At 40.3% G+C, this 57671-nt stretch carries 52 protein-coding genes and 2 pseudogenes; 23 read left to right on the top strand and 31 right to left on the bottom strand.

Annotated features, from left to right (window positions below; all coding sequences use genetic code 11):
• Positions 1-300 precede the first annotated feature (300 nt).
• Entirely contained in the window at positions 301-693 is a 393-nt protein-coding gene (locus EKM93_RS11510; RefSeq protein ID WP_010579426.1) for a sigma factor-like helix-turn-helix DNA-binding protein, read from the top strand.
• Positions 694-771: 78 nt separating this feature from the next.
• Positions 772-972: a helix-turn-helix domain-containing protein gene (locus EKM93_RS11505; protein ID WP_010579427.1), complete on the top strand. Its 201-nt coding sequence runs from the start codon at positions 772-774 to the stop codon at positions 970-972.
• 653 nt (positions 973-1625) lie between these two features.
• On the opposite strand, the gene EKM93_RS11500 is transcribed toward EKM93_RS11505, so the two are convergent.
• From EKM93_RS11500 to EKM93_RS11460, 9 genes are all read right to left on the bottom strand, one after another.
• Complete coding sequence (locus EKM93_RS11500; protein WP_010579428.1) at positions 1626-2240, bottom strand: CadD family cadmium resistance transporter; 615 nt, start codon at positions 2238-2240, stop codon at positions 1626-1628.
• A 25-nt stretch (positions 2241-2265) separates the two neighbouring features.
• The gene (locus tag EKM93_RS11495; RefSeq protein ID WP_010579429.1) at positions 2266-2622 is read right to left on the bottom strand and encodes an ArsR/SmtB family transcription factor; all 357 of its coding nucleotides are present in this window, start codon (positions 2620-2622) and stop codon (positions 2266-2268) included.
• 202 nt (positions 2623-2824) lie between these two features.
• On the bottom strand, positions 2825-4225 hold the full coding sequence (locus EKM93_RS11490; RefSeq protein ID WP_010579430.1) for an FAD-dependent oxidoreductase: 1401 nt from the start codon (positions 4223-4225) through the stop codon (positions 2825-2827).
• A 23-nt stretch (positions 4226-4248) separates the two neighbouring features.
• Positions 4249-4578 carry an arsenite efflux transporter metallochaperone ArsD gene (gene arsD / locus EKM93_RS11485; protein ID WP_010579431.1) on the bottom strand — a complete coding sequence of 110 codons (330 nt, stop codon included), beginning with the start codon at positions 4576-4578 and terminating at the stop codon, positions 4249-4251.
• A gap of 187 nt (positions 4579-4765) precedes the next feature.
• The gene (locus EKM93_RS13745; RefSeq protein ID WP_010579432.1) at positions 4766-4900 is read right to left on the bottom strand and encodes a hypothetical protein; all 135 of its coding nucleotides are present in this window, start codon (positions 4898-4900) and stop codon (positions 4766-4768) included.
• A 16-nt stretch (positions 4901-4916) separates the two neighbouring features.
• Positions 4917-6212 carry an arsenic transporter gene (locus EKM93_RS11475; RefSeq protein WP_010579433.1) on the bottom strand — a complete coding sequence of 432 codons (1296 nt, stop codon included), beginning with the start codon at positions 6210-6212 and terminating at the stop codon, positions 4917-4919.
• A 75-nt stretch (positions 6213-6287) separates the two neighbouring features.
• Entirely contained in the window at positions 6288-8018 is a 1731-nt protein-coding gene (arsA, locus tag EKM93_RS11470; RefSeq protein WP_010579434.1) for an arsenical pump-driving ATPase, read from the bottom strand.
• Positions 8019-8098: 80 nt separating this feature from the next.
• Positions 8099-8458, bottom strand: a complete 360-nt coding sequence (arsD, locus tag EKM93_RS11465; protein WP_010579435.1) for an arsenite efflux transporter metallochaperone ArsD — start codon at positions 8456-8458, stop codon at positions 8099-8101.
• Positions 8445-8804, bottom strand: a complete 360-nt coding sequence (locus tag EKM93_RS11460; RefSeq protein WP_010579436.1) for an ArsR/SmtB family transcription factor — start codon at positions 8802-8804, stop codon at positions 8445-8447. Before EKM93_RS11460 ends, arsD (EKM93_RS11465) begins: the two co-directional genes overlap by 14 nt.
• Positions 8805-9292: 488 nt before the next feature.
• Between EKM93_RS11460 and EKM93_RS11455 the strand changes: the two genes are divergently transcribed.
• Together EKM93_RS11455 and EKM93_RS11450 are read left to right on the top strand one after the other, a co-directional pair.
• The gene (locus EKM93_RS11455) at positions 9293-9541 is read left to right on the top strand and encodes a DUF3173 domain-containing protein (protein WP_010579437.1); all 249 of its coding nucleotides are present in this window, start codon (positions 9293-9295) and stop codon (positions 9539-9541) included.
• A complete protein-coding gene (locus EKM93_RS11450) occupies positions 9541-10776 on the top strand; it encodes a site-specific integrase (RefSeq protein ID WP_057736509.1) in 1236 nt (411 codons plus the stop codon). Before EKM93_RS11455 ends, EKM93_RS11450 begins: the two co-directional genes overlap by 1 nt.
• Positions 10777-10799: 23 nt before the next feature.
• Here EKM93_RS11450 and guaA read toward each other — a convergent pair whose 3' ends face one another.
• The 3 genes from guaA to EKM93_RS11435 form a co-directional block, all read right to left on the bottom strand.
• Positions 10800-12341, bottom strand: coding sequence for a glutamine-hydrolyzing GMP synthase (guaA, locus tag EKM93_RS11445; RefSeq protein WP_191988499.1), 1542 nt, complete (start codon positions 12339-12341; stop codon positions 10800-10802).
• A 121-nt stretch (positions 12342-12462) separates the two neighbouring features.
• Entirely contained in the window at positions 12463-13389 is a 927-nt protein-coding gene (gene coaA, locus EKM93_RS11440; protein WP_125715723.1) for a type I pantothenate kinase, read from the bottom strand.
• A 30-nt stretch (positions 13390-13419) separates the two neighbouring features.
• Positions 13420-13932, bottom strand: a complete 513-nt coding sequence (locus EKM93_RS11435; protein WP_125715722.1) for an acyl-CoA thioesterase — start codon at positions 13930-13932, stop codon at positions 13420-13422.
• A 73-nt stretch (positions 13933-14005) separates the two neighbouring features.
• On the opposite strand from EKM93_RS11435, the gene EKM93_RS11430 reads away from it, so the two are divergent.
• Positions 14006-14575, top strand: coding sequence for an SGNH/GDSL hydrolase family protein (locus EKM93_RS11430; protein ID WP_125715721.1), 570 nt, complete (start codon positions 14006-14008; stop codon positions 14573-14575).
• Here the strand turns inward: EKM93_RS11430 and helD are convergent.
• Positions 14522-16840 carry an RNA polymerase recycling motor HelD gene (helD, locus tag EKM93_RS11425; RefSeq protein WP_125715720.1) on the bottom strand — a complete coding sequence of 773 codons (2319 nt, stop codon included), beginning with the start codon at positions 16838-16840 and terminating at the stop codon, positions 14522-14524. The genes EKM93_RS11430 and helD overlap by 54 nt on opposite strands.
• A 172-nt stretch (positions 16841-17012) precedes the next feature.
• Positions 17013-17195, bottom strand: coding sequence for a hypothetical protein (locus EKM93_RS11420; protein ID WP_125715719.1), 183 nt, complete (start codon positions 17193-17195; stop codon positions 17013-17015).
• A 70-nt stretch (positions 17196-17265) separates the two neighbouring features.
• Here EKM93_RS11420 and EKM93_RS11415 point away from each other — a divergent pair, with 70 nt between their 5' ends.
• The 8 genes from EKM93_RS11415 (at position 17266) to EKM93_RS11380 (ending at position 28237) form a co-directional block, all read left to right on the top strand.
• Entirely contained in the window at positions 17266-19503 is a 2238-nt protein-coding gene (locus tag EKM93_RS11415) for a phosphoketolase family protein (RefSeq protein ID WP_125715718.1), read from the top strand.
• A gap of 45 nt (positions 19504-19548) precedes the next feature.
• Positions 19549-20454 carry a proline-specific peptidase family protein gene (locus EKM93_RS11410; protein WP_125715717.1) on the top strand — a complete coding sequence of 302 codons (906 nt, stop codon included), beginning with the start codon at positions 19549-19551 and terminating at the stop codon, positions 20452-20454.
• 15 nt (positions 20455-20469) lie between these two features.
• Positions 20470-21132 (top strand): histidine phosphatase family protein, encoded by a 663-nt coding sequence (locus EKM93_RS11405; protein WP_125715716.1) that lies wholly within the window; start codon positions 20470-20472, stop codon positions 21130-21132.
• A 300-nt stretch (positions 21133-21432) separates the two neighbouring features.
• Complete coding sequence (locus tag EKM93_RS11400; RefSeq protein WP_164507079.1) at positions 21433-22086, top strand: WxL domain-containing protein; 654 nt, start codon at positions 21433-21435, stop codon at positions 22084-22086.
• Between the two features lie 80 nt (positions 22087-22166).
• A complete protein-coding gene (locus EKM93_RS11395) occupies positions 22167-23189 on the top strand; it encodes a DUF3324 domain-containing protein (RefSeq protein ID WP_164507078.1) in 1023 nt (340 codons plus the stop codon).
• A 15-nt stretch (positions 23190-23204) separates the two neighbouring features.
• Positions 23205-25067: a WxL domain-containing protein gene (locus EKM93_RS11390; protein WP_125715713.1), complete on the top strand. Its 1863-nt coding sequence runs from the start codon at positions 23205-23207 to the stop codon at positions 25065-25067.
• 308 nt (positions 25068-25375) lie between these two features.
• Complete coding sequence (locus tag EKM93_RS11385) at positions 25376-26419, top strand: DUF3324 domain-containing protein (protein ID WP_125715712.1); 1044 nt, start codon at positions 25376-25378, stop codon at positions 26417-26419.
• A gap of 18 nt (positions 26420-26437) precedes the next feature.
• Positions 26438-28237: a WxL domain-containing protein gene (locus tag EKM93_RS11380; RefSeq protein ID WP_125715711.1), complete on the top strand. Its 1800-nt coding sequence runs from the start codon at positions 26438-26440 to the stop codon at positions 28235-28237.
• 246 nt (positions 28238-28483) lie between these two features.
• Here the strand turns inward: EKM93_RS11380 and EKM93_RS11375 are convergent, their stop codons facing one another.
• A complete protein-coding gene (locus tag EKM93_RS11375) occupies positions 28484-29668 on the bottom strand; it encodes an NADH-dependent flavin oxidoreductase (RefSeq protein ID WP_125715710.1) in 1185 nt (394 codons plus the stop codon).
• Positions 29669-29815: 147 nt separating this feature from the next.
• Here EKM93_RS11375 and EKM93_RS11370 point away from each other — a divergent pair.
• Positions 29816-30184: pseudogene (locus tag EKM93_RS11370) on the top strand (winged helix-turn-helix transcriptional regulator); the annotation flags it as partial.
• Positions 30185-30203: 19 nt separating this feature from the next.
• Here the strand turns inward: EKM93_RS11370 and EKM93_RS11365 are convergent.
• The gene (locus EKM93_RS11365; protein WP_125715708.1) at positions 30204-30953 is read right to left on the bottom strand and encodes an ABC transporter ATP-binding protein; all 750 of its coding nucleotides are present in this window, start codon (positions 30951-30953) and stop codon (positions 30204-30206) included.
• 248 nt (positions 30954-31201) lie between these two features.
• On the opposite strand from EKM93_RS11365, the gene EKM93_RS11360 reads away from it, so the two are divergent.
• Positions 31202-31480, top strand: coding sequence for a hypothetical protein (locus tag EKM93_RS11360; RefSeq protein WP_125715707.1), 279 nt, complete (start codon positions 31202-31204; stop codon positions 31478-31480).
• An 87-nt stretch (positions 31481-31567) separates the two neighbouring features.
• The gene (gene hflX / locus EKM93_RS11355; protein ID WP_125715706.1) at positions 31568-32836 is read left to right on the top strand and encodes a GTPase HflX; all 1269 of its coding nucleotides are present in this window, start codon (positions 31568-31570) and stop codon (positions 32834-32836) included.
• A 122-nt stretch (positions 32837-32958) separates the two neighbouring features.
• On the opposite strand, the gene EKM93_RS11350 is transcribed toward hflX, so the two are convergent.
• The 4 genes from EKM93_RS11350 to EKM93_RS11335 are packed head-to-tail and all read right to left on the bottom strand — an operon-like array spanning position 32959 to position 35861.
• Positions 32959-33621 carry an amino acid ABC transporter permease gene (locus EKM93_RS11350; RefSeq protein ID WP_125715705.1) on the bottom strand — a complete coding sequence of 221 codons (663 nt, stop codon included), beginning with the start codon at positions 33619-33621 and terminating at the stop codon, positions 32959-32961.
• Entirely contained in the window at positions 33621-34277 is a 657-nt protein-coding gene (locus EKM93_RS11345; protein ID WP_125715704.1) for an amino acid ABC transporter permease, read from the bottom strand. Before EKM93_RS11345 ends, EKM93_RS11350 begins: the two co-directional genes overlap by 1 nt.
• Positions 34278-34282: 5 nt before the next feature.
• Entirely contained in the window at positions 34283-35074 is a 792-nt protein-coding gene (locus EKM93_RS11340) for a transporter substrate-binding domain-containing protein (RefSeq protein WP_376923082.1), read from the bottom strand.
• Positions 35075-35120: 46 nt separating this feature from the next.
• The gene (locus EKM93_RS11335; RefSeq protein ID WP_125715702.1) at positions 35121-35861 is read right to left on the bottom strand and encodes an amino acid ABC transporter ATP-binding protein; all 741 of its coding nucleotides are present in this window, start codon (positions 35859-35861) and stop codon (positions 35121-35123) included.
• Between the two features lie 349 nt (positions 35862-36210).
• Here EKM93_RS11335 and EKM93_RS11330 point away from each other — a divergent pair, with 349 nt between their 5' ends.
• A complete protein-coding gene (locus EKM93_RS11330; RefSeq protein ID WP_125715701.1) occupies positions 36211-37851 on the top strand; it encodes a peptide ABC transporter substrate-binding protein in 1641 nt (546 codons plus the stop codon).
• A 585-nt stretch (positions 37852-38436) separates the two neighbouring features.
• Here EKM93_RS11330 and EKM93_RS13770 read toward each other — a convergent pair.
• From EKM93_RS13770 to EKM93_RS11300, 6 genes are all read right to left on the bottom strand, one after another.
• Positions 38437-39141, bottom strand: a complete 705-nt coding sequence (locus EKM93_RS13770; RefSeq protein WP_318530800.1) for a C40 family peptidase — start codon at positions 39139-39141, stop codon at positions 38437-38439.
• A 383-nt stretch (positions 39142-39524) separates the two neighbouring features.
• Positions 39525-40091: a guanylate kinase gene (locus tag EKM93_RS11320; protein WP_225423709.1), complete on the bottom strand. Its 567-nt coding sequence runs from the start codon at positions 40089-40091 to the stop codon at positions 39525-39527.
• Between the two features lie 59 nt (positions 40092-40150).
• Positions 40151-41083 (bottom strand): NlpC/P60 family protein, encoded by a 933-nt coding sequence (locus tag EKM93_RS11315; RefSeq protein ID WP_455423370.1) that lies wholly within the window; start codon positions 41081-41083, stop codon positions 40151-40153.
• 17 nt (positions 41084-41100) lie between these two features.
• Entirely contained in the window at positions 41101-41379 is a 279-nt protein-coding gene (locus EKM93_RS11310; protein ID WP_125715698.1) for a hypothetical protein, read from the bottom strand.
• 254 nt (positions 41380-41633) lie between these two features.
• Complete coding sequence (tyrS, locus tag EKM93_RS11305) at positions 41634-42884, bottom strand: tyrosine--tRNA ligase (RefSeq protein ID WP_263853584.1); 1251 nt, start codon at positions 42882-42884, stop codon at positions 41634-41636.
• A gap of 357 nt (positions 42885-43241) precedes the next feature.
• A complete protein-coding gene (locus tag EKM93_RS11300) occupies positions 43242-43790 on the bottom strand; it encodes a biotin transporter BioY (RefSeq protein WP_125715697.1) in 549 nt (182 codons plus the stop codon).
• 148 nt (positions 43791-43938) lie between these two features.
• On the opposite strand from EKM93_RS11300, the gene EKM93_RS11295 reads away from it, so the two are divergent.
• Positions 43939-44901: a biotin--[acetyl-CoA-carboxylase] ligase gene (locus EKM93_RS11295; RefSeq protein ID WP_125715696.1), complete on the top strand. Its 963-nt coding sequence runs from the start codon at positions 43939-43941 to the stop codon at positions 44899-44901.
• 413 nt (positions 44902-45314) lie between these two features.
• Here EKM93_RS11295 and folP read toward each other — a convergent pair whose 3' ends face one another.
• From folP to folB, 5 genes and pseudogenes are all read right to left on the bottom strand, one after another.
• Positions 45315-46466 (bottom strand): dihydropteroate synthase, encoded by a 1152-nt coding sequence (folP, locus tag EKM93_RS11290; RefSeq protein WP_125715695.1) that lies wholly within the window; start codon positions 46464-46466, stop codon positions 45315-45317.
• Complete coding sequence (locus EKM93_RS11285) at positions 46463-47050, bottom strand: non-canonical purine NTP pyrophosphatase (protein ID WP_125715694.1); 588 nt, start codon at positions 47048-47050, stop codon at positions 46463-46465. The genes folP and EKM93_RS11285 overlap by 4 nt, the downstream gene beginning before the upstream one ends.
• Positions 47043-48356, bottom strand: a complete 1314-nt coding sequence (locus EKM93_RS11280; protein ID WP_164507077.1) for a bifunctional folylpolyglutamate synthase/dihydrofolate synthase — start codon at positions 48354-48356, stop codon at positions 47043-47045. Before EKM93_RS11280 ends, EKM93_RS11285 begins: the two co-directional genes overlap by 8 nt.
• A 4-nt stretch (positions 48357-48360) precedes the next feature.
• Positions 48361-49422 (bottom strand): annotated as a pseudogene (gene folE, locus EKM93_RS11275) (GTP cyclohydrolase I FolE).
• Entirely contained in the window at positions 49422-49778 is a 357-nt protein-coding gene (gene folB, locus EKM93_RS11270; RefSeq protein WP_125715692.1) for a dihydroneopterin aldolase, read from the bottom strand. The pseudogene folE and the gene folB overlap by 1 nt, the downstream one beginning before the upstream one ends.
• A 590-nt stretch (positions 49779-50368) precedes the next feature.
• On the opposite strand from folB, the gene wsfD reads away from it, so the two are divergent.
• The 5 genes from wsfD to EKM93_RS11245 are packed head-to-tail and all read left to right on the top strand — an operon-like array spanning position 50369 to position 57560.
• Positions 50369-51808, top strand: coding sequence for a glycan biosynthesis hexose transferase WsfD (gene wsfD / locus EKM93_RS11265; protein WP_125715691.1), 1440 nt, complete (start codon positions 50369-50371; stop codon positions 51806-51808).
• Positions 51808-53376, top strand: coding sequence for a hypothetical protein (locus EKM93_RS11260; protein ID WP_125715690.1), 1569 nt, complete (start codon positions 51808-51810; stop codon positions 53374-53376). Before wsfD ends, EKM93_RS11260 begins: the two co-directional genes overlap by 1 nt.
• A gap of 12 nt (positions 53377-53388) precedes the next feature.
• The gene (locus EKM93_RS11255; protein ID WP_125715689.1) at positions 53389-54642 is read left to right on the top strand and encodes a glycosyltransferase family 2 protein; all 1254 of its coding nucleotides are present in this window, start codon (positions 53389-53391) and stop codon (positions 54640-54642) included.
• Positions 54581-56713 (top strand): cellulose biosynthesis cyclic di-GMP-binding regulatory protein BcsB, encoded by a 2133-nt coding sequence (locus tag EKM93_RS11250; protein WP_125715688.1) that lies wholly within the window; start codon positions 54581-54583, stop codon positions 56711-56713. Before EKM93_RS11255 ends, EKM93_RS11250 begins: the two co-directional genes overlap by 62 nt.
• Complete coding sequence (locus EKM93_RS11245; RefSeq protein ID WP_125715687.1) at positions 56703-57560, top strand: GGDEF domain-containing protein; 858 nt, start codon at positions 56703-56705, stop codon at positions 57558-57560. The genes EKM93_RS11250 and EKM93_RS11245 overlap by 11 nt, the downstream gene beginning before the upstream one ends.
• The last annotated feature ends 111 nt before the right edge of the window (positions 57561-57671 follow it).

Below are 57671 nucleotides of genomic sequence, written 5' to 3'. Positions count from 1 at the left end.
AAATCAATGAACTTATTGTATTGAAACCTATTCATACAAATATTTTTAATGAAGTCTTTTCCTGAACACCTATATTTAATCAATTGAAATAAAGCAACAGAACTATCCAACACAAAAATGATTATTTACAATTTGTCACAAACATGCACCTAGAACTTATTTTTTTTACTTCCTCGACAAACTAAAATATTTATTGAGATTATTGACTGACTTTATTTTATAATCTATTTATACAAGTTTATAAAACGGTTTCATTTTGCAACAATTTTTAGTATTTGTTTGGTAAAAGGAGGATTTGTTATGTCTGATCAAGATGTCAAACAAGCATTTTCGCATTATGCCAAGCTATCACTGGTAAACAAGACTCGCTCACTTTATGTGGAGGAGCAGCACAAAGTTCCTGAAGTTCCACTAAATGAGGAAACGCTGGAATACCTGATTGATGAGATGCTACCGGGCGTTAAATTAATTAAAGCGGAACAAGCAGCACACCTTGAAGAGTATTTCATCAATGAAAGGCTGGTTATTTCAATAGCCAGATTGACCGATCCACAAAAGAAATTACTCTATTATAAATATGTTGAGCAGCTTTCGGATAAAGCTATCGGACAAATCTTGCACGTTAGTAGTCAAGCGATTTCTAAACAGCATCGCAAGGTCTTAAGCAAAATTGCTGCTACTTTCTTCGACTAATTTAGTCATCAAGATTCGTTCACCCCCTCCTCCATAAGAATTAGACGACCCAAATCTAACTTTACGAGGAGAATAGCGATGAATTATACCGAAACGATTTGTGCAGCTCAACAAGGTGATCCAATTGCCATGGCAAAGCTTATTAAAGAATTTCAGCCATTAATTATCAACATCACTACTTGGGGCCATTCATATTTTGACGAGGATCGTTACCAAATATTAAACGAACACTTTATCCACACTGTTCATAAATTCAATTTAGAACGCTATCTAGAGTAATCACTGAAAGTAAATTAATCTTTTTTTCGATTAATTTGCTTTTTTAATTATTCTTGTGTAGCGGAGTCAACGGATCTTTTTTGTATGCGCAACGAACAGAATTACTGTTTTGAACCACTAATCTGGACAAACAGCTGTTTTCATTTTTTCACACTGAATAACATACGACTCGTATCCGCTTTTAAATCTGGGACATCCATGAAATTGTTAGAAAGCTCTGAACCTTCTTTCAAAAGTCGTTGAAACATAGTGTCTATCATGAAACTACTTGTATTCATATCTGATAATGTAGTTGGATCAGTATTAGTCATCAAACTAAGTTTTTAATCACCAATAATATCGTTCCTTATTTAATTCTGACCATAATTGTCTCTTCTTTCGTGATAACAGCTTTCTTGTATGGTCAAAACTAAAATTGTCTCGTGTACGCCATCAATCCAGACAAAACAAAATGTTTCTCCTACCGCCCCCTAAATAACAAAAAGTCTCAGTTTTACGTAGAATATCACGCTAAGCTAAGATCGTCGTTCACTTTCATATTATAATATGTTTCAAATCCACACCCGTAATTCGAAACAATTTTTTTTGCAAGTAACCAATTCTCTGATGCCACTATAACACCTCTATATAAACAAAAAAGATATCCTATTTTTTCAAAAAAGTATTTTAATAAGATGTGAAATTGTGTCACTCTCTAAAATAATCATCATGCCTAATCCAATATAAATAATTGCCATAATCCAATTACCAAATTTATCTAACAATTTCTTAACAATCTTCACACGCGAAAATTTATCACCCAAATAGACAAGTATGAAGATACAGAATGTAAAAACAATAAACGTCGTTATTAGTTGTTCGATTGTTAACGATACAAAGTAAGGCACAAAAAGTCCAATGTTATCAGAGCCACAAGATGCAACGGTGATTAAAGCAACCGTTGCGATCAAATTTTTGTCTTTTCGCTGTTCGATTTTTTCATCAACCTCAGCGGCTTCATCTTCGTCACTCAGGATATATTTAATCCCAAAGCCAATCGGTATTAAACCTAAAAATCCAAGAATCCACTTAGCAGGCACATAGTGAAGTACTAACGCAAAAAAAAGACTGATTGCTATCAATGTGTATGAACCTAAAAATTGACCAATATAAATTTGTTGCTTATGTTTTGTTGACCGATATTTTGAAAATAATAACATCAGAATAACTAATAAATCAATCGCGGTGGAGGCGTATAGCACAATACCAGTTATAATGGTTTTAATCATAGCAACATCCCATTTCACATATTTATTAACCCGTAATTTTACCTGTGTCTTCTGCTAAACACCAAGCACGTTCTAATAGAATAGCAGTACATTCATCAATAATTTCATAGTTGATGAAATTTCCATCACGTTCAGTTTTCACAATTTTTTGATCAACTAATCGCTGCAACTGGTTAGAAATAGCTGCAGTTTTCATATTAAGCCTAGCCGCAATCTTGCCAACTGATATTTTAGGCTCGCGCGTTAAACAATGTAAAATTCTTAATCTTGTATCATTGGATAGAACTTTAAAAAGTAAGACGATCTCACTTGCGTTCTCTTCACTCAGTAAATCACGGCTAGCTAATTCTGGTTTATCCGGACAACAGTCTACTTTTATCATGCGTATCCTCCTTGTAATACAATTATGTGACGACCAACTATTACATTATATCATGTAATAGTTTAATGGTGAACCATATTTTACACTTAATATTAGTAATTGAAACTCCATCACAAAAATAACTAGGTTATAAAACGCCAACATCCAGTTGACGCTTAAAATATAAGCTTCAACTGGATGTTGGAATATTTTAAATAAATAATTAATATTTCAAACTTTGTTGCTCCCAATTCTGAGTCGCAATCTGTACTGCATCCCAAGGTGAGCCAACTGGTGGTGAATAGGATAAATCTAAATCACTAATTTCCGCCACCGTCATATTATTAAAAATTGCCACTGCAAAAATATCACAACGTTTGGCAACTTCACTACCGTAATAACCAATTACCTGTACGCCTAAAAGTCGGCCGGTATGTTGATCACCGGTAATCCTGATCTTAATCTTATGTGCACCCGGAAAATACGCTTTATGATCATCGACGTCGGTTGTTACAGTAAATGGCGCAAAATCTGCCTGTATGGCCTCCTTTGCTAATAATCCAGTCCGCGCAACTACTAGATCAAATACCTTTAGCACTTGAGTCCCAATGCTACCCTTAAAGGTACGTGGAACACCAGCAACATTGAACCCGGCAGTTCGCCCTTGTTTGTGTGCCGTTGTGCCCAGCGGTAAGTAAGCCTTCCCTAACAAATGATGTTTTGTTTCAACTAAATCACCGGCCGCCCATATATCTGGTAACGTAGTTTGCATATATTGATCAACCTTGACGGCACCAGCAATTCCAGTTTCGGAACCAGCTGCGACTAATAAATCAGTATTCGGCTGAACACCAACCACAACTAAAGCCAAATCAAAATCATAAGTATTTATCTTTTGATCCGCATTCACACCAACAACCTTCACCTTAGTTTCAGTTTCATTAATTTCTGAAACAGTTAAGTTAGTTGCAACCTGAACATCATTAGCAACTAATTTTTGATGAACGATTTGGCCTAAATCAGCATCGACCGTTGATAGTATCTCTGCGCCACGTTGAAAAATAGTCACGTTTAAATGACGTTTCTGCAACGCCTCCGCCATTTCAATCCCAATATAGCCGGAGCCTACGATAGCCACATTTTGCACACTGTTTGTAGTCAAATTCGTTTCAAGCGCAAAATAATCTGCCATCGTATGCAAAACACGAACTTTACTATTCTGCTGTTGTGTACGCGCTAAGTCTATCCCTGTAATACCAGATAATTTTGGCTTGGCTCCAGTGGCTACAACCAAATGATCATAATGATAAATTTGTAATTCACCCGCAAACGAATGCGCGATAACTTCATGTTGCTGCGGATCAATTTTCTTAGCAATCATATTCATTTGAAACTCAACGCCAGTCGACGTTAATTCTTGTAAATCCCGATGAGCTAATGAATGCCAATTGGGTACCTCCCCACTAACTGCATAGGGCAATCCACAAATTGATAAATTAGGGTACTCATCTGCCAATAATACTTGAACTCTTAGTTGCGGTTTAAGTTCTTTGGCCTTTAAGGCCGCTGAAATACCAGCGTCACTACCACCGATGATCAATAATTTTTCTGCATCACGTACCATTTAATTAATTCCTTTCACTCCGGTTAATGAACACGTGCCCGACTTAAATCTTGCTGTAGGTAGTCTGAGAACTCTTGAAAAGTTGGATAATCTTTTTGTTTAACGATTTTACCATTGACCATAGTAATTGGTAAAATTGCGACGCCATACTTTTCTAATAAGTCATGCACTTGTTGACTATGAACAAAGGCATCTGGGTTTTGTGCTAGATTTTTACGTGTGATTCTGTTTTTGCTGTCTGCATTAACATGACGCTGAATTGCAGTCGTTTGAATAAGTTTCTTGTTAACACTTGGCCCACAAACACCAGTTGCGCAACACATTGCTGCTTCAAAAATCTCTATTTTGATCATCTTTTACCTCACCTATCAGGCGGTCAAAATGATCAAACTCTTTCTCCACTTGAGTATAGTCACGAAAATAACTAACCGCTAAATTATCTAGAATTAACTAATTGATTTGCAAAAAGGCCGTTTCCACCTGAGACAAGTTCTGTTGAATTACTAGTTCATGGCTATATTTTAATTCAAGCAGATTAATTTATTGATTGGCTTGAATCAGATACGCCGCAGAAATTGCTTCTATTTCTGCACTTACAACTTGCTTCACCAAAGTATCGATTATGTTTAGACTATTACCCAATGAATTCTGTTGCTCATATTTAGTTTGCATCATAATCAGCTATCCTTCCTTAACCAAAGATACTTAACGATAACCATAAACCACATAGTGTAATGAATAAAACTGGAATCGTGATCGTGATACCAATTTTAAAATAAGTGCCCCAAGCAATCTTAACGTCCTTTTGCGCTAGAACATGTAGCCAAACTAAAGTTGCTAATGAACCGATTGGCGTAATTTTTGGTCCTAGATCAGAACCAATAATATTAGCATAAACTAAGGTTTGGTGCATTAAGCCAGAGACATTCGCCCCTTTGATCGATAAAGCATTGATCATCACAGTTGGCATGTTATTCATGGCCGACGACAAGAACGCAGCCATATAGCCCATGCCCATGGTGGCGACAAAACGCCCACCAGTTGCCATTTTAGCAATGATTCCCGCAAGCAATGCCGTTAAGCCAACGTTTTGTAGGCCATAAACCACCACGTACATTCCAATTGAGAAGAAAACAATATTCCACGGTGCACCTTTAATAACGGCCTTGGTATTGACGTGATGACTTAGCTGACCGACTAGCAAAAAGATCAAGGCAATCGTCAAAGCAATAATCGAAACTGGAATATTTAGGAAGCTACTGCTAAAGTAACCAATCAATAACGCTGCCAGCACGACCCAAGAAAATTTAAATAATCGTTGATCCTTGATCGCCGATTTTGGTTCAGCAACTTGGCTGGCATCATAGTGTTTAGGTAACGCCTTACGAAAATATAAGTACAAAATACCGATGCTAGCAACTAATGAAAAAAGATCCGGTAGCCACATCCGTAGCGCATACTCCGAAAATGTGATACCAAAGAAATCAGCTGATACAATATTGACTAGATTACTGACAACTAACGGTAGTGATGTTGCATCAGCGATGAAGCCACTAGCAATGATAAATGGGAAAACCCGCTTTTCATCGAAATGTAACGCACGGACCATTGCCAAGACGATCGGCGTTAAAATCAACGCTGCACCATCGTTAGCAAATAAGGCGGCGACAATTGCACCTAAAACGGCGATCAGAATGAACATGCGCACGCCATTACCTTTAGCTAGCCGCGCCATATGTAAGGCAGCCCACTCGAAAAAACCAATCTCATCCAAAATTAGTGAGATCAAAATAATTGCGACGAAAGATAAAGTCGCGTTCCAAACGATTCCGGTGACAGTGCCAACATCTTTAAACGTGACCACCCGGAATAATAGTGCTAGAACGGCACCACCAATCGCAGTCCAGCCAATTGATAGTCCCTTAGGTTGCCAAATAACAAATAATAATGTCAGTAAAAATATAAAAACGGCGAAAAAGACTTGCATGGTTCCTCCCAACTACCAAAATCAGGGTATTGCTACCCTGATTAATTGATACCTTTATTTCAAATTTTAATAACGCTAAATCGTTAATAACGCCTGCTCAAAATCTGGTTGCCATTGTTCAACTGCAAAATGACCATTGGAAATCTGCTTAACCTTTTCGATCCATTCAACTTCATTTTGCGCCCGGGCCTGCAAACAAGGATGCGTTGTTTCCGTTGCCAGCATACTTTGATTGACCAACCACCAGGTGTGCGCAATTTGGGCCCGATCTAGATCATCATTCAAGCGCATCGACTCATAAACTGGCGTTGTTTCCGGTAAAGTCACCATTACAATTTCAGTCTGCGCTGGATCTTGTAGCCGCGGTAACAGATCAACGATTGCTTGAGGCACATCACCGGCAGTGCGTTTGACTTCTTTGGCATAGCTTTGAGTCGAATCCAGTAGCAGTAGCGTATGGCCGGTTGGCGCCGTATCGATGACTACAACATCACTATCATTTTGGGCGACAATGTTAGCAAAAGCGCGGAAAACGGCAATTTCTTGCGTACATGGTGAGCGTAGATCCTCAGCCACATAGTCAACATCGGCCGATTTCATGGTTTGACGCGCCGTCGTCAGCACTTCATTTTGATAGTCCTTAAGTACCTGCTGTTCATCAATATGACTGATGGTGATTGCAGGATCATCTGTGTTAAAGAAATCAAGATGATCAGCCGGATCAGTGGTGGCTAAATGAACGGTTTTATGCTGGGCCACCAGCTTTTTAGTGATCTGCACGGCCACCGTAGTTTTACCTACGCCGCCTTTACCCATGGTGAAAATAATTTTTTTGTTAGTCTTAATTAAATCAGCAACAATGGTATCTAAATTAGGATAGTGATTGGTAATTGCCGGATAAGTTGCTAAACTTGGTTGTTCCGGTTGTAAAACTAATCTCAACTTATCTAGGCCAGTAACATTGTACGCTCGTAACGGTACTTCTGCTTGGGGCAACGCCTGTAATGTTGCTGGCATCTGTTGCAAATCAGTCTGCTGCTGCTCAAAAATAGCATGGGAAGCACGATCAGTCGGTGTTTTCAACGTTCCATTAATAATTAATTGTTGATTTTGCATGCCAATATCAGCTAATTCTTGGGCTGCCCGCGCCGCTTCCAGTAATGATGCTTTTTGGGGACGCGTGACTAACATTAAGGTGGTCAATTCGCCATTACTTAAAGTAGCCACAGCCTTGGCGTAAATTGCTTTTTTGTCGCCCATCCCGGCTAGTTGGCCTAAGCATGAAGCCCCACGATCATTTTCCGCCAAGTAATTATTCCAAGCTGAGGGCAATTGCAGCATACGCAACGCATGACCAGTCGGCGCTGTATCAAAAATAATATAATCAAAGCGCTGATCGACAGCGGGATCAGTTAAAAATTTAGCGAATTCATTAAACGATGCGATCTCGACCGTACATGAACCAGACAACTGTTCCTCCATATTTTTGACTGCTGCATCCGGTAACACGCCGCGGTAAGGACCAACGACGCTTTCCCGATATTCACCGGCAGCAGTCACCGGATCAAAGTTAGCGGCAAATAGACCGGGCACACCGGTGATTGCCTTGGGTTTATTGGTCAAATCAGTATCAAATACATCCTGTAAATTACTAGCTGGATCAGTGGAGACCAGCATCACTTGCTGACCGCTATCAGCTAGATTGATGGCGGTGGCACTAGCCGTTGTGGTCTTACCGACGCCCCCTTTACCAGTGAAAAATAAATAATGAGTTAAATTAGCATTTTGTGGTTGATATTCGCGCATATATATTCTCCTAACATAGATAATCATCTATATATAATTTAAAAGAAACGGCTGTGTCATTTCTTGCTTCAACCAAAAAATTAGCAGCAGCCACTTCCACCACAACAGCCGCTTGATTGATCAGCCGGCACGAAAACTAAACCAGTATATTCCGATAACTCATCAATTGTTGGGTAAGCGCCGGTTTTAACAATTTTGCCGTCGACAACAGTGATCGGCAATGTTGCATCGGCATCATCCTTGATTGCAGCTAGAATATCGGCCCGCTGACTAAAGACATCTGGATTATTGCTAAGATTATACCGGTCGGCTTCAACGCTGGAAACACCTTGTAACGCGTCAAACGCTGAAGTGATCATTAATAGATCTTCATTGACCGCTGGCCCACAAACGCCGGTAGAACAGCACATCGCTGGTTCAAATAATTCAACTTTTTTCATTAGTGATAACAACCTTTCTGGAATGACTTGTCTGCTGATCTATGCAATCGTCACCATGACAAACGCATTCTTCATTGCTGGCTAAAAGTAGTTCAGTCCCTTGCCTAAATTTAGCCGTAAATTCAGCCTGCAATGTATAATGCTGCCACTTACCCTCTTTACGTGCCGTGACGATCCCAGCATTTTGTAAAACTTTCATGTGGTGCGATAACGTTGGTTGTGAAAAATCAAAATGTTCTAAAATATCACAGGCACAAAGCGAACCGCAGGAAAGTAAATCAATGATTTTGAGACGATTAGGGTCAGCCATTGCTTTTAGCATTAGCACATAATTTTGATAATCCATTGACGTTCTCCCCTCACAAATATAGACACGTATCTATATCTACAATATAGACCTATATCTATGTAAACGTCAAGCATTATTTCAGCTAATCTTTTTTCGATTAGTTTGCTTTTTGGGTTTCATTTTCTATTTTTATCTGTATGTATATAGTGAGCAGGCAATAACACCTGTGAGTCCTTTGAAAACTGAATATTGCTACCCTGACTTTCTGACTTTACTTGAACTGTTGATCTGCGGACGCCATGACCAGAAGTGCGAGCGCCTCCCACACTTTGATTACGATTTTTAACTGATGATCGTACAAGTTAAGTCAATAATGATACTTCCGCGAGGCTCCCACGTAAGCAGGAGAGGTGAAATTCCTATGTCCGTTAGTGACGGAACTGGGTAGCAAGTTTTCCGACACAATTGAGCTGCACTTATTCCCCAATCCTGTTAATATGGAAGCTAAGATATACGGTCTAGCTTCCAGCGAAAGGAGGCTAATTATGGTTCACGTTGTCACTATGACTAAACATGAACTTGTGGCTTTAGGATATGGACCTTGGGCTTCTAAAGACATTATCAGACGTGCAAAGCTGTTAATGGTCCAGAAAGGCTGTCCATATTACGAGTCACCAAAGCTAGGCCGCGTTCCAGTAACTGCGGTTGAAGAAGTATTAGGTCTTACGCTCAATGCGCGAACTCTTTCAGAGTTAGCTAAAATCGGTGCATCTGCGTCAGAGGAGCAATCATAATGACAAAGACAACCGAAGTAATAAAAAAAGCAAAAGACGGCACCTATTATTTCCGTGCCAACATTGGTGTGGATGAACGAACTGGTAAACGTGTCCAAAAACGCCGTAGCGGATTTAAAACAATGCGTGAAGCAAAGACTGCTTATCGTGATTTAATGGCGAATGGGGTTAAAGAAGGTTCAACAGATCAGATTACCTTTGGTGACTTCTGCCAGCAATTCTTTATTCCTTGGTATGAAGGTCATGTCAAAAAGGCTACTTTTGACAGTCGCGTTAGCGTCTTTCGAAAGCAATTCAAAGGATTTAACAAGTATTTCATTAACAAAATTACGCCGGTGGACATACAGAAATGGCAAATCATGATGAAGAGTCAAGTAAGTAATTCATACACCCGCCTAGTTCAATGCTTGTTATCTTTGGTTTTTGATCGTGCAATTGTACTAGGATTCTGTGAAGAGAATCCAACAAAAATTGTTGGCAATTTAAAGAAGGAAAAGAAGAAAGTCGATTTCTGGACTAAAGCCGAGTTTGAGAAAGTTATTTCCTTAATGGATCTTAATGACTACTATCAGCGTTTCAATTTCACCACAATTTGGCTTCTATTTATGACCGGTGCCCGCATCGGTGAAGCAACCGCTCTTCAGTGGGAAGACGTTGATTTTAAAGCCGGTACGATACGGATCAACAAAACACTTTATTATTTAAATGCGTTTAACTATGAATTTACTTCACCCAAAACTCGCGCCAGTGTTCGGACAGTTCCGTTAGACAAAAAGACACTTGAATATCTCTCCGAGTGGAAAGAGATTCAAGCGTCTGAAGTTAAAACAGATTTTGTGCTTTCATACAATGGTGTGCCAACTACTCGCGGATCACTGTCTCAAGTAATCAACGTCTATTCTAAGGCCGCGAATGTTCATCGAATTCGTGTCCACGCGCTTCGACATTCTCATGCTTCCTTGTTAATTAGTATTGGGGAAAACCCATTAATTATTAAGGAACGTTTGGGACATGAAGACATTCAAACAACTTTAGGAACTTATGGACATCTATATCCAAATAGTAACTTTGAGACAGCACAACACCTTAATGGTCTAGTTGATTTCACTCCGGCGGATCATTCAGTCGTTGTCCCCACTCGTAATCAGTTTACGGGCAAGAAACACATTACTGGTGCCATTTCGGTGCCAGCAACGGGAAATACAGAAGAAAAGAGTCAAGAAACGCCGGTATAACGGTATTTATATCTTAGCTTCTACTATTCCCACTCAATAGTTGAAGGTGGCTTGCTCGTGATATCATACACGATACGGTTAACGTGGGCCACTTCATTTACAATTCGAACTGAAATTTTTTGCAAAACAGCCCAAGGTAATTGGGCAAAGTCCGCCGTCATACCATCAATGGAAGTCACAGCCCGAATACCTACCGTATAATCATACGTCCGGCCATCACCCATAACCCCTACAGAACGAATGCCAGGTAAGACTGTAAAATATTGCCAAACTTCTTGTTCTAAACCGGCATTCGCAATTTCTTCACGTAAAATCAAATCGCTATCCCGGACAATTTGTAGTTTTTCTTCAGTAATTTCACCAATTACCCGAATCCCTAAACCAGGACCTGGGAAAGGTTGCCGCCAAACGAGTTCATGGGGCATCCCCAACTTCTCACCTAATTCCCGCACTTCATCTTTAAACAAAGTCCGTAAAGGTTCGATTAATTGGAATTGAACATCTTCTGGCAAACCGCCCACATTATGATGGGATTTAATCGTTTGGGCTGTATCTGTCCCAGATTCAATCACGTCCGTATAAAGCGTGCCTTGAGCCAAGAATTCAATCCCATCTAACTTCGCAGATTCATCATCAAAAACGCGAATGAATTCGTTACCGATAATCTTGCGTTTTTGTTCTGGATCACTGACACCTGCTAATTTAGACAAGAAACGTTCTTGAGCATCTACTTTAATAATATTTAACCCAAATTTACCTGCTAAACTTGCCATAACTTGATCTGCTTCGCCTTTACGTAACAAACCATGATCCACAAAAATACTGGTCAATTGATCGCCAATTGCTTCGTGCAACAAGACGCCAACCACACTAGAATCCACCCCACCGGACAGACCTAATAAGACCTTCTTATCTCCAACTTTTTCACGGATAACCGCAATTTGCTGTTGGATAAAGTCAGCCATAGACCAATTTGCTTCTGCTTGACAAACATCAAACGTAAAGTGTTTTAAAATTTCATGACCATATTCCGTATTTTGAACTTCCGCATGGAATTGAATACCATAAAACTTCCGGCTGTCATCAGCAATAGAAGCCACTGGACAGTTTGGTGATGTGGCCACCACTTCAAAACCATCGGGTGCTTGTTGTACCAAGTCCCCATGACTCATCCAAACCGTTTGTTTTGTTGGCAAGCCCTTAAATAAAACAGATTCTGGATTTTTAACATCAATATCTGCCTTACCATATTCACGGTTATCCGCAAACGCTACTTTACCACCTGGTAACTTATAGCACATTAACTGCATCCCGTAGCAAATCCCCAAAATCGGAATCCCTAATTCAAAGATACCTTCATCAATGCCAAAAGCCCCATCGTCATAAACACTATTTGGGCCGCCAGAGAAAATAATCCCTTTTGGTGCCATTTCTTTAACTTCTTCAGCTGAAATTGTATGCGGCAATAATTCTGAATAGACGCCAAATTCACGAATTCGACGTGTAATTAATTGATTGTATTGACTGCCATAGTCTAACACAATAATCTTATCGATATTCTTCATATCGGTAGAAGCCAAACTCAACACCCCTATGTCTTTAATTAACTAAAAAGGAACACTCCAAATTATCATATAGATATCTCACCAAAAAATCAATAGAAACGAACAAATTCTCATAACTAATTTAGAACTTACGTAAATAAACTTGATCAATCAAATGATGTGCCGATTTATGCAAAATCAAATCTGCTCGAGAACGCGTCGGTAAAATATAAGCCCGTAAATTCTTCAGATTCACATCCCGCCAAACTTTTTTAGCCATGTCAAAAGCAGCTTTACGATCCCCAATGGCATATTGATAATAATAATTATCCGGATCCGTAAAAGCCGTATCCAACAATACGCCAAACCGTTCCAAATACCATTGTTCCACCAACTTAGGATCCGCATCAACATAAATCGAAAAATCAAAGAAGTCACTGACATAAATCGGTGCGTTAGAAGGCAATTGTAACACATTAATCCCTTCCACAATCAAAATATCCGGCCGATCTACCACATCATATTGATCAGGAATGATATCATAGACTTGGTGCGAATATTTTGGTGCCAGTACTTGGGGTTTATCCGACTTCACCGCATTCATAAAGTTAATTAAAGCTTCCATATCATAAGATTCCGGAAAGCCTTTACGATCTAAAATCCCCCGCCGAGTAAGCTCTGCGTTAGGATACAAAAAACCATCCGTTGTAATCTGCTGTACTTTATAATTGGGATAAGATCGAGAAAGCAATAATTTTAATAATCTAGCAGTCGTACTTTTCCCCACAGCCACACTACCAGCAATGCCAATCACAAACGGCACATGCCGTCTTGGATGGTTCAAAAAATCAGATACTGCTGTGCGCTGCTGTTGATATTGATTTAAATAAATATGAATCAAATGTCTCAACGGCGCATAAATTACCTGCACGTCTTCTAAAGAGACATTATCATTTAACGCCTTTACTTGGGCTAATTCTTGTTGGGTAATATGATTTGTACCTAGACGACCATGAAACCGTTGCCAATCTTTTCTGTCAAAAACATCATACGTTTCGTTCGAATCCATCTTGTCCTGCCTCACTCATTAGATTCAACACTACCATGGAAAGTTCGTGTTGAGCTGTTTCATTAACTCTTGATTTGCAATCAATTCTACGTGTCGATTTGCTTTGCGGGCCGCATAACCGGCCACAACAGCTTTTTCTTCATCACTTTCTGGCACTAATTGATTAATCACCGGCGCGCTATCCCGTAAAACAAAGGTCATAAACGCGGTGGCGCCAATGTAGCGTTCATCAGAAAACAACGATTCTCCAATTACTTTGGCAAAAACCTCGATGGAGCGGCTACCCACGCCAGAAACGTAAGTCTCCATACAAACCGAATTATCCTTTTGGAAAGATCGCAAAAAATTGCACTGATCAATGGACGCAGTCACGGTTTGTCGTCGGGTAAAACGAGAAACTGAAATAGAAGCAACATCATCTAAAATTGCTAACAATCGGCCCCCAAACATAAAACCGTAGTTATTCAAATCTTGTGGGAAAACGCGATGGTTAGAAACCACTAAAGTCTGTCTACACGTGATTAACTTACTTTTATTATCCATAACGACATCCTTTTTCATCAAAATAAATTATATTATATATCCCATATAATGACGTAAGGAGCAAAAATTTGCAATGGCAAAAATTATTTTATTCGGTGACTCAATCTTTGCTGGTTATCATAACGGCTTTACTTCAAGTATTTTTAAAACAAAAATGCAACAGCTTTGTCCAAACGACACAATCGTCAACGCCTCAGTCCCTGGCGCAACGACTACCGATGCCCTAGGGTGGGTGAATAATCTCGTGGTTGCTGAAGAACCGGACTTAGTGATCTTATTTTTTGGTGCCAATGACATCTCCACCACAAACTACATCACCGAAACCATCTATCAAAATCAACTACAAGCACTCATCGACCAAATCGGCGCATCTAAAGTTATTTTAGTCACACCGCCTTATTCAGACAGTCGGCGCCTAGGTGAACGTAATTTAGCATTAATCCAAAATTATGTCACCAGTGCCGAACTCGTGGCCAAGCAAAACAACCTCCCCTGTGTTGCGCTATTAGATATCATGCTGGCCGAAAAAAATCCCGACCAACTGTTATTACAGCCAGACGGGATTCACTTTACAGAAGTTGCTTATGATCTATTGGCGGGTCACATTTTCCGTGCGATACAACGTTGGCGTGACGGCCGTTAATAATGGCGTTAATTCTTTTTGTGCCACAATAGTCAACGTATGCATGGCTCTAGACGCAATCGTATAAATCAATTGCCGCTCGTCTTCATCTGGATAATTAACCGCAGACAAATCGTAGGCAATAACCGCATCAAATTCCAAACCCTTCGCTAAATAGGCCGGGATCACAATATCCCCCGCTGCCAACCGCTGATTTTCTGAACGAATCAACGTCACCTCGCAGCCGTCTGCTTTTAAAGCCGCCTGTAGTGCCTTACTTTGGGCCAATGTTTTCGTAATAATCGCCGTACTCAATTGATTACGGTTATTTTTTTCCAACTGACCAATTACCCGCTGCTGCAAGGTGTCCGCACTATTTTCAATAGCAATATTCGGTTTAGGGCCTTGCCGGTCAAAGGCTTCAATCTTTTGGCCATTTTTTAAAATCGCCTTTGTAAAATCTGTAATTTGGGCCGTAGACCGATAAGAGTGGGTCAATTGGACAACTTTTGTCTTTTCTTTGGCAAATAAGCGATTCGTCTGTGCTAATAAATCTTGATTGGCAGAATTGGTAAAAATCGCTTGATTCAAATCCCCCAGCATCGTAAACCGTGCTTTTGGAAAATTGAACTTTAAATATGCCAATTGAAACGGCGTGTAATCTTGAATTTCATCAATGAAAACAAAATGAATATCCCGATCGCCATGTTTGCCAGTCATCAAATCATATAAATAAAGATAAGCACTAATATCAGCCACACTAATTTTTTCAGCCCGCAGATCTGCTTTAACTTGTTCAATTTGTTCAGACCATTGATTCTCAGTTAAGTCATAGTCTGCTAAATTCAAAAGTTTAGGGACTTGTCGCAAAAAATTAATATATTGGCCCCGGATATTTAAAAATTGATTTTTAATAATTCGATGATGCACTTTTTCTAATTGCTGCATCACAATCTGTTTTGCTAAAAATTTATATTCATCTTCACTGGAGTCAAATTCTTGGTCGGCGCTGCTATACATCTGTTGTAATTCATCCTTGGACAAATTTTCCACCAGTTCTTGGACCCAATCTGCTTTAGCTTCTTGGGTCACCCGATGATTCAACGACCGCAACAATTTTTCTTTCGTGGCATCTAAGCGATTGCCCAAATGATAGTTATCATTAAAACTATAATAAATCGCTTTAATTTTAGCCTTAGAGTAGTAAACTTCATCCCGGAATTTAATATCTTTAAAACGCATATCCGCCTTTTCTAGATGATGGCCATACGTTTCTAAAGCTTTAAAAAAGGCCAAGCTTGCTTTAAGCCGCTGACTATTTTTTTGATCCGGGGTCGTCTCACTTTCAAACTGCTCGCTTAAGCTTTGAACGGTTAGTTTAGGTACCCGCCGGCCCGCAAATTGACTATAGGTTAACTGAACCATATTCTGTTCCCCTAATTCCGGCAATACGTTTTCAACATAATCGTTAAACAACTGATTGGGTGAAAACATGATCACTTGACTGGCATTTAAACTACCTCTGTATTGATACAGTAAAAAGGCAATTCGCTGTAAAACCGCCGAAGTTTTTCCCGAACCTGCTGCCCCTTGAACAAAAAGCAATTCTGAATCCGTATCCCGAATTAGTTGATTTTGCTCTTTTTGAATGGTGGTGACGATACTCTTCATTTGCGGTGTTGATTTTTCACCCAACACTTCTAAGAGCATCTGATCCCCAATGGTTTCTGTCGTGTCAAACATCGACTGGATCACGTCATCTTTAATCAAAAATTGTCGTTTTAAAGATAAGTCCACTGATTGGACACCATCTGGGGTTTTATAAGTGACGGCCCCTAATTTACCTTCATAATAAATTGAAGAAATCGGTGCCCGCCAATCATAAATTAAAAACTTGCCTTGTTCATCAGAAAATGAACTGAGACCAATATAAATTTTTTCTTTTTTAGGTTCACCGTGCTCATGAAAATCCACTCGAGCAAAGTACGGATTCTTTTGTAATCGAGCCACGGTCTGCTGCTCTTGATCGGCGGACTGCCAGCTGTTATTACGTTCTAATAGTAGCTGCTGTTGTTGCCGGATGGACAGTGCTGTTTCCAAATTTGTCGTGTCACTGCCATAGCTCAGCTTCACATCATCAAAGAATGTCTTGTTAATGGCTTGTTCTTCGGCTTGTGTTTGCTTGATTTTTTGATCCAACGTTTGATACCGCTGATCCAGCTGAGCCACCACTTCATTCAAATGGCGTTGTTCCTTAACTTGTTGCGCTTGATTATTTTCGTCCATACAGCACGCTCCTAACTTTAAGATGAACTGTGTCTTACAGAGTTTTCACAAATCCAGCGAGGCACTTATTTAGCTCACTAGGTTCAAGAAACACTAATTTGGATAGTCTATCATAGCACAATTACTGATATCTCGCAATTATGGTGCTTACCTGGGGCGATTTCAATAGAAATTAAACGTCCTTTTTATCAGATTTAGACCGTTTTCGCAAAAAGCGCGGTATCCAAAATGTAATCAAATAGCCGATTGCCAAGCCACCAAATAGGCCGACTAAAATGTGGTCCGTATAAAAACCGATGGCAAAACCAATTAAAGCTGTTATACCAGCGATTAAAGATTGTTTTTGGTGTGTCATAAAAAATTTCCTCCTATTTAATAGAACTTTTGTATAATAGAGTTAAGCTAACTTAGAAAGCAGGGATGATATGCCGGATTATAATGACGATACTTATTTTGAACAAATGCAGAATTTTTTTAATGCCGCCAACTTCTTAGCGGCAGCAATGACCTATTTAAAAGATAATCCTTTACTTCAAAGCCCGATCACGGCCGACGATGTAAAGCCATTGGTCAGTGGTCACTTTGGAACAATTCCCGCGCAAAACTTGATTTATACCCAAGTAAATCGACTCATTAATAAATATCATCAACAAACGCTAGTCCTCCAAGGCCCAGGTCATGGTGGCGCGGCGCTGCTGGCAAATGCCTATTTAAATAATGATTTAGTTAAAGTGGATCCTAAACTAACACAAAGTCTTGCGGGCTTAACGCGACTTTATCGTAAATTCGCCCATCCCTTCGGCTACGCTTCCCATCCAGAACCTGCTATCCCCGGGGCAATTCATCCCGGCGGAGAACTAGGCTACGTTTTGATGCATGGGTTTGGCGCTGTACTAGGACACAAACGGCTTTTAACCGTCTGCATTATTGGGGATGGTGAAGCTGAAACCGGTCCGCTGCAAGCGTCTTGGCAATTAAATCGTATTTTGACCGATCAAGATGGCAAAGTTTTGCCGATCATCAATATTAACGGCTTAACGATGGAAAACCAAAGCTTTTTAGCGCAGCAATCCGATGCCCAGCTTAAAGCCTATTTCCAAAGTTTAAACTATGAACCGCTGATTGTCACTGCTCAGCAAGCAGATATTACCTTGCAAAAAGATCTAGCAACCGCCTTTGATCAAGCTATGACGGCGTTACACGCTGGTAATTGGCCGGTGATTTTGTTAAAAACGCCTAAAGGGATGACTGGGCCAAAGCCGGTCGTTGGCACCATTGCCAGCCATCAGCTACCGGTCGCGCCAGATGATCTTGCAGGTTTGAACCAGTGGTTAACCAGCTATCGGCCCGATCAATTATTCACCGCTGATGGACAACCTAAACAATTGACGGCTTTATTGCCGCCTGAAGACTATCATGTCACTGATAATTTATATACTAACCGCAAAGGCTTAGCTGTAAAGGTACAGGATGCTTTGGAAACGAGCCAATGTGTGATTACCCAACCCGGGGCGCAAAAAGCGTCCAATATGGCGGCACTCAGCACTTATTTTAATAAAATTAGCCAACAAAATCCCAAACGGGATCAATTTTTACTACTCAGTCCGGATGAAAGCCATTCTAATCAAATTGCCCTAAAGGATCACGTCATTGATAATGTCTTATCCGAACATTTAGATGAAGGCTTACTGGAAGGCTTCTTGCAAACTGGCGGCAGCGGCTTATTTGTTTCATACGAGGCTTTCTTGCCAATCGTCAGCTCGATGATTGCCCAGCACTTAAAGTGGCTGACACAAGCAAGCCGGCATGCGTGGTATAAAGATTTGAACGCTTTAAATTTAATTGGTACAGCAACCGTCTGGGAACAGTATAAAAACGGTTTTACCCATCAAAATCCGGAATTATTAAATACACTAGCTGCCAAAAATGCCGAATTGGTCCGGCTTTATTTACCCGTGGACGTGAATACAACTTTAGTCACGATCAATTCTTTGATCAAAACCCACCAAAAAGTAAATTATGTGATCACACCAAAACAATCAACGCCACAGTGGTTTACATTGACAGAAAGCCAGGCTTTGATGGCTAAAGGTATTGAAATTGTGCAATGGGCCAGCGATGACACTGAAAATCCAGATTTAGTTTTGGCTGCAGCTGGTGGCGCCCCGTTTACCGAAGTCCTGGCGGCCAGTATGATTTTACGCCAGGCACTGCCTAACTTGACCATTCGGGTTATTTTAGTGTTAGATCTCTTGCGCTTACAGCATCCCCGCATTAATCCTCGGGGCTTGACGGATAATCTATACAACAAACTTTTCACCATTGACCGGCCGATTATTTTTAATTTCCACGGCTACCCCGCTACGGTTCAAGGCCTATTGTCTTACCGTCGGAACACCCCTGAGTTTATTAATGGCTATCAAGAAGAAGGCAGCGTCACAACCTTATTTGATCTACGGGTGCAAAACGGGATTGATCGGTTCAATATTGTCAAAGAAGCCCTCCTCGCCTTAAGTAATACCGCCCAGCCGTTAGCACCAGAGCTGTTTAAACAGATGAATCACAAGTTAGAAGCCCATATTCAATATATTTTAGAAAACGGCGAAGATTTGCCGGAAATTCAGAACTGGCAGTTTACCCCTTTTTTTTCAAACGAAAAATAAGTAAGATAGTAATAGACCACTGATAAAACAGAAATGAGGGATTTTATGAAACAAGGGACAACCATCATTACATTAGACAACGGTTACCATCTATGGACCAATACCCAAGGTAAAGGCGATATTCAATTGCTTTGCTTACACGGCGGCCCTGGCGGCAATCATGAGTATTGGGAAAACTTTGGTGAAAAACTCGCTGATTTAGGTGTTCAAGTTTCAATGTACGATCAGTTAGGTTCTTTTTACTCTGATCAACCCGACTACAGCGATCCAGAAATCGCCAAGAAATATTTAAGTTACGATTATTTCTTAGATGAAGTTGAAGAAGTTCGACAGAAATTAGGTTTAGATAACTTTTATTTAATCGGCCAATCTTGGGGCGGTGCTTTAACGATGATGTACGCCTTGAAATACGGTCAACATTTAAAAGGCGCCATTGTTTCCAGCATGGTGGACAACATTGACGAATACGTCGTCCACATCAACCAAGTCCGAGAAGAAGCTTTGCCAGCTGATGCAGTGGCCTTCATGAAAGACTGCGAAGCCAAAGGTGATTGGGATAACGCCCAATATCAAAGCTATGTAGATGTTTTAAATGCAGGCTACGTGGATCGGAAACAACCACCCGCTATCAGCCATTTAATCTCAACAATGGCGACACCGGTTTATAACGCTTTTCAAGGGGATAACGAATTTGTCGTAACGGGCAAACTAAAATCTTTTGACTTGCGGGATCAAATTCAAAATATTACGATGCCCACATTATTAACTTTTGGCGAACATGAAACAATGCCTTTAGCTTCTGCCCGCAGAATGGCCGAAGTCATCCCCCATGCCCGCTTAGTAACAACCCCAAACGGCGGTCATCATCATATGATTGATAATGCGCCGGTTTACTTTGATCATCTTAAACAATTCATCAAAGATGTTGAATCCGGAAACTATAATGAATAGCGAGGTCTTTAAAAAATGAAAACGGTGACCGTTTATTTAGTGCGCCATGGTCAAACTTATTTTAACCGCTACAATCGCATGCAAGGTTGGTCTGATTCACCACTGACCCCTAAAGGTCTTGACGATGCCCATCAAGCCGGTAAACGCCTACAGAGCTTGACGTTTGAGCATTGTTATTCTTCAGACCGCGGCCGAGCTATTCGGACGGCAGAAATTATTTTGTCTCATAATATCAACACCCATATTCCCTTCTCCCAAAATGAATTGTTTAGAGAAGAATTCTATGGTTACTATGAAGGTGAAGATTCCAGCAAAACGTGGCACGCTGCTGGCGGCCCCCATGGCTGTAATGGTTACGCAGATATTATTAACGAATACTCCCTTGATGCAACGAAAGATTTCTTGCATGAAGCTGATCCTTTCGGGGATGCTGAAAGTGCCACAGAATATTGGACCCGCCTAGGTAAAGGGTTTAAATGGCTGCGAGAAAAAGCCCACGATGGTGAAAAAATCTTAATTGTTTCCCATGGCACAACCATTCGCAGTATTGCAGAAAAATTTGGCAATGGTAAATTTGATGCCACTACCTCACCACTAAACGGCAGTGTTACAACAATTGAATTAACCGATGAGGGGATTAATGTTTTAGACTATAACAACGTTGACGGCACGCTTTAAAAAAATAAATGGCTATAATGAAATTAATCATTATAGCCATTTTTTATTTTTATTTTTTAAAATTTATAAAATTATATTTTCAAATCATTTAGCGGATAAGTACCAGATATGTCAAGGGTTATACGGTGATTTCTTTGTTTTTAAATTTATTTCCTTATATCATCACTTTCGGTTGTTTAAAATCAATATAATATAATATTTTTCCTTTTTATGATTTTTTTAATTGACGAATACAGTAGCAGTCGTTATAATTAACTCGTAGCAAAAAACAGGCAAAAGAAAGAAATGAGGTCTATCAAGATGAAAAAAACAACATTAGTACGCATTGGGGCATCATTGATGGCTACTTTGCCCCTCTTATCAACCACAGCAATCGTCTCTGCTGCCGATGATACGCCAGCATCATCTACAAATGCTGACGGTGCCCCAACGTCTTCAGACGCAACGTTTAAAGTCGATAACAGTAATCTATCTGCGTCGGACAATAGCGGTAAACTTATCTTGGAAAAAGTTCCGACCTTTGATTTTGGTTCGATCTCTTCGAGTGAAATTTATAACGGCTTTGAAGGCAAATCAGCATTAGTTTCTAGCGACTTAGGAATCGCTGATACCCGTTTAGGTTCTAACAACTGGTCTTTAGGCGTTTCATTAAATAAATTTTCAAAGGGTGGCGACGCAAAAACCACCTTAACCGGTGCCGAACTGTCCTTAGCTGCTAACAGTAATGGTTGGCCAGTAGCAATTTCTAGCACGGTTAACGATGACAACCAACCTGTCGTCTTAGCCCAAAGTGACGGTACAAAACACGGTGATTTTTCTTACGCTTTTACTGGCTCACCAAATACCTTGACTTTAGGTGCTAACAATATGGCCATTTTAAATCAAGACGACCAGTATAAAGCTACCTTAACTTGGACGCTAGCCTCTTCAGGGCCTGTAACACCGGCACTATAATTAACAGAATTTTCATGAAAGAAGCTGGGACTGCATTGTTGGTAGTCTCAGCTTTTTCAACAAAAAAAGAGGGGTTTTCTTTGAAAAAATGGCTTATTAGCTTAGGTATTGGCCTACTCGCATTTTTTTGCTTTGCGCTGCCCCAAACGGTTCATGCCGCAAATAGCGCTGATTTTACTGCTGAAGCTATCCCGGCTGCTGGCCAAACCGATCCTAAGCTAGATTATTTTTCATTATCTGTTGCTTCCAACCAGATATATCCATTAACAGCGACTGTGGAAAACTTAAGTTCAACGGAAACATTGGATTTTTCTGCGCAGTTAATTACAGCGACCACCTCCAGTCATGGCGCCATTAACTACACGCCGACAAAACTCAAACGTGATCCCAGCGCTAAAGTTGTTTTACCAGAATTGGCCGTTGATGGTGTGAATCAACAGAATTTCACCATCGGGCCCAAACAAAAACAAACGATTACGTTCAACTTAAAAATCCCTGCGGATGGCATTACCGGTACCGTTTTGGGGAGTATCTACATCCACCGGTTGGATAGTCCCAATCAGAAGAAAAGCAGTCTCACCATTGATAATCAATTTGCCATGGTCTTGCCGGTCGCCATTACTCAAGGGCCACCGGTTGAAATCATCCCTAATTTGACATTAGCTGGCGTGACCCAAACAAACATTGCTGGCCATGCCGCTTTGATTGCCGACATTCATAATGCCAGTCCTGTCCTATTTGGCCAAATTCAATTAAATGCCAAAATACTGCAAGACAACAAAACGGTATTGACCCAAACTGACCACAATTTTCAAATGGCACCAAATTCAACTTTAGGCTATAACCTCTTAATGCCTGATAAACCGTTACCTAAAGGCCGTTATCTGTTAAAAATTCGATTAACTTCTGGTCAAAAAACGTTTAATTTATCTAAGAATTTCCAAATTACGACTACTAATCCGCAACAAATTAAGCACCCACTACTAAGACACACCCAAAACAAGCCAACTTTTCTGATTTGGCTTATCTTGAGCCTCATTTTGCTCATCTTGTTGATTGCACTACTCTGGTTCTTATTAAAACGACAGCACCATAAACATTGAAAGGAGTGACGCCCCTTGCGGCATCCTAAAAAAAAGCTGGGCTTAGGCCTACTGTGCCTGTTTATTAGCCTTGGGACGCCGATGGTACTATTAGGTACACAAACCATACTGCCAAATATATCAACCCACCAAGTTGCTGCGGTCACTGCAGCAGATAGCAGCAGTGATGCTGTGTTTGTGCCTGATGACTCGGCAACTGAGCCAAAAACCGATGATGCTCCCGCCTTGACACCGGAAATTGAACCCTCTGCAGAGCCTTTTGAGACACTACCGTCAGATCCTGAATCGTTCCCCTCTACAAGAGCAAGTGACAGTGCCCCCACCCCAACGCCTGCAGGTTTTAACATATTAGGCTTTCCACTGCGTTATGGTTTCACATCACAGCCAACAAGCATTCAATATGCTAAAAAAGGTAAAGATGTGCTGTTACATGCCACCGCTACTGGGATGAACTTACTGACAAGTGTCAAATTCTATGTCACCCGTTGGTCGCTGAATAGCAACAATGAATGGAAGGCTTACTTCGATTCGAATTATTATCCTGCACAATCCATCGGACTAAACCAACATGCGGTTGATGTTGCTTACGGACCAAGTGGCCGAGCAGCGTTGCCGGTGGGTGTACATTATTTTCAAATTCAAGTTACCTATGGTTATTCCACTTATTATTCACAGCTGGCCAAAGTTGTGGTTTCTCCAAATGACATTAACACTAAAGACTTAACCGTATTTCCTGAAAATACAGCTGTTTTTGCCAATATTAGTTATGAAGCCACTGCTAATATCACGCCAGAAGCGGCCACAAGCCCGGTCAATTGGCGTACGATTACTGGCTTAACTTTTGACCCGTCCATCGGCCGCCGGACAAAATTCACCCCAGATAGCGGCTTAATTACAAAGCGCGTTAATCGCGACACTGAACATCCCGGTTTCCCGATCAATCTAACGGCCAATGCAGAAAATACGGACAGTACTATCAGTAATACGGCTCAAATTTATGTCGGTGGCTTAAAGGCTCAGGATCTGCCGATTGCTCAAGCTAAAAAACAAGGGCTTACGTGGCCAATCTATGGTCTAGAAAAAATTCAAAAAGAATTCTTTTCACCAGAATACGAGGCTGTTAAGTCAGCCACTTATCAGTGGACTTGCTACCGAGTCGGCAGTAACGGTGTATATGCTGCTACGCCTTGGCCCAGCGATATTTTAAATACTAGCGGCAATTTCAACAATGGTGTAGAAACTTTGAATCAAGATCAAAAGCTGACGATTCCTGGGAATAGCCCATTTATTATTGCCGCTGCTTCAGCGACTAAAGCCGGCCGGCCTTTTTATGTACAGCTCAATTTAACCCTTACTTTAAATGATAATAAGAGCATTACGATCCCAACAAATAAAGCCCAGTTAAGCATTCAACCGGGTACTGGCGCCTTAACACTGACCCAAGTGCCCAGTTTTAACTTTTCAAATGTGCCGTCAAGTCAAATCTATCAAGGCAACACTACTTTAGATTCCTCAAACAAGCCCAAATCTGATAACTTAGACAATAGCACATTGGCCGTTTCAGATACCCGTACAGATGGTGATAATTGGACATTGCAAGCAAAACTAGCGCCATTTACCGACCAACACCAGCAAGGTTTAAATTCGGTACATCTGAATTTAATGGGTATTCCTAACGCACCGGTTATTGATTTACCAGATCAAGACCAATGGTTGACGATCGCCACGTCCAGCCAAAACAAAACGGGTGTTTTTCCAATGCGCAGTACGCTGACCTTAGCAGCGAACCCCGAAGTAAATCTATTTGATGAGCAAATTTTTGGCAGCACCATTACTTGGAATTTGAGTACAACCGATTTACAAGTGCCTCAATTATAAAATAAGTCGTTATTTTTAAGCTAATTATTAAAATATAAATTACACCTTCAAATGATCTGCTCATCTATCCTTTAGATTTGTAGATCATTTTTAATATTCAAAAAAATTAAAATAGCCATGAAAAAGTTTATTTATCAGCTTTTTCATGGCTATTTTCTTTTTAGAAGACTAAATTCTTATTTTATTAACGTTATAAAGTGCATAATATTTGACGATGTTTGAACCAATTCGATAAACTTAGGGTATCAGTTAAGGTGTCTACTGTTATTTCATCGTTAACAATTTGGGGTTTATCAAGGAGTCTGCCAATGGCTATTCTTAAAAAATATCATTGCTACTTATTCATCTGCTTTATTTTAGGCGGACTTTTTGGGTTGCCACATCAGGTCCTCGCGGCTACCAATACTAATTTTTCAGTAACGCCAGTTTTCTCTGAGGCACAAACGGATACAACTTTAGATTATTTTAATTTAGTCGTTGCGCCGGATCAGCATTATCCTTTGACCGTAACTGTAGAAAATACCAGCCGTACCAAAGTAATGACGTTTGATGCAAAATTAGTGGCTGCAACCACATCCAGCCAGGGCAAAATAGATTACACGCCCAGCACAACTAAAAACGCCACCAATGGCTCAATGCTTTTACCTAATTTAGCCGCTAATCAAAAAACACACCAAAAAATAACTTTAAATCCCTTAGCTAAAGGTCAAGTAACGTTTGAAATTCAAATTCCAAATAGCGGTCTACAAGGTACCGTCTTAGGCAGCATCTTCGTCCAGCAGCACACCACTCAGCAGCAAGATAAGTCTACGGTGGGGATTCAAAATCAATTTGCCATTACCACCCCGGTGATTTTAAAACCGGTCAACAGCGCTAAATTAATGCCCAATTTAGAAATGAATCAGGTGCACTTTAAACAAATTAATAATACCGGTCAAATCACGGCGGACATTGTAAACAAAGCCCCTGTGATGTTCGGTAAAATTCAATTAACCGCAGACCTTTATCAAAAAGGTGTTAAAAAAGCCCGCTTCACCAAACATGCTGAAAACCTTGAAATGGCACCAAATAGTACGCTGGCTTATCCTTTCACCATTCCGATTCAAAAATTAAACGCCGGACAATACACGTTAAAAGTGACTTTAAGCTCTGGTCCTAAAACATTTCATTTAAAACAGACATTTACAATTAAGGCCAGTCAGCTGAAAAAAAACACGGCCACAACTTCTAAAAAACCACGCTATTTACTATTTTGGATTATTGCCAGTGTTATTGTCTTATGCCTTATTTTTGTAATTCTGCTAGCACTCATTAAACGCTATAGATCAAAAATTCATCGTTCAACGCACTGAAGGGAGGCTTGCGCAACCATGAAATTAAAAAACTATCGATTCGCTTTAATGCTTGGTTTGGGGGTTTTAAGTCTACTATTAATTTTTATTAAAACTACGCCGGTACAAGCTATTGATGAACCGGCCATTAACACTGAAGAAATCACAGAGGCCCAGCAAGATTCGGCAATTAGCGCCACAATTGCCAACGATGACTTAGTCCGTGAAGAAGAAGTTTCGCCGCCAACAACGGCAGATGGGGTTAAAAAACCAGATCGTAATGGATTTGTTATGTTAGGCATTCCGTTTCGGACAGGCTTTATTATTCATCCTCAGGCTGAACAATACATTTTAGAAGGTACAGAAGCCAATGTGGATACGAAGACCACCGGGATCAATTGGAATTTCTTAACGAGTATTAAAATTTATGTCACTAAATGGACCTTGCAAGCCGATGGTACTTGGTTAAAAGAAGCAGATCCTGATCCTTATACGGCTAAAGGTAATGGTTTAAATAAACATGAAGCAAAAATCCGTTTTGGGCCAAACGGTCGGGAAAATCTACCCGTGGGCACTTACTATTTCCAAATGAACGTTAAATACAGCTTATTCACCTACTACTCTAAACTGGCTAAAGTTGTGGTAGTTAGTGATGAATCGGCTGCTAAAGAGATTAAAGTTGTCCCTGAAAACAACGTTATTTTCCCAGATATGGATTATGATGTCACTGCCGTTTTAAATCCAAGCTATTCCACCAGTGTGGTAACTTGGGATGAAGCCGGTTCAATAGCTACTTTTGAACCAGACTTTGGCCGCATCGTTTCTTTTTCCGTTGCCAACGATGATATTTCCAGCACGGTTAATACAGACACAGAACATGCGGTTATCCCAGTAGATTTAACGGGGAAAGCCAATAATTTGACGGATACTGCCACTGTCTACGTTGGCGGTCTTAAAGCACAGAAAGTCGCTTTAGATCGCGCCCAAAAATATGGTTTGGCTTGGCCAGTCAGTGGTTTAGAAAAAATTTACGATAGTTTCTATGATGCTAGTGACGACGAAACTGCTGAAATCAAGAAGAGTGCTTTTGAGTGGACTTACTATGCTAAGAACAGCAAAGGCGTTTATAAAGAAAACTCTTTTGGTAAAGAGGTTATTAATAGTTCTGGAACGTTTGATTTACCAGAAGACTTAAATGATAGTAAAGCCCTGCAAATTCCGGGCAGCAGTAGCTTCATCACCAATGCTAAAGCCGCAACGGACAGCGGCGATCAATACTATGTTAAACTCACGATTACCATTACAATTAAAACAGGTATCTTTACCTCTAAAGATATTGTAATTAGCTCAAATCAAGCTCAACTAGATGTTTTGCCAGCGGTGGGCGATTTAATTTTAAATCAAGTACCGCAATTCACTTTTTCTGAAATTAATCCTCGAACAATTTATTATGGTAATTTAGGAATAGACGATAATTACAAACCGGTTTCTGAAGAAAATGCAGCTGAAAATCTATTGGAAATTGCAGATACGCGTCCCAATCAGCAAGGCTGGCTCCTACAGGCTAAATTATCAACGCTTTCTGATACCACTGGTCAAAACTTAAGCGGCTTAAGTCTGAAACTATCCGGAACAGCGAATGATGTACTGATTCCTGACAGTAGTGATTGGATCACGGTCACAGATTCAAATACGGATCAAACCGGAACGTTCCCCATGTCAGCACTACTTTATATCCAGGAAAATCCGCACGTTGACTTAAGTCCTGAAAACAATTTCTCTGGTGTCTTAACGTGGTCGCTGACGCCAGCGACGCCGGAAGTTGAAGCGTTGTCGTAAATAGATTGTATGTAAAAAAGTTAGCTCAAAATTTTTGGGCTAACTTTTTTTGATTTGTTTTTAAAAGGTGTTTAACTTATAGATGAAATCACTCGTGTTGGCGCGCTCTGCATAAACGCGTTCACTAGAGCAAAGCTCTCACATAACTACGCCTTACTCACAAGCCAAGACCGGGCTTATGTCGTAAGTCTAGGTTAGTACTCGAGGCTTTCCCGCTCTAGGTCACGCTCTGATCTTAAACACGCTCTATAATTTCTTTTCAAAGCCTTCCATTGGGGCTAATTCATTTTGGTAGTCTTCTGCTTTTGCGGCGTCGGTGGTGAAGTTGATGACGCTTCTAAAAGAGGTCAACAGGTACTGTTGCATGGCCGTAGGAATCAATAATTCATCCATATCGAACGGGCTGATTTGTGTCCGAATACTTGCCAAATCATCATGCATCACTTTTTGTACCCATTTTGGTTCCCGGATAAGTTCTCGACCAATTGCGGCAAAATCAGCACCATCGTCTAAGGCAGCTGTTGCGTCTTCTGGGCTTTCAATTGAGCCGATACCAATCAATGGTACGATGCCGTCTGTATGGGCGTGGAATTTGGCAATTAAAGTTTCATTATCGGTCTTGTCATTCAAAGATGTCCGTTCATAACTTCCCATTGATAAATGAATGTAACTTACTTTGTTTTTAATTTGATCTACAAAATATAAGGAATCTGCCAATCGAATCCCTGGTGTTTCGATTTCTTCAGGTGAAATTCGGTAACCTAATAAAAATGGCCGCTTTGCATAAGTTGCAATCACATCGCGTACTTTATCGATCACTGCTAACGCAAACTTCATCCGTTTCTCTCTAGAACCGCCCCAATCGTCTGTCCGTTGGTTGGCATTTTCTGAGAAAAATTGCTGTAACAAATACGTATTTGCACCGTGAAGTTCTACGCCATTAAAGCCCGCTTGGATGGCGCGCTTTGTAGCCGCTCCAAAATCTTCAATTAATTGCAAAATTTCAGGTTCTGTTAAAGCTCTAGGTGTTTCAGAATCTGCTGGATAAGTCGCTGCAATGGCGCTAGCACTTACCGGCTGTTCACCCCGTAGAATTTTAGAACTCGATTTACGGCCGGCACTGAAGATTTGTAAAATAGCTCGAGTGCCTTCTTTTTTGATGGACTTTGCTAATTTTTCCAGCCCTGGCAGCATGTCATCATTGGCTATTGAAAGCTCGCCTTCAAAGCCACGGCCAAGCTCGTTCACATTGGCAACACCGGTAATAATCATCCCCGGTCCACCAGCTCGTAACCCATAATAAGCAGCTTCTTCATCTGTGATCATCCCGTTGTAATAGCTAGACATTGTGGTCATTGGTGCCATGACAATTCGGTTTTTAACAGTCATACCATTGGTAAATGTGTAGTTCTTTAAAAAATTATAAGTCATATTAGACCTCCTGATTAGTTGTACTATCTTAGCGCTGTATATGTTATTATAGTTACTAACAAAAAATAAGCTAGTACTGACTTTTTAGTAACCTAGGCACTTAAAAGTACCTAATGGTCAACCATCGACTTTTTAGGAGAAATAATTATGAAAAAAAGTTACAATTTACCAATCGAAGTTACCTTAGACGTGATCGGCGGCAAATGGAAACCCGTTATTTTGTGTCATCTAGGTAACGGTCCTTTGAGAACCAGCGCTTTAAAACGGTGTATTCCAGAAATCACCCAAAAAATGTTAACGCAGCAGCTTCGAGAACTGGAAACAGATGGCATTGTCCACCGTGAAATCTTCCCCCAAGTACCGCCGAAAGTCGAATATTCTCTCACCGACTCCGGTACCTCTTTACGTAATGTTTTGATCGCCATGTCTACTTGGGGGACGACGCATATCCAGAATTTACAAGATGCCGGTGAAGCCGTCGTTATCAACCATGCGGATTTCTCCGGGTTTGCCAATATTAAGACCAAGCAACAGCCTACTCAACTTGAGCCAGCAACTGTACAATCGCCTGATAAAATTCAGCTCTAGTCCGGTGCTGTCGCGTGAGCTGTTGGATAATCCGACCGTCCTTCAAATAAAAAATACGCTGGCAATAACTGGCGGCTAATGGGTCATGGGTCGTTAACAAAATTGAAATCTGTGTTTTTTGATTCAAAGTCACTAAAGTTTCCAACAACGCCCGGGCACTACCGGAATCTAAAGCCCCCGTAGGTTCATCACCAAATAAGAGTGCCGGTTGGTGTACCAAGGCGCGCGCAATGGCGACTTGTTGCTGTTGTCCGTTAGATAGGGCTGTGGGCATGATTTTTAATAGACTTGTTAACCCCAACTGACAAGCGATTTTTGCCACCGCTACCGTAATTTGCTGATTGGTGAAAGCCTGCAGCCGTAAAGGTAATGCAATATTTTCGGCTACTGTCAGTCTATCCAGCAGTTTAAAATCTTGAAAAATAAAACTGATTTGCTGTGCTCTAAATTGCGCCAACGATCGACCTTTTAACGTCGTAAGCGCCTGCTGATTAAAAAATATCTGTCCATTAGTCGGTTGATCCAAAGTGGCTAATAAATTTAATAAAGTTGTCTTGCCGGCACCGGATGCGCCCATTACACCTATAAATTCACCAGGCTGTATCTCAAAATTAATATTTTTGAGTGCGTGGCAAATTGCCGCTGTCCCTGCCGGATAATCTTTTGTAATATGTTCAACCTTCAAAAGCGGTGCCATGCCCCTGCCTCCTTTTTAATTATTGATCTAAGCATACCGATTTCTAAGCTATTTTTCATGCGTCTTAACTTACAATTTTCACTTGTTAAATAACACTTTTGTAAGGCTAAAAAACGATAAATATGATACTCAATATCTGTGCAGATAGTAGACCTATTTTCTGAAAATGTTGCTTTTTTTGAATTTAATGCTATACTGTATTAATAGTTTCCTGCTTTTGTGTTTTAATATTAGGAGAGATAATAATCATGAAAAACTTAGAAAAAGACTTTAAAAATTACATCTTAAATCATACAAATCACAGTGATCGCACTGAAATGGCTATTTTATTAGACCGTAAATTTGATCAAGAACGCAACGGTGTCTTAACACCTAGCGACTTGATTGATTTCATCACTAGCTTTTATTGCTTATTACAACCTGACTTCCGTCAAGCTGTTGATGAAGTGATGGACGCGGATGGCCATATTCGGATTGAAAATTACTATCTATTTGAACACACTGCCCCTGCCTATCAAGCAGCTTAATCAATCGATAGCTTAAGAAACCGTAAAAAGGTGTTACAATGACTGTAGATAAGTCTTTGTAACACCTTTTTTTATTAGGAGGATTATATGCCCGAAATCAAATCAAACCCATTAACCGTCATTTTAAGCGGTGTCAATCTTGGTCAAGAAGACTTTGACTACACTATGTCTGAACTGGCGCAATTAACCAAAGCAAATAATTTCGAAACAGTGACAACCATTACTCAAAATAGTGACCGGATTCAAGCCGGAACTTATTTTGGTACTGGGAAACTTCAAGAAATTAAAACGGCGGCTGCCGAGACAGACGCCAAGGCATTAGTCATTAATGATGAATTAACGCCGTCACAAATTAGAAATATCGAGCAACAAACGGGGCTTTATGTGATGGACCGGACCCAACTGATTTTACGAATTTTTGCGGACCGAGCTCAAACTAAAATGGCTAAAACCCAAGTTGAAATTGCGCGCTTAAAATATGAACTACCTAGAATTCACCCTTCCAGTAATCCGTTAGATCAGCAGAGTAGCTCTGGTGGCTTAGCGAACCGGGGGGCTGGTGAAACGCAGCTGGAATTGGATCGCCGAGTTTTAAAGAAACGGATCACCCGTTTACAAAATGAATTGGCTCAAATTTTAAAAAGCCAGGACATTCAAGGCAAGGAACGTCAAAAAAGTTTAATTCCTAAAGTAGCCCTTGTTGGTTATACTAATGCTGGTAAGTCAACGATCATGAATCATTTACTAGATTTATATGATCAAGATAGTGCTAAAAAACAAGTTTTTGTTAAAAACATGCTTTTTGCCACGCTGGATACGAGTGTACGCCAAATTGATCTGCCAAATCAGCTTAGTTTTTTACTCAGTGATACGGTTGGCTTTGTCAGCAAATTACCTCATAATTTAGTTGAATCCTTCAAAGCAACGTTAGCTGAAGCTAAAAATGCAGATTTATTACTACATGTGGTAGACTATGCTAACCCTCATTATAAAGAGATGATGGCTGTCACGGAGCAAGTTTTAACCGAACTTGGCATTACCGATATTCCGACAATCGAAGTTTATAATAAGGCGGACTTAACTGAAGTGGCTTATCCAGCGGTTAACGGCAATGAAATCTACTTATCTGCCGAGGATACCTCTAGTATTGAAGCTTTAAGTGACCTCATTCAAAAACAGTTATTTGCCAAGCATCCCGTAGTGAATTTGTTAATTCCATTTACGGAAGGGCAAGTTACCGAATTCTTGACAACACATACGCGGATCATCGAACGTAATTATACAAATGACGGGACTGCTTTAACCGTTCAGCTAGCCCCAGAAATTCTCGGTAAAGTCGAGAAATATCGCGTTTAAACCGTATCGTAAATCGTAACTAAAAGCAGAAAACAAAGAGGCTCGGTCAAAATTTTATTTTTGACCGAGCCTCTTTTTAATTGTGTTTTCTAAAATGCGTTCACTTATGGTGCAAGTCCAGGTTATGCCTTAGAGAGTCGGCGATCCAAGAATTTCGCCAAGACGGATAGCAGGTAGCAGACGATAAAATACAAGACGGCCAATGCTAGGAACATTGGGATCATGAAGTTTGTATTTTGACCATAAATGACCTGGGCGTGAAACATTAATTCTGGTAAAACGATGATCGTGGCCAAAGAGGTATCTTTGACTAAAGAAATGAACTGACTGACGATTGGCGGAATCATTTTTTTCACGGCTTGCGGCAAGATAATATGATACATCGTTTGCCAATAGGTCAAGCCATTAGAGCGTGCAGCTTCCATTTGTCCAGAATCTACCGCCATAATCCCACTACGGATAATTTCAGCTAACATTGCGGATTCAAAGACAGTCATGGCAATGATCGTGGCCCATAATGTATTAAAACGGACGCCAATGACATTCGGTAGACCGAAGTAAGTGAAGAAAATGATCAGCAGTAATGGCAAGTTTCGAATAATATCTACGATAAAGCCAACAATCATTGATAGATATTTAATTTTCATATATCGCAGCAATCCAAAGATGGCCCCAATGATAAAGCTGAACAAAATGGAGATCACAGAAACTTCAACGGTCACCCATAAGCCTTCTAGTAAATATTTTAAATTAACCCATTGGTAGGCTTGTGCAAAGATATCCATTAATCTTCACTCCTTTCAGCAGACCATTTCTTTTCAAGATAGCGCATCCCGTAACTCATCGGTAAGGTAATGATCAAGTATAACAGCCCCACTGCAAAATACGTATCGGTTGTTCTGAATGTTGTTGAAGCAATGACATTCCCTTGATACATCAAATCAAAGCCGGCTAAAAAGGCTAAAACAGATGAATTTTTTACTAAGTTGATGAACTGATTACCTAAAGGCGGTACGACGATTTTAATCGCTTGCGGCATAATGATATGAATCATTGATTGGCCGTAGCTCATCCCATTAGATCGAGCGGCTTCCATTTGTCCCACGGGAACCCCTTCGATTCCGGCACGGACGGTTTCCGCAATAAACGCAGACGTATAAATCGTTAAACCAATGGTCCCAGCCGTAAAGCCGTCAATTTTGGCAATGTATTGGGGCACCACAATATAAAAGATCATTGCAATAACCAATAACGGAATATTTCTAAAGATTTCAACATAAATATGACCAATCACCCGTAATACTTTATTAGGGCTGATTTCAAATAGCGCAAATATTGTTCCGACAACTAAACTGCCAATTAAGGCATAAAGGCTAGACAATAGTGTATAACCAAAGCCGCTCCATAATTGGCCACCATAATTTGCAAAAATATCAAACAATTGTCTTACCTCCCCTGTTTAAATCCTTCAATTTTACCGAACCATTTTTGTTCAATTTGATGATAAGTACCATCTTTGCGCATGGCTGCAAGATTCTTATTGATGGCTTTCAAAAATGATTTTTGGCCCTTATTCACTGCAATCCCATAAGGTTCTGATGTGAATGTACCGCCAGTTACAACATATTTTGGATCATCGGCAGACATCCCATATAAAATCCCGTTATCGGTCGTCAGTGCGTCCCCTTGACCGGATTTCAAAGCTGTAAAGGCTTGGGCGTAGTCAGACAATTGTAAAACTGGTGTATCTGGGGCAACTTTTTTAATATTTTCCACAGAAGTAGAGCCTTGAACCCCAATAACCTTCGTCTTGGAATTTAAATCTTTAACACTTTTAATTGAACTGCCTTTTTTAACAAGTAAGGCTTGCCCAGCATCAAAATAAACATTTGAAAAATCTACTTGCTTGGCCCGATCTGGGGTAATACTCATTGTACAGATCAAGGCATCAACGTTCCCATTCTTTAATAACGGCAACCGAGTATTACTGGTCACGGGTACAAAGTCAATATTGACATTCTTACCAAAAATTCGATGAGAGAGTTCTTTAGCGATATCAATGTCAAAACCTTTGATCTGATCATCTTTAATATCCATCAGCCCAAATAGTCGTGTATCACTTTTAACGCCCCAGACAATCGTATTTTGCTGCTTATCGCGGGCTAATACATCGGCGCTAGTAACACTCTTTTGACCGCTGCAACCGGCTAAAGCTACCAAGCTTAGCAGCAACACCATTGGTAATAAAAACCACTTCTTCTTTTCAAACCTCATAATGGACCCCCTACATATGCTTGATAACTTTAGACAAGAAGACCCGGGCCCGCTCATCATTAGGTTGCTTAAAGAAGCCAGCAACATCGCTATGATCTTCTAAAATGCTGCCATCTGCCATGAACACAATCCGATCCCCAACTTCTTGGGCAAATCCCATTTCGTGGGTTACAACAACCATGGTCATTCCCTGTTCAGCGACGGTTTTCATAACATTCAAAACGTCCCCAATCATTTCTGGATCCAAAGCTGAAGTTGGTTCATCAAACAATAACGCCTTTGGCTTCATGGCTAAACTACGGGCAATGGCAATCCGTTGCTGTTGGCCACCAGACAATTGATCCGGAAAACTATTGGCCTTTTCATTTAAACCGACTAACTCCAATAGTTTATGCGCTTCTTCTTCACTTTGTGCCTTAGACTGTTTTAAGACAACTTGTGGGCCTAATGTAATATTTTGCATGACTGTTTTATTCGCATATAAATTAAAATGCTGGAAGACCATCCCCACATTCTTGCGGGTTTTATTCATATCGGTCTTTTTATCCGCCAAGTCATAGCCATTGATCAATAATTGACCAGAGGTTACTGTTTCTAGACCATTAATGCATCGTAACAACGTACTTTTCCCTGAACCAGAAGGCCCAATAATTGTCACAACTTCGCCCTGATCTATTTTGAGGTTTATGTTTTTTAAAGCATGGAATTTCCCGTAATATTTCTCCACGTTATTAAATTCAATCATTGACATTCTTTAACTCCCCATTTCTAATTAAGTACATGTTGTCAGCAAAAAAACAATTAGATTTATTTAATGTTATTAAGTTGACTCACATCGTAAGATTATTCATATAATTCTAGTAAAAGCACATCATATACACTTAATATACTCTAATGTAAATATATTATGCAATAAAATAAGCGATTTATTTTAGAAAAATTAGAAAATTATAATTTAAAATGTCGTTATTCTGTTAAATATCCCCAAAATGAGATGATTTTAAGTTTATGATTAGTTTTAAATGAATTTCAAAAACTGAGATTCCTCAGCAAAAATCCTTATTCTATAGTAGAATTTAACATTAGGGAGGTTTTTAACCATGGCATTCAAAAAAATTCTTACGGCAATTGGTGTTATTTTCAGTACCGCGCTTTTACTCAGTGCGTGTAGTCAGCAAAACGCAAATGATACCTTAGCAAAAAAACAGATTTTTAACCGTATGGAAAGCGATACAATTCAAACAATGGATCCATCTAAAAGCACGGATAGTATTAGCCGACAAGTCCTAATCGACACAATGGATGGTTTTTACCGTTACAATGGTAAACAACTGCAGCCAGCCATCGCCACAAAAATCGCTAAACCGACGAATGGCGGTAAAACATATACAATTACCCTACGTAAAAACGCCAAATGGGCCAATGGGCGCCCAGTCACTGCCCAAAATTTCGTTTACAGCTGGCGTAGAGCTGTCAATCCTGCCACAAATGCCAGTTATGCTTACTTATTTAACGCAGTTGTCAACGCCCCTGAAATTATGGCTGGCACGAAAGAACCCGAGACTTTGGGCATTAAAGCTTTAACAAAGCATACCGTTCAAATCAAGCTTACGGAAGCCGTGCCCTACTTTAACAGCTTAATGACCAATCCAGCTTTCTTCCCCCAAAACCAGCAATATATTCAAAAAGTAGGGGCTAAGTACGGCACTGAAGCCAAGTACACCCTCAGTAACGGCCCTTTTATTTTAAAAAACTGGACTGGAAACAATAAAAAATGGTCTGAAACTAAAAATAAACATTATTGGAATGCCAAAAAGGTAAAACTTGATCAAATTACCGTCCAAGTTGTTAAAAATCCAAATATCGCGTTAAACCTTTACCAAAAAGATAAATTAGATGACATCGTGCTCACCGGTCAAAGTGCGCAACGGACTAAAAATGATGACGCCTTTATTCGGCGGGAACGTTCGCGTGTCTTTTATGCAGAAATGAATCAAGTAAAAGACACCGCCTTTCAGAACCAAAAAATTCGCCAAGCCTTATCTTTAGCGATCAATCGTAAAGAAATTACCTCTCGAATTCTTGGTGATGGCTCACTGGTCGCCCACAGTGTCATTCCACAAGGCTTAATGTCTAACACTAAAAATCAAGATTTTGCCAAAATTGCTGCCGATACCGCAAAAACTTATACCACTTACAGTAAAAGTCGCGCCCAACGCTTATTTGCAGAAGGTCTAAGCGAAGCTAATTTACAAAACTTAGAAGTCACTTTAGTCACCGATAATTCCACCAGTGCCGCTGCAGTAGGTGCCTATCTTAAACAAGCATGGACCACAAATTTACCAAATTTAACCGTAAATCTAGAAACTGTCCCTCTGAAGGAACGTTTAAGTCGTTCTGAAACTGGCGATTTTGATATTGTCTTAAGTTCGTGGAACGCAGACTATCCTGATGTGGTGAGCTTCTTAGACCTCTTTACAACAGGTAACAGCTATAACGATGGTGGCTGGTCTAATGATGAATATGACCGTTTATTAACCACCAGTGCCACGACAGACGCCTTAAACAAAACCGCCCGTTGGCAAGATCTCATGAACGCCCAACAAATTCTAACCCAACAGCAAGGCATCATCCCACTTTATCAAAGCGTTGAAGCCCACCTACTCAATCAAAACGTAAAACAACTCCCCTATAGCCCCGCCAACACCTATAACTTCGTACCAACCTATATCGTAGAATAAAGAGCGCGACAAAAGACGGGGTGATTTTGAGCATAGCCTAGGCTAACGCCGTGAGCGGTCTTCGCTTACAAGTTAGACGTAGCTAAGCGCAGAAATCAGTCTTTTGGAGCGCGTTTAAGCCAGAGCGCGAGACAACACGGGTGATTTCGTAATATAACCTAGGTTTGGCAGGTAGTCGCCTGCGACTAGCAACAAAGCGTAGTTATATGTAGAAATCAGTGTTGGTGAGCGCGTTTCAAACCCAGAGCGCGACAAAAGACGGGGTGATTTTGAGCATAGCCTAGGCTAACGCCGTGAGCGGTCTTCGCTTACAAGTTAGACGTAGCTAAGCACAGAAATCAGTCTTTTGGAGCGCGTTTAAGCCAGAGCGCAAGAGCTTACGGTTTGACAATGCACATAACCTAGACTTACGACTAAAAAGATGATTTCAATTTTCAAATAGAAAATTAAAATCATCTTTTTGTTTTACATATTTATATTCATAACAAAAAAACAGTACCCCACCATTAAATACCAACTTATATAGGAAGGTATTTAATCATGAGCTACTGTTTTTATCTATTTTTCGGATTAAATTAGCTTAAATTAGATGGCACGAACTGCAAATGATGGGTAGAAGTAGCCAGATAATGTAGCTGTCCGTACAACATCACCAGGTTTTGGTGCATGAATGTATTGGCCATTACCAATGTATAAAGCAACATGGTAAGTAGCGCCACGGCCGCCCCAGAACAATAAGTCGCCAGGTTGTGCATCGTTAACGCTGATTTGTGTCCCAGCACTTTCTTGAGGGACAGTCCAGCCGCCAATATTACGGCCTAAAGCGTTTTGGAATAAGTAGTACATCAAGCCAGAGCAATCAAAAGAACTTGGGCCTTTAGCACCCCATACATAAGGTTTGCCTAATTGTTCTTTAGCAAGATCAATAACTTTTTGAGCGTCACTTGTATTGCTTGTTGCTTGAGAAACAGAATAGCCGTCAGCCATTAATGAAGCCATAACCCATTGGTTGTTGGCAACTTTGTACCAAGCAGTACCATTAGCATCTGTTTTTGTTTCCATAACTTTCCAAGAAGAAGCAGTTGGTAAATAGTTAACAACTGAAGCACTTGAACTAGCATCAGAAAATACTTGAATCGCATCACCGGACCAAGAAACCGTTGCAACGTCACCAGCAGTAGCAGCTTGGACAGTACCGTTATCGTTGTTGTTATTAGTAGTAAGGCCAGCAACACCAAGGATACCAGCAGCGGCAATAGCCATCGTTAATTTTTTGATTGAGAATGTCAAGTTTGTTTCCTCCAAAGTTTAAATTCGTATATTTATGTTTTTTTATTTACTGTATTGTGTTTTTTCTTTGTTCAAAGTTTAATTTTTCTTAACCAACGAGTCTTATAATACACACTCTATGTTTCAGGAGTGTTACAAAACGACAAAGGAAATATTACACTTATCTTGCACGACTGTCACAATAACATCTTGTTTGGTAAGTTTTGCACAATTTATTTAAACTAAAACGCAATGGTACCAACGTTATTTCTAAAGAAAATATTAAGATATTTATAAAAACATAACAAAATTAATTTTTTAGTTAACTTCATAAAAAAGTCAAAAAAAATAGATATTCGGAAAAAAATCCAAATATCTCGCAAAAACAGCCTTATTATTTCAATTCAAACGGTGATTGTCGCCATAAATTGTGCTAATTTTGTTTTAGTAACCGCCCAATCATCATTGATTAATACCGTTACTTTAGAACGTAACATTTGTGACAGTTTCAAATCTCGAATATACTCTTTGCTCTCTAGACGCTGCTGTAATGCCGTCGCACTATCGCCTCTAGCTTGCATTCGTGTCCGTAGTTCCTTATTATCTGGAACCGTTAAATACAAGATTTGCATGAGTTCAGGGAACCGACGCAAGTAACTTTCAGCGCCCTTCGTATCTAAAACTAAGCAAGCTTGATCGTGTTCTGCCAATGCGCGCTTTAAGCCCTCTTCGGAGGAACCATATAAATGACCACTATAACGTACATATTCTACAAAATGATTTTCAAAAAAACTAGCTTCCGTTTCGAAATAATAATCTTTACCATTACGTTCATTTTGTCGTGGCGGTCGGGTGGTATGTGTCAATACTCGGCAAACGCCAAAATGCTGGTGCAAATATTGACTCACCGTGGTTTTACCCGTTCCAGCAGCACCTGTAATTATAATCAGTCGTTTATGATTCTCGGTCAATGCCATGCACCTCAGTCAAATTATTTCTTCTATCATAACATAACTGTTCACAAATTTACTTATAATCGACGTCCAAAATCCGGCCGATAATAGGCAATACTGCCAATTTTCACAGTTTGCCCAGGTTGTGGTGCGTGAATGTATTGGCCATTTCCGATGTATAACGCCACATGATGGGCTGTGCCGACACCACCCCAAAATACTAAATCACCGGGCTGTAAATCGCCAATAGCCACATATTTACCTTGGGTACTTTGACCTTGTGACACTCGAGGAATCGTTCGGCCTTCTAATTTGTAACAATAATAAATCAATCCTGAACAATCAAAACCTGAAGGCGTTGTCCCGCCCCAGACATAAGGTACACCCAAATACTGTAACGCATCTTGAATAATTCTGTTGTTTGCGGCGCTGTCTGATAAGACCTCTGCAATGGCTTGCTTGTAAGTCGTATTATCAGCAATACTTGCTGAAACATCACTTGTCCCCATCGCATTGGTTGATGTTGCAGCCAGCTGGTCTTGCCGTTCTTGTTCAGCCTTCGTTGCTGCCTCAATCGCTGCTTGATTATCTTGAGCTGTTTTTAATTGTGCCTCTAAGTCTGCCGTGGCTCCTTGATTTTCAGAAAGCTGTGTTGTTAATTGTGTCTGCGCCTCACTAGCTTTTGCCTTTGTGTCATTAAGCTGCGCTTGTTGCGTTTCCAAATCAGCTTTAGCAGCGACTAATTTTGTCTGCTGTGCTTTTTTTGTTGTTTTTAAATCGGTCAAATCTTGTTGCGTGGCCTGTAGCACTTTAATTGCTGTTTTATTAGAAGCACTGATTTTTTTGACCGCCAGTGCTCGACTTAACATTTCAGAAAAATCGCTGCCGCTTAACACAAAATCAGCATAGACATTCCCTAATGCACTTTTTTCAGATTGCTTTTGTAAAGCTCGCAGCCGCTTTTGCATCGCTTTTTTACGGGCTTTAACATCTGTTTTTGTTGTTTTAATTTTTTGATTGAGTTTATTTATTTTTGTCTGACTAGCTTGAATTTGTTTTTCATTTTTTCTAGTGCCAGCGTCTTGTTGCCGATCTGATTGTTGATCTCAGTAATTTTATCTTCTTGTGCTTGAATTTGCGCTTGCAAAGTGGTTGTTTGGTTTTGATTTTCCTGCAACGCGTTTTGCGCTGTAGTCACTTGATCATCCGCTCGAACCGGTGTGGTAACGCCAAATAAGCCGATAACTAGTAACAAGCTGAGGGGGCCAATAATTAGACTGACCCATCTTTTACGCGTATGCCGCATTGGTTTTTCCTCCTAAATTTATAGTACGTCAAATGGACTAGTACTTTTTGCGTCTACTAGTCCTCCCAAAAAAATCTTTCATTTTCCATTTCCCGATGGTCCATTTCTAATTCTAATCATACTCAAAAAAAACCCCAAAAAATTTCAACTTTGTACAGAAAACTTATGCAAAATTGAATGTGGCACAAAAAAACGGGTAGCACCAAGGCTTACCCGTTTTTTATTTTCTTAAATTTTTAACAACTTCGCAACTTTTAGTGCTTGACACGCAATAAAGTGTACTTCTTTTTACCTTTTCGAATGATCACGAATTGCCCGTCAAAACTTGTGCTAGGATCTACTTCAAAGTCCAAATCTTGTTGCCGCTGGCCATTGATGTAAATCGCACCGTTTTTAATATCTTCTCTTGCTTGACGCCGAGAAGGTTCAATATTTGTATCATCCACTAATAATGTCACTAATGGCCGAACTTCATTGGCAATTGTAACGCTTGGCATATCTTTGAAGCCTTGTTCAATTTCTTCAGCCGTTAATGCGGTTAATTCACCAGAGAATAGGGCTTTAGAAATATGTTCAGCTTGTTCTACGGCTTTTTTGCCATGCACAAATTCAGTGACTTCTTCTGCCAAACGGCGTTGTGCTTCCCGTTTTTCAGGTTCTGTCTTAACTTTTTCAGCTAATTCCGCAATTTCAGTTTTACTCAAGAAGGTGAAATACTTCAAATATTTCACAACATCCCGGTCATCTTGATTTACCCAAAATTGATAGAATTCGTAAGGTGTCGTTTTTTCAGGATCTAACCAAACGGCACCGCCGGCTGTTTTCCCAAATTTTGTGCCGTCTGCTTTTAGCATCAATGGGATTGTTAAGCCATAGACTTTGGCTTCTTGGCCTTCTTGACGATGGATCAAATCTGTCCCAGAGGTGATATTCCCCCATTGATCAGCACCGCCAATTTGTAATTGAACGTCATGTTCCTTATACAAAGTCAAGAAATCAATAGATTGTAAAATTTGATAAGTAAATTCTGTGTAGGAAATACCTACTTCCAAACGTGTTGCAACAATTTCTTTACCTAACATTGTATTTACGTTGAATAATTTACCGTAATCCCGCAAAAAGTCCAATAGGCTAATTTTAGACAGCCAATCATAGTTGTTCACAATTTTGAAGTTTTCCGTACCAAATAAGTTTTCCATTTGGCCAGTTAGCGCATCTTCATTATGTTTAACTTGCGTCATTGTCTGTAAAACCCGTTCTGATTTTTTCCCTGAAGGATCCCCAATGGCCCCAGTACCGCCACCGATGACGATAACGGGATGATGCCCTGCTTGTTGAAAACGTTTCAACATCATAAATGGAATTAAATGTCCGATATGCAATGAATCACCAGTTGGATCCACACCGCAGTATAAAGAAATTTTCTTTTCTTTAACCAAATCCCGTAAACCAGCTTCGTCCGTCATTTGGTTAACGGCATTACGCCATTCTAATTCGTCAATGATTTGTCCTTGTGCTACTTTTTCCAAAAAAATCACCCTTCATTATAAAATTAACAACAAAAAAGTCCCAGCTCATCTAAAATTAGACAAACTGGGACGAATCATCGTTTTGATCCGCGGTACCACCCGCATTATGCTGTTGCATCAACTTTTGATGGTTAACGACATCACCCAGTCCTTTTTGGTAAAGGACACTATTTATACTTTTAAAACCCCTTGCGTACTTCATTGTCATAAGATTCATCGGTTTTCAGCAGGCCCGACTCTCTGTGAGAAGCGCTTATTCAATTACTGCACAAGAGTAAGTAGCTTTAGGATAACCGAAAAAAAATATAAAATCAACCCATTATTCTAGGATTCTTACTTCAATAATTCTCGAATTTGGCCATGCCGCTGCAAGTTTCTAGCAATAATTACAGCTAAGACCGCCTTGATCGCATCCCCTGGTACAAAAACGGCCCCAATGACTAATGCCTTGTTCAAGCCAATATGGCTTTGAATGGCCAAGCCGACAGCCCCCAAACCATCAATGACCACCAATGCTGTAAATAAAACGACAAGCATCAACCGCCACCAATGCGCTTTTGCCTGCAATAATCGGCTCATCACGGCAATTATTGACGGTACGAGTAAATAGGCGAGCAGATAGCCGCAAGTCGGTCCAACAAACATTGCCAATCCGGCCCGACCACCGGGTAAAAACGGAAAACCTAAAGCGACTAAACCTAAAAAGAGCCCCACCGCTAATGTTCCTCGGCGCGCACCAAACAAAAGACCAGCTAATAGGATCCCTAAATTTTGAATCACGATTGGTGCCGGAATGAACCCCAATGGGATTGGTGGAAATAGACCTAAGATGATGATAATTGCCACCATCAGTGCCACTTGTGTTAAATGTTTCGTCTGCATTTTCAAATTACTCCCTCAGTTGATAATAAAAATATACCGATAGTTAACCATCCTGTCAATTGATAGTTAACAAAAGAGCGTTAATCGCTATCTATCTTCTGTTAGATTTCGTATAATAAATATATATACTAAATCGGAGTTGAGTATTTTGTCAGAGTTATTAACAATTTTTATCCACAATCAGGGACGCTGGCTATCTGGGGAACAGCTGGCTGAGCAGTTGCAAATTAGTCGGCCGGCCGTTTGGAAACAAATTCAAAAGTTAAAACAGCAAGGTTATCAAATTGCTAGCCAACAAGGTCTAGGTTATCAGTATTTAGGTACTGAAAATCTAGATCAAGCTATGATTCAAGCTGCGTTACCGTCAGATTTGGCGGTGACAATTCTAACTTTTGATCAGCTAGGTTCTACAAATGACTACAGTAAACAATACTTAAGTCAGCATCCCATCAGCCAACCGGTCGTTATTTTGGCTGATGAACAAACTAACGGTCACGGTCGATTAGGCCGCAGTTTTTATGCCCCTAAAACAACAGGGCTTTATTTCAGTATTTTATTACCCCTGCAGCCAAACGAAAAAGTTATCCCCAGCTTGATGACCACCGGCACTGGAACGGCTGTCGTCCGCACGTTACGTCAGTATTTTCCCCAGACACCGGTACAACTCAAATGGATTAATGATATTGTTTTGAATCACAAAAAATGTGGTGGTATTTTAACCGAGGCCATTACCGACTTAGAAAGCGGCCAAATTTCACATTTGATTGTAGGTGTTGGTTTAAATTTATCCACAACTGAATTTCCCGATGACCTTCAACACATTGCGGGGGCTTTAACAACGGAACCTGTTAATCGTAACCAATTAGTTGTTCAGTTAATTCAGCACTTTTTTGCAATGTATGCGACTTATCAAACTGGCGATTTCTTAACAGATTATCGTAATTTTTCAGCCATTTTAGGCCGTGAAGTGACGATTGTCTCCGGTTCACAAACAACTACCGGCACGGTTATTGACTTTGACTATCAGGGGCAATTAGTGCTGCGCGATGCCGATGGTCAAGTCCAGACAATAAACAGCGGTGAGGTCAAACTGACTTCGGGTACAGCCTAAAATTATGTAAATTAAATAGCGGTGAAGTCAAAATTTACATTTGATTTCATCGCTATTTTTGTTGTTTTCTGAAATGCGTTTCAAGCTACTGACAATTTACCTAACTACGAATCTCTTGTGTGTCTGACGACACCCTGCAAGATTCTAGGTTAGTGCTCGAGGCTTTCCCGTGTTAGTCTTTTGAAACGCGTTCCCAAAGACTGATTTCTGCGCCTAGCTACGTCTAACTCGTAAGCAAGGCCCGCTCACAGCGTTAGTCTAGGCTATGCTCAAAATCAAACCGTCTTTGGTCACGCTCTGGCTCTAAAACGCGCTCACCAACACTGATTTCTGCGCTTAGCTACGTCTAACTTGTAAGCAAAGACCGCTCACGGCGTTAGCCTAGGCTATGCTCAAAATCAACCCGTCTTTTGTCACGCTCTGGTGATTTCATCGTTTTCTTTATCAATCAAAAATGAGTTATTAATTGCATCTAGCAATTTTATCATGTCTGCGGTTGCTTTTACGTCATGAACGCGGATTAGTCGGCCGCCTTGTTGGATCATGGCTGTTTCACTGACGATTGTAGGTAGTAGGCGTTCTTCTTTACTCAAGCCTAATAATTTCCCATAAAAGCCTTTATTAGACACTGCTACCATCGTTGGCCGTTGGAAGATGTTTAATTGGTCTAATGTCCGCATAAACGCAAAGTCTTGGATGTTATCTGCGTTTGCTGAATAGCCCACGCCTTGATCTAAAGCGATGGCTTCATATGGTAAACCTGCATCTAGTAGTAATTGTAGATTCGTCTTAAAGAAGCGCTGCACATTACTTGTTAAGTCCTCTGTATAGGCCTTACCTCGATTTTCATGCATCGTCAGTACTGCGGGCTGATAAGTCTTTAATAACGTCAACTTTTCAGGATCATCCCGAAAACCGTTCACATCATTAATAATATCTGCGCCTGCATCTAATGCCGCTTGCATCACTGGTGTTTTGTAGGTATCTACTGCAATTAAAGCTTCTGGAAAATGTGCTTTAATTGCTTTAATTTCTGGAATGACCCGTTCAATTTCTACTTCCGGTGTAATTGGTTTAAATCCGGGCCGGGTCGTCTGGCCGCCAATTTCTAAAATTGTGGCGCCATTTTCAAGATCCACCGCAACTCGACGTAAAACATCGTCCACTGTATTTAGGGCGCCACCATCATAAAATGAATCTGGAGACGTATTAAGAATATCGTAAATGACCGGTTTTGTAGTTAAATTCAGCGCAAAATTTTGCCCCCGCCACCATAGTTGATGCGCCTGCCAAATTGTCTTTAAAGTCGTTAATTCTTTTGCATCCGGAAAATGCTGTTGATACTGTTGATAAAAAGCTTGGAATTGATAAATATTAAATAAAACTCTATATTGCCGATCCATCACCGTTACATAAACATCTAAATCCCGCCACAGTGCGGTTAACCAATGTAATTTCTGTCGTGTTAAGGCGCTAAATGTCAAAGTTACTTGAAATGGGTCAAAAATAGTTTTATCTTGTAGCTGCTGACTTTGAAGCTCTTCTTGAATATTCGTAATTATCACCTTTTCACATTAATCAGTAGATTTTCAATCGCCAATCGACGTTGTTCATATTTTTGCCGCTGCTGCAAAGGCAGTTCAGCTAGCGTTTGGCTTAACCCTGCTGGTATCACAATCTGGTCCAAATCAAAGCCGCCGGTGCCCCGACTTTCCAGGGCCACCTTACCAGTTAAGGTTCCAGTTCCAGTATAGGTGCAAGTGCCAATTTTTAAAACTAAATAAGAGGTTAACGTAATTTGTCGCTGATCAGCCGGCACATCTGCTAGCAGTTGGCATAAATAAGCCGCATGACTTAACGGTGCCCCTGCTGCTAAATCTCGATGGGTCTGGGCATTAAACATTGTCGGCAATGCGGCTAACGATAGTCCGGAGTCATCCCCTAGTACCGGCAAAGTTGTTTGTAACTGCTGCTGAATAAAGGTCGCTTTTTGCAGCGCATTTTCTCGATAGTCCAGCTGCTCTTCAGGAAATACTAACCGTTGATGGTACTTTTGATAACTGACACCATGAAGCTGGTAAAGCGCCAATAAATCACTAATTTCTTTTGTCTTACCTAGATTATTAGAGGCAATCAAAATTTCAATCATCGGTTGCTAGCACCGCCTTAACTAAATAAAACGAGCCACCGATAAAAATCAAAGGCTGTTCGTACTGCTGTGCCATGGCTTTAGCTCGACGTAACGCAATCTCAGGCAGCACCGCTGTTTGAACCGATTTTGCCTTAGTCCAATTTTCCTGGACTAATTGCGTCAACTCAGCAGCAACCATCGCCCGCTGCGGCTGATCAGGGGTCGTGGTAATCACATCAGCTGCCAAATCTTTCAATAACCGCAAATTTTCAGCCACATTTTTATCTTTCAAAAAACCCAATACTAAAATTAATTGAAATTGCGCCGCTTCTGACTTTAATAAAGTAGCCACATTTTTTAAAGCATCCGGGTTATGGCCGCCGTCTAAGTAAATAGGCGGTTGTGTTTGTAACTGCTGCCAACGCCCGATAAATTTCAGCTGTGCTAAAGTTTGTTCAATCATTTCCCGGGAAATTACCGAACCAAACGGCTGCTGATTATACACTTTCACAAAGGCCAAAACTGTACGTAAATTTTGAACTTGAACACTGCCTACTAACCCTAAATGCAACGGTTGGGCCTGCCATAATAAATCACTGCCATGTAAATCACTGTGGGTCGTTGTTAAAGTAATCTCCAAACTATTGTGATAAGTCGCTGCTTTTTGCTGTGCCTGCTGCTGTATGATTTGGCTGACTGCCAAATATTGGTTTGGATAATCAATAACTTGGGCGTCCGTTCGAATAATTCTAGCCTTCGTTAACGCAATACTTTCAATATCATCGCCTAATAATGCCATATGATCATAGTCAATATGGGTAAAAACATCATAAGCCGCTGTGGTGATCGCATTGGTGGCATCAAATTCACCACCCAAACCACATTCCAGCACAACCGCATCCACTGACGCCTGGGCAAAATAAAGTAGCGCAACCATAAACCATAATTCAAAAATGGATAAACTTTCCAATGGTAAATTTAAAGTCTGTAAGCCCTGGGCGACTTGTAAAAAAGCGGCATTAAAGGCCTCATAACTGATCATTCGCTGATCAATTTGAATCATTTCCCGATCATCATTAATTGCTGGACTCGTAAAGCTACCAACGGTTAGTCCAGTGGCTTGTAGTAATTTAGCAATCATCAATCCCGTTGAGCCTTTGCCATTCGTCCCGCAAATATGAATAATGGGATATTTCATGTCCGGTTGCCCGCAAGCCGCCAAGAGCCGCTGTAACAAGTCAATCCGTTCGGTGGCGCCGTACTGCATCCCGCTAGTAACTTGGGTTAAGTTTTTTAAATAGCGTTTTTTTGCTTCATTAACCATCGCATTACACATCTTGCAGCTGCAACATCAAATCCTGCCGCGCCTGAGGTTCTTTGAAACGCCCCGTGTAATAAGCGGTTCGGGTTTGGCTGTTCATTTTTTTAACGCCCCGCATTTCCATACACATATGCCGCGCTTTAACAATCACCGCTACCCCTGCAGGGTTAAGGATTTTTTCTAATTCTTGGGCAATCTCTGAAGTGACATTTTCCTGCAGTGTTGGTTTTTTAGTGACAAAATCTACCAAACGCGGAATTTTACTTAAACCAATGATTTTACCATCTTTTGGCATGTAAGCCACGGTCACGCTACCGAAAAAAGGCAACAAGTGGTGTTCACACATACTATAGAAGGGAATATCTTTTACTAAAACAATTTCATCTTGATCATGCTCTGAATCAAAAATTTTGTAATCTTCAAATTCAGTCGTTGTTACTGATTCAAAAACTTCTCCATACATTCTAGCCACACGTTCTGGAGTTTCTTCTAAGCCAGCTCGATCAGGATTATCCCCAATCGCTGTCAAAATCTGTTTAACTGCCTGCTCAATTATCTTTTTTTGTGCTGCTTCCAATCTCTTTCACACTCCATTAAATACTTGTAATCTTTGACTATCACCTAAACGTGCATTGGCTTGTACCACTTTAGAATAATAGACACTTGTTTTAGGTAGAATATCTAATAACGGCACTAACACGAACCGCCGATTATAAACTTCTGGGTGGGGTAACGTTAAAGCAGCCGTTTTTTGGCTAAGCTGATCAAAAAATACAATGTCCAAATCAATCGTCCGTGGCCCCCAATGTACTTTGCGCACCCGGTGTAATTGCTGTTCAATGTCGTGGATGACCGCCAACAAAGCCAACGGTTCTAACGTTGTTTCTAAAGCAACGGCCCCATTTAAAAAATCATCTTGAACCACACCACCAACTGGCGCCGTTTCGTAAAAAGGTGAAACTTTTGTGACTAAAATTTCAGGCTGTGCTTTTAATAACGCAATGGCCTGATTTAACTGCTGCAAGCGATCGCCCAAATTTGCGCCAATACTTAAATAAGCCGTTGCCATTAGTCTGTAACCTCAATTTCCACATTATCCATAACGCCATTGATCGGGGTATTTAATTTACGAATACGAACCGTAATTTGACTGATTTTTTCTGAAAACTCAGCCCGTAAGCCCACAATAATGTCATGGGCCAAAGCTTCCACTAGATCCACCCGGCTATCCGTTACAATTTGGGCAACTTGCCGATAGACATCCCCATAACTCAAAGTTTTCGTCAAATCATCATGAATTTCGTTATGATTAATCGGCGTTTGGATAATAAGATCAAGTTGTAAATCTTGGCCAATCTTTTTTTCTTCCGTATAAACACCAATATGACCATGAAAACGTAAATTATTTAACCGAATTGTTAACAAAGCGCCTCACCTCTTAGATAAAATAAAGTCAAATTCCGAATAATAAACTGCTCTCATCTTACCACAATAACTAAGTCTGGGATAGCATCGGTCCTTGCTCAGATAAGTACTTACTATAATAAAAAGGTTCAAACTTATTGTTTTAAATCTTGATTTATGATATTGACGCTATTTTAAACAAAATTCATGGATAAAATAACGTCAAACTATCTTTTTTAAGCGCCGCTTATGCATTTTGTGTTATACATCAGCGGTCTATACTGATTAGTAATTTGTGATCTGTTCTAGAAAAGTAGTGCTACCAATTTAATTATACTGTTTAAACCACGATTTCCGCAGCTTTAGTTTCAATTTATTTTTGGAATTATTAGTAATTTTCTTGTTATTTTCACACAATAGTTGTGCACAATCATTATAGTGTGTACACTATTTTGAACAACTTTAAATTAATCATTAGAATTAAAGGCTATAAATTTCTTCAAGTACTTACTATTCTAAATAGTTATCATATTGTATTTCAATTTTAAATATCATAAAATGTAAATTATTAATATGTTCAAATTAACCTGTGGGAGCAACTCTGTATAAAAATGAAAATTATCCGAAAATATGTCTCACCAGCAGCACTCGCCGTTGGTCTGGCCGCTATCATCGTGGGTTATTTATTGTTTTGGCCGCCCATCAACGGCTACGCCGACAATGGTGGCTTTGAAAAAATTCTACAAGCCAATAATCTCTATCCCTTACACGACACTAACGCCGCATATGTGGCCCAAAAATACGGGCTCATGCACTACTATAATCCTGATTTTGGACAGCCTTTTTCAACCCAGACAATTTTTATTCAGCTGGCTATCTTATTAAATCGTCTTTTTTACAGTCAACAAATTTTTGATATTCGCTTTTTAGGGCTTGTTTATTTAGGTCTATTTTTAGGCGGTGTTCGTTTGCTCGTTAAAGCGTTGACTAAAAACGATCGGCGCATTCGTAATTATCTTATCGCACTACTCACCGTCTTTGTCTTAGGCGATAGCTCTTTTACGCTATATTTTAATTCTTTTTATCCCCAAGCTGGCAATTTAATTTTAATGGTTTACTGCGTGGCGATTCTTCTAATTATTGCCCATAATCAATTTAAACGTCGTTGGCTATGGCTGGCTTTATATTTTTTAAGTGCCTTTGCGCTATTAATGAACAGCTATAATAATAAATTGCTCTATGTCAGCTTAGCCATTAGTGCCTTAGGGCTGTTTGCTTTACCTAAATTTCGCCTGCAGCGCTTTTACTTAGCCATTGGCATTGTTTTAATTGTCATTGGCGGCTTCTGGACAAAATCTTTGATCCCAGCAGACGTGGCTGCGGTAGACCATTATCAAAGTTTTACCCGGGGCGTTTTGGTGGAATCCAAAAATCCCGACAAGAAAATAAAAGCTGGTGGCATTGATGGTCAATACACCTTAATGCGTAATAATAATTACTATCCGGATAACTATACCGAACTAGCCCCAAACACGGCACATGTCCAAAAAAATCTGTTAACCAAATATAACTTACTTTGGGTTATAAAATATTACGCCGGTTCGCTACATCAATTACAGCTGATCTTAAACGATGCCAGTAAAAACACGATGATTACCAAACTAGATTCTGTGGGTAATTATCCAAAATCTGCCAAAAAAACCGCTTCGGCGCAAACAAAGTATTTTACCTTATTCAGTCAATTTATGGGGGCCTTTTTCCCGACAACCTTTGGGTTTAGCATTTTATTAAGTGTCGCCTTTATTATTCTTTACTTTGTCAGCTTAATGCGAACTTACCGTCAAAATAAAGTTCAGGCTGTTATGAAATTATGCCTTGTTGGTGGGATGACTACGATGGCCATTGTGGCGACAATTGGTTTTATCTTTAAATTTGGTTTAACCAACTTATCCCAATACCTCAGCATTGTTGCTTTAACTTGGGATTTAGCTTTTCTAATTTTTATTTCAGACAGTTTAAATCATCGACTCTGGGGCGGAGGTAAGGCCTAATGCGAAAATCTAAAGTTGCCTTATTTTGCCTTTGTCTTTGCTTAGGGCTGTGCTGCTTTTTATTAGCTTCACCTAAAGCCGCTACGGCTGCCACACCAAGTCCTAAAGTACTCCTAGTCTATGATTCCAAAAATGTAGCCGCTGATGGTCAAAAAAAATTAGATGGTCTCCAACGTTTATTAACAAGTTTTCATTACAAAGTAACCACCGTTCGGCTGGCAGACTATCAACGTCAGATGCTCACTTCTAAAAAATATCAAGGGGTGGTGACTTTAATTAACTGGCCGGAAGCCCAGCTCAGTAATTCAGCGTTTGACACTGATCGACAAAACTTCACTGGTATCAAATTGCATATTGGGGCCAATCTTAGTGATTCCGAGCTGCAGGCATTACAAAGCGAACCGCTGCAAGTTTATCATCAACAATTCACTATTAGCGGCAATCAGCAAAAACAGCTGCTGCCTTTTAGTGCGTCCATTACCCTTTTAAAAAACTGTCCGGATACAGCGACACATGTTGGTCAACTGACCACGCAAGAAAGCACCCCAAGGACTTATGATTACGGCACTGTTGTCGATAATAACGGCTATATTCCGTATTTTTCTACCAGCGGTCTGAGTATGATTTTAGCCGCAGATGTTGTGGCTAAATTGACCCATCAAGAAAAAAGTTTGCAGCCCGTGTTAGCAATTACCGGGGTCACGCCTTACAGTGATTTAACCGCTTTAAATCGTTTAACTTTGGCACTTTACCGTAAAGGTATCCCCTTTATGATCAGTACCACCAGCGTTGCCGATAATAATGATTTACCGGCGTTTAGACGTTTTGCCAAAGCTTTACGTAATGCTGAAAATCGGGATGGTTTAATCTTTTTACAAACCCCCACGGCGACACGGGGGGATGCTACCAGTGGGACAAAATTGGGCCAACAAATGCAAAACACCCTGGTGAATCTTGGACAACTAGATGTTTTTCCGGTTGGTATCAGTACGCCCGGCTATTGGAATCAAGATTATGTTTACCGAAACCACGCGTTACAATATGCCAGCCATGTTCTATTGCTGCCTAATCCTGAAACGCTAAACTATGCCCAACAAGATAACCAAGCGACCACCTTTGATTCTGCGATTTACGGGATGCCAATCAATAGTTTAACGTCAACTCAAAGTACAGCGGATATTCATTTTCCCATGCTTACTGCGGTGACTGTTTCCATGCCTAACACCACTGCTGGTGTGGATGGCGCGGTCCGTAAAATTGAAGCCTTAAAAATCAATTGGTTTGAGCCGACTGCACGATCAATCCAAGCTAAAATTCAAGCCGGTGCCATTACTTATGAGTATAACCAAGGCAACTATTACTTGAATGGTACCGAAGTAGAAATCACAGAAAATCCTAAGCAGTGGCAAATGCCAAGAAGCCCGCTGACAGTGACGGGACAGCTGAATAATTTCTTTAAAGTTCAATCCAATGTATTACTTGTTATTTTCTCCATCATTTTTGTTGTTTTAATCATATTTATTTTTGTCGGTCGCCGTATTTATCGGCGGATGTTTGTTAAAAAGTAATGGGGTGATCTTATTTCCATCTTAGATGTTCTTCTATTGATTGCGATTCTTGCGATTTGGAGTATTTTGATCGTTAATTTAATTTTAACGATCTCCGGTTACATTTATTATTTACGCTGGCAGCGCCGACCTGAACCGAAACTCCCCGAGAAACCGCCATTTGTTTCAGTTATGGTGCCCGCTCACAATGAAGGTATTGTAATTGTCAAAACCGTTCAGGCCCTTTTGAATTTTACTTATCCTAAAGATCGCTATGAAGTAATTGTGATTAATGACAACTCTGATGATAACTCCGCTGAGTTATTGGCCAACTTGCAAGGTTTGTACAAAGGCCGCAATTTGACGGTTATTAACACCGATAATGTCACCGGCGGGAAAGGTAAATCCAACGCGCTAAACATTGGTGTCCAACAAGCTAAGGGCTCTATTCTATCCGTTTATGATGCAGATAATACCCCGGAAAGCAAAGCCCTTAGTGTCCTCGTGGCAGAACTAATGGCCCATCCAAAGTATGGTGCGGTTATCGGTAAATTCCGAACTCGGAATAAAACGGCGTCCTTATTAACACGCTTTATTAATATCGAAACGCTAGCCTTTCAATGGATGGCCCAAGCCGGCCGGCGTCAGTTGTTTAAACTATGTACCATTCCCGGAACCAATTATGTGATTCGCCGTGATGTCTTAGAGGCTGTTGGCGGTTGGGATGTCAAAGCGTTAGCTGAAGATACTGAAATCAGTTTTCAAATCTATCGCCGTGGCTTTCAAATTGGCTTCCAGCCGTTAGCGGTCACTTGGGAACAGGAACCACAGACGTTAGATGTCTGGTTCCGCCAACGAACACGTTGGGTAAAGGGCAATATTTATGTGATTTTAAAAAACCTGAAACTGTTATTTGATAAAAAAGCCCGAGGTATTTGGTTTGATCTTTTATATTTCTTATCAATTTATTTCTTGTTAATGACGTCACTAGTTTTGTCTGATATCGTCTTTGTTTTATCGGTTTCAGGCACGGTACATTCAAGTTTACAAGGCTTTAGCAATATCGTCTGGCTCTTTGCCGTCGTATTGTTTGTCATTAGCACTTTTGTGACAATCACCACTGAAAAAGGCGAAATGACTTTTTTGAATTTGATTATTATTATATTTATGTATGTCGTTTACAGTCAGATGTGGTTGGCTGTAGCACTCTATGGGATGGTGGGATATGTTCGTGAACAAGTCTTTCATAAAGAAGCAAAATGGTATAAAACGAAACGTTATCAATAAGTTACTGGTGGTCTTAAGCCTTGGCTTAGGCCTATGGTTTTTCAGCAGTCCGGCAAATACAGCCCAAGCCGCTGAAACGTATACACAACCGTTACAAAACCAAACAGTCTCTTTATCCGGTAACGCTGTTGAAACTAACTTATATTTTATTAAAATGGGCTATTGGCAAGTTAATAAAGTTACCTTCAATTTAAATTTTCAAGTGTCGCAATTAAGTAATCGGCAAACCTCTGACATTACATTATCGTTAAACGGGGTCAAATTCTTTTCTTTCAGACCAGAAGCTGAAACCGGCGTCCAGACGAAACAAGTTGAAATTCCAGTGGACCTGCTGCAAGATACAAACAATTTAAAAATAACCGGTCAAATTTTGAACCAGACCGACGATAACAGCTACAACGTTGCTACAACACCAGCGAACTGGCTGACGGTTTATTCTGGGGCGAACATTAATTTTGACTATGACTTACAAGCCCCTAGTGACACGATCAACTCTTTTTATGAGCATTTTACCGGTGCAGATACCATTGTGAACCATCAAGCAGCGATTATTTTGCCCGAACAGGCAACCAATGGCGAACTCACAGCCAGTATGTACGCTTTGTCTGGCCAAGCCCGGACAATTACCACTGAAAACGAGGAATTACCTATCACTACTTTTGACAGCGATACGGCTAATAACGCAGATTACCAACTAATTATTGCCCGCTATGATCGGTTACCCGACGCCGTTAAGCAGGCCATTCCCGAAACAGAACTGGCTAATAACCAAGGACTCTTAAAAATAATTTATACCGACAAGCATCATCAACTTGTTTTGACAGCTAAAACAGCGGCCGGCCTTAAAAAAGTGGCTCGTTTCGTTGCCAATCAAGAACTCATGTCTGAAACGAATCAAGCGACCAAACAAATTAAATCTCAAACACAAACATTCACCTCTAGTTTGCAGTATGACGGCCATTACCAACTGACCACGGCAGACGCTCAGCTCACCGGTAAAAACCATCAAGAACAGGCTTATTTCGTCAATTTACCGATTGATCGAACGAATGCCAATGGTTCTCAAATTAAAATTGATTTCCGCTACGCTAAAAATCTAGATTTTAAAAAATCTCTAATTACCGTCAAAATTAATGGGGATCCAGTGGGCAGTAAACAGCTTACTTTAAAAAAGGCCGACAACGATAGCTTAACCGTCTCCTTGCCTGAAAATAAAGCGCTGGGCAATAGCTTCACCATCCAAATCGCCTTTGATCTGCAGCTGCCTAGCAATGGTAAAACCGATAATGACCAGACGCCATGGGCAACCATTGTCAACACCTCTACCGCAGAGATTAAATCCAAACCAGTTGCGGATCTACTCTTTAGCAACTACCCAAGTACTTTCTTAAAAAATCAAACCTTCAACAACATTGCCGTTGTCCGGCCAAAAACATTAACGTCCTATGATTATCTAACTTTGACCAATATCTTTAATTTGATCGGTAATTTCACGCAAAGTAACACCGGTAATATTACCTTTTACGATCAAGAGCCAAGCAAAAAAGTACTAGAAAATAGCAGTGTCATTGTTTTCGGAACGCCAAAAGCAAACCATTTTATTCAGACATTAAATGACAAGCTCTATTTTAAATATAATAAAACTTATACCCATTTCTTATCCAACGAAAAACTCAGCATTGAAAGCAACTATGGTAAAACAATCGGCACAAATCAATTGCTGCGCTCCCCATACAATGCGGAAAAAGCGCTACTTGTCGTGACAGCTGCTAAAGTTAAAGACGTCTACCTAGCAGCTACGCAGATTAACTACCAAAAGAACATCCAAAACTACACTACCGCCGATGCTATCGTGGTGGACCAAGACAATAACCATATGAGCTATCGTTTCAAGAAACATAAAGCCACCAATCAAAAACAATCCGTCCGTCAAACCATTACAAAACATTCTCAATTAATTATTTATTTGGTCGTTGCTTTAATGATTCTAGTCATTCTTGGCTTTGCGATCTTTATGATGTTAAAGAAGAATGGATTTTTAAAACATCGAGGTGACTCTGATGAACAATAACAATGACAAGCGCCTAAATTTAATGGCCGACGTTTACCTCATCTTATTTTTAACAGCCATGGCCGCTGTTGCCGTCTTATTTGGCTTTATGCCCCACTATGTTTTATTAAATACAGTTTATCTAGGCATTGCCATCTTATCTATCTTGATCACTTACTTCTTTGGCATCATCCCCGGTCTCATTGAAAATTTGATCTTCATCTTTGCCCAGGCGATCGTCATGCTCTACTTAAACCAAACTACCAATCACGTACCTTTAGGGCTTGCCTTTTGGCTGTTAGTACCATCACTTTTATCCTTTATCTTTTATGGCATGACCACCAAACAACAACAGCTGCAAAAGCGAAATGAAGCACTACGGACAACCTTAGCCGAACAAGGGGCTTTTGACGCCGATACTTCTTTACGCACCACCGTTGCTTTTTTAGAAGACGCCAAAGTTTTTATTGAAAACAACAAACGCTTTGACCTGCCAGTCGCTATGGTTGTCTTCAGAATCCGTTATTACAACGAACTTAGACGCATGATGACCGACGTCCAACTACGCGAACTACTGAAAAACACCTCAAAAATTATCACCAGCACCACCCGAGACAACGACGTCGCCTACTATCTGGATAACACCACCCCCACCTGGGGCATCATCTTACACACCGATGAACCCGGCGCCCACATCGCCGCCGACCGCATTAAAAACGCCTTCTCAAAACAACTCCCCCAATCCGGCCAACTACAAAACATGAACATCACCCTAATCACCGGCATATCCGGCTGGGACAGTGAAACCATGACCGAACCCTACGACCTAGTGAACAAAGCATTGAAAGAAACAGAATACGACGTATAAATCAGAGCGCGAACTAGAGCGGGAAAGCCTCGAGCACTAACCTAGAATTATGAAATAAGTGCACTTCGCTTATGAATAATTCGTAGTTAGGTGAGAGCTTTGCTCTAGTGA

Source organism: Agrilactobacillus yilanensis (genome assembly GCF_003946725.1).
GTDB classification, from domain to species: Bacteria; Bacillota; Bacilli; order Lactobacillales; family Lactobacillaceae; genus Agrilactobacillus; species Agrilactobacillus yilanensis.
This window is presented reverse-complemented; position numbering and strand designations above follow the sequence as displayed.

What these genes read in the sequence shown, in the direction of transcription:
- EKM93_RS11245 (WP_125715687.1), top strand. Translation starts at nt 56,703, where the DNA reads ATGAACAATAACAATGACAAGCGCCTAAATTTAATGGCCGACGTTTAC.
- EKM93_RS11430 (WP_125715721.1), top strand. Translation starts at nt 14,006, where the DNA reads ATGGCAAAAATTATTTTATTCGGTGACTCAATCTTTGCTGGTTATCAT.
- EKM93_RS11385 (WP_125715712.1), top strand. Translation starts at nt 25,376, where the DNA reads ATGGCTATTCTTAAAAAATATCATTGCTACTTATTCATCTGCTTTATT.
- EKM93_RS11435 (WP_125715722.1), bottom strand. Translation starts at nt 13,932, where the DNA reads ATGGATAATAAAAGTAAGTTAATCACGTGTAGACAGACTTTAGTGGTT.
- EKM93_RS11300 (WP_125715697.1), bottom strand. Translation starts at nt 43,790, where the DNA reads ATGCAGACGAAACATTTAACACAAGTGGCACTGATGGTGGCAATTATC.
- EKM93_RS11495 (WP_010579429.1), bottom strand. Translation starts at nt 2,622, where the DNA reads ATGATAAAAGTAGACTGTTGTCCGGATAAACCAGAATTAGCTAGCCGT.
- EKM93_RS11415 (WP_125715718.1), top strand. Translation starts at nt 17,266, where the DNA reads ATGCCGGATTATAATGACGATACTTATTTTGAACAAATGCAGAATTTT.
- EKM93_RS11335 (WP_125715702.1), bottom strand. Translation starts at nt 35,861, where the DNA reads ATGTCAATGATTGAATTTAATAACGTGGAGAAATATTACGGGAAATTC.
- EKM93_RS11475 (WP_010579433.1), bottom strand. Translation starts at nt 6,212, where the DNA reads ATGCAAGTCTTTTTCGCCGTTTTTATATTTTTACTGACATTATTATTT.
- arsA (WP_010579434.1), bottom strand. Translation starts at nt 8,018, where the DNA reads ATGCGCGAATATCAACCACAAAATGCTAATTTAACTCATTATTTATTT.
- EKM93_RS11250 (WP_125715688.1), top strand. Translation starts at nt 54,581, where the DNA reads ATGTTCGTGAACAAGTCTTTCATAAAGAAGCAAAATGGTATAAAACGA.
- EKM93_RS11420 (WP_125715719.1), bottom strand. Translation starts at nt 17,195, where the DNA reads ATGACACACCAAAAACAATCTTTAATCGCTGGTATAACAGCTTTAATT.
- EKM93_RS11460 (WP_010579436.1), bottom strand. Translation starts at nt 8,804, where the DNA reads ATGGATTATCAAAATTATGTGCTAATGCTAAAAGCAATGGCTGACCCT.
- EKM93_RS11285 (WP_125715694.1), bottom strand. Translation starts at nt 47,050, where the DNA reads ATGATTGAAATTTTGATTGCCTCTAATAATCTAGGTAAGACAAAAGAA.
- EKM93_RS11375 (WP_125715710.1), bottom strand. Translation starts at nt 29,668, where the DNA reads ATGACTTATAATTTTTTAAAGAACTACACATTTACCAATGGTATGACT.
- EKM93_RS11455 (WP_010579437.1), top strand. Translation starts at nt 9,293, where the DNA reads ATGGTTCACGTTGTCACTATGACTAAACATGAACTTGTGGCTTTAGGA.
- EKM93_RS11310 (WP_125715698.1), bottom strand. Translation starts at nt 41,379, where the DNA reads ATGCGGCATACGCGTAAAAGATGGGTCAGTCTAATTATTGGCCCCCTC.
- EKM93_RS11450 (WP_057736509.1), top strand. Translation starts at nt 9,541, where the DNA reads ATGACAAAGACAACCGAAGTAATAAAAAAAGCAAAAGACGGCACCTAT.
- guaA (WP_191988499.1), bottom strand. Translation starts at nt 12,341, where the DNA reads ATGAAGAATATCGATAAGATTATTGTGTTAGACTATGGCAGTCAATAC.
- coaA (WP_125715723.1), bottom strand. Translation starts at nt 13,389, where the DNA reads ATGGATTCGAACGAAACGTATGATGTTTTTGACAGAAAAGATTGGCAA.
- EKM93_RS11350 (WP_125715705.1), bottom strand. Translation starts at nt 33,621, where the DNA reads ATGGATATCTTTGCACAAGCCTACCAATGGGTTAATTTAAAATATTTA.
- EKM93_RS11280 (WP_164507077.1), bottom strand. Translation starts at nt 48,356, where the DNA reads ATGGTTAATGAAGCAAAAAAACGCTATTTAAAAAACTTAACCCAAGTT.
- arsD (WP_010579435.1), bottom strand. Translation starts at nt 8,458, where the DNA reads ATGAAAAAAGTTGAATTATTTGAACCAGCGATGTGCTGTTCTACCGGC.
- EKM93_RS11360 (WP_125715707.1), top strand. Translation starts at nt 31,202, where the DNA reads ATGAAAAACTTAGAAAAAGACTTTAAAAATTACATCTTAAATCATACA.
- wsfD (WP_125715691.1), top strand. Translation starts at nt 50,369, where the DNA reads ATGAAAATTATCCGAAAATATGTCTCACCAGCAGCACTCGCCGTTGGT.
- EKM93_RS13745 (WP_010579432.1), bottom strand. Translation starts at nt 4,900, where the DNA reads ATGATGCAAACTAAATATGAGCAACAGAATTCATTGGGTAATAGTCTA.
- EKM93_RS11365 (WP_125715708.1), bottom strand. Translation starts at nt 30,953, where the DNA reads ATGGCACCGCTTTTGAAGGTTGAACATATTACAAAAGATTATCCGGCA.
- EKM93_RS11405 (WP_125715716.1), top strand. Translation starts at nt 20,470, where the DNA reads ATGAAAACGGTGACCGTTTATTTAGTGCGCCATGGTCAAACTTATTTT.
- EKM93_RS11340 (WP_376923082.1), bottom strand. Translation starts at nt 35,074, where the DNA reads ATGGTGTTGCTGCTAAGCTTGGTAGCTTTAGCCGGTTGCAGCGGTCAA.
- EKM93_RS11510 (WP_010579426.1), top strand. Translation starts at nt 301, where the DNA reads ATGTCTGATCAAGATGTCAAACAAGCATTTTCGCATTATGCCAAGCTA.
- EKM93_RS11380 (WP_125715711.1), top strand. Translation starts at nt 26,438, where the DNA reads ATGAAATTAAAAAACTATCGATTCGCTTTAATGCTTGGTTTGGGGGTT.
- EKM93_RS11330 (WP_125715701.1), top strand. Translation starts at nt 36,211, where the DNA reads ATGGCATTCAAAAAAATTCTTACGGCAATTGGTGTTATTTTCAGTACC.
- EKM93_RS11410 (WP_125715717.1), top strand. Translation starts at nt 19,549, where the DNA reads ATGAAACAAGGGACAACCATCATTACATTAGACAACGGTTACCATCTA.
- EKM93_RS11400 (WP_164507079.1), top strand. Translation starts at nt 21,433, where the DNA reads ATGAAAAAAACAACATTAGTACGCATTGGGGCATCATTGATGGCTACT.
- hflX (WP_125715706.1), top strand. Translation starts at nt 31,568, where the DNA reads ATGCCCGAAATCAAATCAAACCCATTAACCGTCATTTTAAGCGGTGTC.
- EKM93_RS11500 (WP_010579428.1), bottom strand. Translation starts at nt 2,240, where the DNA reads ATGATTAAAACCATTATAACTGGTATTGTGCTATACGCCTCCACCGCG.
- EKM93_RS11505 (WP_010579427.1), top strand. Translation starts at nt 772, where the DNA reads ATGAATTATACCGAAACGATTTGTGCAGCTCAACAAGGTGATCCAATT.
- arsD (WP_010579431.1), bottom strand. Translation starts at nt 4,578, where the DNA reads ATGATCAAAATAGAGATTTTTGAAGCAGCAATGTGTTGCGCAACTGGT.
- EKM93_RS11490 (WP_010579430.1), bottom strand. Translation starts at nt 4,225, where the DNA reads ATGGTACGTGATGCAGAAAAATTATTGATCATCGGTGGTAGTGACGCT.
- EKM93_RS11260 (WP_125715690.1), top strand. Translation starts at nt 51,808, where the DNA reads ATGCGAAAATCTAAAGTTGCCTTATTTTGCCTTTGTCTTTGCTTAGGG.
- helD (WP_125715720.1), bottom strand. Translation starts at nt 16,840, where the DNA reads ATGGACGAAAATAATCAAGCGCAACAAGTTAAGGAACAACGCCATTTG.